The sequence below is a fragment of the Sorangiineae bacterium MSr11954 genome (assembly GCA_037157815.1).
In the GTDB taxonomy this organism is placed as follows: Bacteria; Myxococcota_A; Polyangia; order Polyangiales; family Polyangiaceae; genus Pendulispora; species Pendulispora albinea.
Genome location: CP089984.1, coordinates 11,000,806 through 11,058,476 on the forward strand (window position 1 = coordinate 11,000,806; position 57,671 = coordinate 11,058,476).

47 protein-coding genes and 1 pseudogene (2 of these 48 only partly in view) are annotated in these 57,671 nt (G+C 68.5%); 15 read left to right on the forward strand and 33 right to left on the reverse strand.

Annotation, left to right across the window (positions count from 1 at the left end; translation table 11 throughout):
* From LZC94_43120 to LZC94_43155, 8 genes are all read right to left on the reverse strand, one after another.
* A protein-coding gene (locus LZC94_43120) for a glycosyltransferase (protein WXB14604.1) crosses the window boundary here: on the reverse strand, positions 1-545 show its 5' portion. 592 nt of this gene lie to the left of the window's left edge; only the first 545 of its 1,137 coding nucleotides appear in the window; its start codon is at positions 543-545; its stop codon lies off the left edge, out of view.
* Positions 542-1,654 carry a glycosyltransferase gene (locus tag LZC94_43125; protein ID WXB14605.1) on the reverse strand — a complete coding sequence of 371 codons (1,113 nt, stop codon included), beginning with the start codon at positions 1,652-1,654 and terminating at the stop codon, positions 542-544. The genes LZC94_43120 and LZC94_43125 overlap by 4 nt, the downstream gene beginning before the upstream one ends.
* Complete coding sequence (locus LZC94_43130) at positions 1,651-2,784, reverse strand: glycosyltransferase (protein WXB14606.1); 1,134 nt, start codon at positions 2,782-2,784, stop codon at positions 1,651-1,653. Before LZC94_43130 ends, LZC94_43125 begins: the two co-directional genes overlap by 4 nt.
* Positions 2,785-2,789: 5 nt before the next feature.
* Positions 2,790-3,914: a glycosyltransferase gene (locus LZC94_43135; protein WXB14607.1), complete on the reverse strand. Its 1,125-nt coding sequence runs from the start codon at positions 3,912-3,914 to the stop codon at positions 2,790-2,792.
* Positions 3,911-5,197, reverse strand: coding sequence for a TIGR04295 family B12-binding domain-containing radical SAM protein (locus LZC94_43140; GenBank protein ID WXB14608.1), 1,287 nt, complete (start codon positions 5,195-5,197; stop codon positions 3,911-3,913). Before LZC94_43140 ends, LZC94_43135 begins: the two co-directional genes overlap by 4 nt.
* A complete protein-coding gene (locus tag LZC94_43145; protein WXB14609.1) occupies positions 5,194-6,255 on the reverse strand; it encodes an SDR family NAD(P)-dependent oxidoreductase in 1,062 nt (353 codons plus the stop codon). Before LZC94_43145 ends, LZC94_43140 begins: the two co-directional genes overlap by 4 nt.
* Positions 6,256-6,266: 11 nt before the next feature.
* A complete protein-coding gene (locus LZC94_43150; protein ID WXB14610.1) occupies positions 6,267-7,382 on the reverse strand; it encodes an NAD-dependent epimerase/dehydratase family protein in 1,116 nt (371 codons plus the stop codon).
* A gap of 522 nt (positions 7,383-7,904) precedes the next feature.
* A complete protein-coding gene (locus LZC94_43155; protein ID WXB14611.1) occupies positions 7,905-8,327 on the reverse strand; it encodes a hypothetical protein in 423 nt (140 codons plus the stop codon).
* A gap of 46 nt (positions 8,328-8,373) precedes the next feature.
* On the opposite strand from LZC94_43155, the gene LZC94_43160 reads away from it, so the two are divergent.
* The 4 genes from LZC94_43160 (at position 8,374) to LZC94_43175 (ending at position 14,045) form a co-directional block, all read left to right on the forward strand.
* Positions 8,374-9,621: a DNA topoisomerase IB gene (locus LZC94_43160; GenBank protein ID WXB14612.1), complete on the forward strand. Its 1,248-nt coding sequence runs from the start codon at positions 8,374-8,376 to the stop codon at positions 9,619-9,621.
* Positions 9,622-9,694: 73 nt separating this feature from the next.
* Entirely contained in the window at positions 9,695-10,858 is a 1,164-nt protein-coding gene (locus LZC94_43165; GenBank protein ID WXB14613.1) for a 2Fe-2S iron-sulfur cluster-binding protein, read from the forward strand.
* Positions 10,855-11,841, forward strand: coding sequence for a xanthine dehydrogenase family protein subunit M (locus LZC94_43170; GenBank protein WXB14614.1), 987 nt, complete (start codon positions 10,855-10,857; stop codon positions 11,839-11,841). Before LZC94_43165 ends, LZC94_43170 begins: the two co-directional genes overlap by 4 nt.
* On the forward strand, positions 11,838-14,045 hold the full coding sequence (locus LZC94_43175; protein ID WXB14615.1) for a xanthine dehydrogenase family protein molybdopterin-binding subunit: 2,208 nt from the start codon (positions 11,838-11,840) through the stop codon (positions 14,043-14,045). The genes LZC94_43170 and LZC94_43175 overlap by 4 nt, the downstream gene beginning before the upstream one ends.
* Positions 14,046-14,098: 53 nt before the next feature.
* Here the strand turns inward: LZC94_43175 and LZC94_43180 are convergent, their stop codons facing one another.
* On the reverse strand, positions 14,099-14,686 hold the full coding sequence (locus LZC94_43180; protein WXB14616.1) for a Uma2 family endonuclease: 588 nt from the start codon (positions 14,684-14,686) through the stop codon (positions 14,099-14,101).
* On the opposite strand from LZC94_43180, the gene LZC94_43185 reads away from it, so the two are divergent.
* Complete coding sequence (locus LZC94_43185; protein WXB14617.1) at positions 14,612-15,343, forward strand: molybdopterin-dependent oxidoreductase; 732 nt, start codon at positions 14,612-14,614, stop codon at positions 15,341-15,343. The two genes, LZC94_43180 and LZC94_43185, sit on opposite strands and share 75 nt — an antisense overlap.
* Positions 15,344-15,396: 53 nt before the next feature.
* Here LZC94_43185 and LZC94_43190 read toward each other — a convergent pair whose 3' ends face one another.
* The 3 genes from LZC94_43190 to LZC94_43200 form a co-directional block, all read right to left on the reverse strand.
* Positions 15,397-15,984, reverse strand: a complete 588-nt coding sequence (locus tag LZC94_43190) for a Uma2 family endonuclease (GenBank protein WXB14618.1) — start codon at positions 15,982-15,984, stop codon at positions 15,397-15,399.
* A 74-nt stretch (positions 15,985-16,058) separates the two neighbouring features.
* Positions 16,059-17,972, reverse strand: coding sequence for a serine/threonine protein kinase (locus LZC94_43195; protein WXB14619.1), 1,914 nt, complete (start codon positions 17,970-17,972; stop codon positions 16,059-16,061).
* Between the two features lie 147 nt (positions 17,973-18,119).
* Positions 18,120-18,773 (reverse strand): succinate dehydrogenase, encoded by a 654-nt coding sequence (locus LZC94_43200; GenBank protein WXB14620.1) that lies wholly within the window; start codon positions 18,771-18,773, stop codon positions 18,120-18,122.
* A 79-nt stretch (positions 18,774-18,852) separates the two neighbouring features.
* Here LZC94_43200 and LZC94_43205 point away from each other — a divergent pair, with 79 nt between their 5' ends.
* The 6 genes and pseudogenes from LZC94_43205 (at position 18,853) to mscL (ending at position 28,157) form a co-directional block, all read left to right on the forward strand.
* A complete protein-coding gene (locus LZC94_43205) occupies positions 18,853-20,472 on the forward strand; it encodes a prolyl oligopeptidase family serine peptidase (GenBank protein WXB14621.1) in 1,620 nt (539 codons plus the stop codon).
* On the forward strand, positions 20,469-21,944 hold the full coding sequence (locus LZC94_43210) for a hypothetical protein (protein ID WXB14622.1): 1,476 nt from the start codon (positions 20,469-20,471) through the stop codon (positions 21,942-21,944). Before LZC94_43205 ends, LZC94_43210 begins: the two co-directional genes overlap by 4 nt.
* 122 nt (positions 21,945-22,066) lie before the next feature.
* Positions 22,067-26,257, forward strand: coding sequence for a HEAT repeat domain-containing protein (locus LZC94_43215; GenBank protein WXB14623.1), 4,191 nt, complete (start codon positions 22,067-22,069; stop codon positions 26,255-26,257).
* Positions 26,254-26,772: a hypothetical protein gene (locus LZC94_43220; GenBank protein WXB14624.1), complete on the forward strand. Its 519-nt coding sequence runs from the start codon at positions 26,254-26,256 to the stop codon at positions 26,770-26,772. Before LZC94_43215 ends, LZC94_43220 begins: the two co-directional genes overlap by 4 nt.
* 15 nt (positions 26,773-26,787) lie before the next feature.
* Positions 26,788-27,846: a tRNA (adenosine(37)-N6)-threonylcarbamoyltransferase complex transferase subunit TsaD gene (tsaD, locus tag LZC94_43225; GenBank protein WXB14625.1), complete on the forward strand. Its 1,059-nt coding sequence runs from the start codon at positions 26,788-26,790 to the stop codon at positions 27,844-27,846.
* Positions 27,847-27,851: 5 nt separating this feature from the next.
* Positions 27,852-28,157: pseudogene (gene mscL, locus LZC94_43230) on the forward strand (large conductance mechanosensitive channel protein MscL).
* Between the two features lie 122 nt (positions 28,158-28,279).
* On the opposite strand, the gene LZC94_43235 reads toward mscL, so the two are convergent.
* The 13 genes from LZC94_43235 to LZC94_43295 form a co-directional block, all read right to left on the reverse strand.
* Positions 28,280-30,229: a hypothetical protein gene (locus tag LZC94_43235; GenBank protein WXB14626.1), complete on the reverse strand. Its 1,950-nt coding sequence runs from the start codon at positions 30,227-30,229 to the stop codon at positions 28,280-28,282.
* A gap of 23 nt (positions 30,230-30,252) precedes the next feature.
* Positions 30,253-32,172: a PilZ domain-containing protein gene (locus LZC94_43240; protein WXB14627.1), complete on the reverse strand. Its 1,920-nt coding sequence runs from the start codon at positions 32,170-32,172 to the stop codon at positions 30,253-30,255.
* A 4-nt stretch (positions 32,173-32,176) separates the two neighbouring features.
* Entirely contained in the window at positions 32,177-33,031 is an 855-nt protein-coding gene (locus tag LZC94_43245; protein WXB14628.1) for a CDP-alcohol phosphatidyltransferase family protein, read from the reverse strand.
* A gap of 191 nt (positions 33,032-33,222) precedes the next feature.
* Positions 33,223-34,674: a hypothetical protein gene (locus tag LZC94_43250; protein WXB14629.1), complete on the reverse strand. Its 1,452-nt coding sequence runs from the start codon at positions 34,672-34,674 to the stop codon at positions 33,223-33,225.
* A 60-nt stretch (positions 34,675-34,734) separates the two neighbouring features.
* Positions 34,735-35,574: an ATP-binding cassette domain-containing protein gene (locus tag LZC94_43255; GenBank protein ID WXB14630.1), complete on the reverse strand. Its 840-nt coding sequence runs from the start codon at positions 35,572-35,574 to the stop codon at positions 34,735-34,737.
* Positions 35,571-36,734, reverse strand: coding sequence for an ABC transporter permease (locus LZC94_43260; protein WXB14631.1), 1,164 nt, complete (start codon positions 36,732-36,734; stop codon positions 35,571-35,573). Before LZC94_43260 ends, LZC94_43255 begins: the two co-directional genes overlap by 4 nt.
* A 5-nt stretch (positions 36,735-36,739) precedes the next feature.
* A complete protein-coding gene (locus LZC94_43265) occupies positions 36,740-37,744 on the reverse strand; it encodes a sugar ABC transporter substrate-binding protein (protein ID WXB14632.1) in 1,005 nt (334 codons plus the stop codon).
* A gap of 31 nt (positions 37,745-37,775) precedes the next feature.
* Complete coding sequence (gene iolD / locus LZC94_43270) at positions 37,776-39,659, reverse strand: 3D-(3,5/4)-trihydroxycyclohexane-1,2-dione acylhydrolase (decyclizing) (protein ID WXB14633.1); 1,884 nt, start codon at positions 39,657-39,659, stop codon at positions 37,776-37,778.
* Positions 39,656-40,519, reverse strand: coding sequence for a 5-deoxy-glucuronate isomerase (iolB, locus tag LZC94_43275; protein ID WXB14634.1), 864 nt, complete (start codon positions 40,517-40,519; stop codon positions 39,656-39,658). The genes iolD and iolB overlap by 4 nt, the downstream gene beginning before the upstream one ends.
* The gene (locus tag LZC94_43280; GenBank protein WXB14635.1) at positions 40,516-41,403 is read right to left on the reverse strand and encodes a deoxyribose-phosphate aldolase; all 888 of its coding nucleotides are present in this window, start codon (positions 41,401-41,403) and stop codon (positions 40,516-40,518) included. Before LZC94_43280 ends, iolB begins: the two co-directional genes overlap by 4 nt.
* Complete coding sequence (iolC, locus tag LZC94_43285) at positions 41,393-42,367, reverse strand: 5-dehydro-2-deoxygluconokinase (protein ID WXB14636.1); 975 nt, start codon at positions 42,365-42,367, stop codon at positions 41,393-41,395. The genes LZC94_43280 and iolC overlap by 11 nt, the downstream gene beginning before the upstream one ends.
* Positions 42,364-43,233, reverse strand: a complete 870-nt coding sequence (locus LZC94_43290; GenBank protein ID WXB14637.1) for a sugar phosphate isomerase/epimerase — start codon at positions 43,231-43,233, stop codon at positions 42,364-42,366. The genes iolC and LZC94_43290 overlap by 4 nt, the downstream gene beginning before the upstream one ends.
* Positions 43,230-44,234 (reverse strand): Gfo/Idh/MocA family oxidoreductase, encoded by a 1,005-nt coding sequence (locus tag LZC94_43295; protein ID WXB14638.1) that lies wholly within the window; start codon positions 44,232-44,234, stop codon positions 43,230-43,232. The genes LZC94_43290 and LZC94_43295 overlap by 4 nt, the downstream gene beginning before the upstream one ends.
* A gap of 156 nt (positions 44,235-44,390) precedes the next feature.
* Between LZC94_43295 and LZC94_43300 the strand changes: the two genes are divergently transcribed.
* A complete protein-coding gene (locus LZC94_43300; GenBank protein WXB14639.1) occupies positions 44,391-45,140 on the forward strand; it encodes a GntR family transcriptional regulator in 750 nt (249 codons plus the stop codon).
* 246 nt (positions 45,141-45,386) lie between these two features.
* On the opposite strand, the gene LZC94_43305 is transcribed toward LZC94_43300, so the two are convergent.
* The 3 genes from LZC94_43305 to LZC94_43315 form a co-directional block, all read right to left on the reverse strand.
* Complete coding sequence (locus LZC94_43305; protein ID WXB14640.1) at positions 45,387-46,799, reverse strand: alkaline phosphatase family protein; 1,413 nt, start codon at positions 46,797-46,799, stop codon at positions 45,387-45,389.
* A complete protein-coding gene (locus LZC94_43310; protein ID WXB14641.1) occupies positions 46,796-48,655 on the reverse strand; it encodes a hypothetical protein in 1,860 nt (619 codons plus the stop codon). The genes LZC94_43305 and LZC94_43310 overlap by 4 nt, the downstream gene beginning before the upstream one ends.
* A 128-nt stretch (positions 48,656-48,783) precedes the next feature.
* Positions 48,784-50,346, reverse strand: a complete 1,563-nt coding sequence (locus LZC94_43315; GenBank protein ID WXB14642.1) for an acyl-CoA carboxylase subunit beta — start codon at positions 50,344-50,346, stop codon at positions 48,784-48,786.
* 65 nt (positions 50,347-50,411) lie between these two features.
* Between LZC94_43315 and LZC94_43320 the strand changes: the two genes are divergently transcribed.
* Together LZC94_43320 and LZC94_43325 are read left to right on the forward strand one after the other, a co-directional pair.
* Complete coding sequence (locus LZC94_43320; protein ID WXB14643.1) at positions 50,412-51,026, forward strand: histidine phosphatase family protein; 615 nt, start codon at positions 50,412-50,414, stop codon at positions 51,024-51,026.
* Positions 51,027-51,082: 56 nt separating this feature from the next.
* Complete coding sequence (locus tag LZC94_43325; protein ID WXB14644.1) at positions 51,083-51,820, forward strand: Uma2 family endonuclease; 738 nt, start codon at positions 51,083-51,085, stop codon at positions 51,818-51,820.
* Between the two features lie 6 nt (positions 51,821-51,826).
* Here the strand turns inward: LZC94_43325 and LZC94_43330 are convergent, their stop codons facing one another.
* Entirely contained in the window at positions 51,827-53,092 is a 1,266-nt protein-coding gene (locus LZC94_43330; protein WXB14645.1) for a KamA family radical SAM protein, read from the reverse strand.
* A gap of 2 nt (positions 53,093-53,094) precedes the next feature.
* Entirely contained in the window at positions 53,095-54,090 is a 996-nt protein-coding gene (locus LZC94_43335; GenBank protein ID WXB14646.1) for a peptidyl-prolyl cis-trans isomerase, read from the reverse strand.
* An 85-nt stretch (positions 54,091-54,175) separates the two neighbouring features.
* Between LZC94_43335 and pyrH the strand changes: the two genes are divergently transcribed.
* Positions 54,176-54,958, forward strand: coding sequence for a UMP kinase (gene pyrH / locus LZC94_43340; protein ID WXB14647.1), 783 nt, complete (start codon positions 54,176-54,178; stop codon positions 54,956-54,958).
* A 2-nt stretch (positions 54,959-54,960) separates the two neighbouring features.
* On the opposite strand, the gene LZC94_43345 is transcribed toward pyrH, so the two are convergent.
* The 3 genes in view from LZC94_43345 to dapF are tightly spaced (at most 5 nt apart) and all read right to left on the reverse strand, a layout consistent with a single transcriptional unit that may run on beyond the window.
* Complete coding sequence (locus LZC94_43345; protein WXB14648.1) at positions 54,961-55,956, reverse strand: DUF4388 domain-containing protein; 996 nt, start codon at positions 55,954-55,956, stop codon at positions 54,961-54,963.
* A complete protein-coding gene (locus LZC94_43350; protein ID WXB14649.1) occupies positions 55,953-57,623 on the reverse strand; it encodes a response regulator in 1,671 nt (556 codons plus the stop codon). The genes LZC94_43345 and LZC94_43350 overlap by 4 nt, the downstream gene beginning before the upstream one ends.
* Positions 57,624-57,628: 5 nt before the next feature.
* On the reverse strand, positions 57,629-57,671 hold the final stretch of the coding sequence (dapF, locus tag LZC94_43355; protein WXB14650.1) for a diaminopimelate epimerase. Its footprint extends 788 nt past the window's final position; only the last 43 of its 831 coding nucleotides appear in the window; the start codon falls outside the window, past its right edge — the gene reads right to left on this strand; the stop codon is at positions 57,629-57,631.

A 57,671-nucleotide genomic window follows, 5' to 3' on the forward strand; every position in this document is an offset into this window, starting at 1 on the left:
TCGGGGTGCTCGGGGTAATACAGCTCGGGGTCGAAGCTGCAATAGAGCGGGCGCGCGCAGCGGGCGCCATAATCGCGTTCCAAGAAGCCCAAGGTGGGGCCGCCGGTGAACGATAAATAGAGATCGTAGCTCGAGATGAGCTCGCGTGAGAGGTATTCGCATCGTCCTCGCTCGATCTGCCGCAAGGTCACGGGGGTGTCGATATCGTAGAAGGCCGTGCAGCCGCGGGCGGTGGCTTGGACCCACGCGCCCACGTCGATTCCCTCGGGTACGTACGAGCCGACCACCACCAGATCGGCGTCGCGAACCATGTCCGCGTACCTCTCGCGGAGCTCGTCGAGGCTTCCATAGAGGTACGTTCGGGCGAAGCTCGGCGAGGGCAGGTCGCGGTTGTCGGCGTAAAACGGGAGATCGCGCTCGAGGAAGACGACCTGGTGCCCGCGCGCCGCCAGCTCGCGCAAGAGGCCCCGGTAGGTGGTCGCGTGGCCATTGCCCCAGGAGGAGGTGATCGACAGTCCGAGGAAAACGAAGGTGTACGATGTCATGCGTATCCCATCAGGAGGACGTTGTCTCGTTGGTGCACCAAGAGCGATTCGATTTGGTGCGCGCGAATGGTGTATGTGTGATCCCGCAGCACGCGCTGGCGCGCCGAAGCTCCGATGTCCCGAGCCCTTCCGGGGTAGGTGCTGCGAACGAGCTCCGTGACGTGATCGCCGTCCTGGGCCACCAGGATTTCATGGCCGGGCTCGAAGAAGAAATCGATGCCGTCCCATGCGTCGGTGATGATGCACGCGCCCACCCCCGCGGCTTCGAAGACGCGCGTCGCGGGGGAATAGCCCACGGTGGCCATGTCGTTCCGCGATACGTTCAATACCAGGTTCGATGAAGCGAAGAGCGCGTTGTGGTCCGCCGTGTACACATGGCCGAGGGTGCGCACGTTGGGGGGCAAAGGCTTGTCGTGCCAGCCATTGCCTCCGAGGAGAAAGGTGCCATTGGGCAAGCTGGCCGCCGGGCGGAAGAAGAACTCGTCGATGCGCTCCTCCCGATCCGGCAGTCGATTGGCCAGCAAGGAGACGTCGGCCGTGAGCCTCGCCTCGGGCAGGACAGGAAAGTGCGTTTCGGGGTCGACCGCGTTGTAAATCGGTACGCACGCGCGCGCGCCCAGCGAGCGATAGGCGTTCACCACCGCGTCGCCGCCGCCGTAGGTCCATATCCAATCGTAGTGCGGTATCAGCTCCCCCAGCGGGTCTTTGCGGGCCTGGCGGATGCGCGCCAGGGTGGCGGGGGCGTCCACGTCCCAGAAGATGGTGGTCTGCCCCGCGCGTTTGTACGCGAGGACGGCCGCCTCGAGGACGTTGTCGAGCACCCCTACCCCGCTGGCCTTGACCAGGACATCGGCTTTGCGCGCGGCGTTCTCCACCAGCCGCGATACGGCGGCCGGATCCTCGGCGGGATACACCACCACGTCGGCCCATGGAGGGTCCGGGATATCGCGGTGCTTTTGCCGTTCGAACGCGTCGGGCTCGTAGAAGGTCACCCGGTGCCCGAGGGCGTGCAGCGCTTTGATGATGCCGCGATAATACGTGGCCGCGCCGTTCCAGTAGGCGGACACCAAACTGGACCCGAAAAATCCGATGTTCAGACCTGTTTTCATGACGAGACTCCTCGTTGGACGCCAATTTCATCGGCAATCGCGAGCAAGGCGTCGACGCGATGCGCGCACGTATGGCGCGCGCGGATCGTTTGCAATCCATGCTCCGCGAGCGCGCGGCGCAGGGAGGCGTCGAACATCAAGGAACGTAGATGCTGCTGCATCTCGGCGCCGCTGCGCGCGACGAGATAATCTTCTCCAGGCGAAAAGAGCCCCTCGACGTCCGACCACGGGCTGCTGACCAGCGGGATACCACACGCGAGCGCCTCGAAAGGGCGAATGGTGGGTATGCCCGGGAGCGCCTCGACATACGGACGCCGGGGGATGTGAACGGTGGAGCGAAAGGAAGCAAAGACATGCGGCACGCGATGATTGGGGAGCCACCCGCCGTAGGCCAGGTTCGCCGCGGCCAGCGCGGAGAGGGCCTCGGGCGGGTAGCGCACCCCGTGGACCCGTCCTCGCAAACCGAGGCGGGTCATGGGTTCCAAGAGAAATTCGTGGAGCTCGGCGGTGCGCTCGTCGTCGCCCCAGTTGCCGATCCAAACGACGTCGCCCGCCGGCGCGCCGGCGTTGGTCGCGCCCGCCGCGTCGGGTGCGAGGGGACGGAAGATGCGCGTGTCGGCCGCTTCGTGCCATGTCCACGCGCGCGCGGCCCATCCGCGCTCCATGTAGAGCGCGCGCAGCACCTCGCCAAACGCGAGCACGCCATCGTAGTGCGAGAGGTCGTAAGCGCGCATGGCCTCGGGTTGGGTGATGGCGCGGTGGTGCGTATCGTGGAAGAGGACGCGGTAGCTGCGCGCGCGGGCGCGGTGCTCACCGATGCGGCGCACCAGATCGGGCGCGCTCCACTCGTGCACCAGGACGAGATCGACGCAGTCGAGGGCTTGATCGAGATCGAGCGTCTCGGGATCGTAGAAATTGGGCGCGAGGTAAGGGAACGCGGCGCGCACGCCCTCGAGCACGGACTTGCCTTGCTCGGCCACCAGGTTCGTCATGCTCCACCCGTCGCGCGGCTCGAAGATGCGCAGCGCGTGGCCGCGCTCCATGAGCTCGACGCTCACCCCGCGGAGGAAGTGCGCATTTCCATGGTTCCAGTCGGAGAGGATCGAATGGCAGAACAGGGCAATTTGCATGGTGGTCAGTAGTCCAGGGACACAGCGGCGTTTCGTCGGATCGCGAGCCTCGGTGCCATGAGTCGGTCGTAGAGGTTGAGGTACGCTCGGGCCTGTGCGCTGGAGGGGAATCGGCGCGCTCGAAAGCGGGCGCGCTCGCTCATGCGGACGCGCAGCGCGGGATCGTCGATGAGCGCGCGGATGGCGGCCGCCAGCGCGTCGTGATCTTCCGGCGGGACGTAGAGCGCGGCGTCGCCCCAGATCTCGCGCAGGCTCGAAATGTCGCCCAGGACGAGCGCGCAGCCGGCGTGCGCGGCCTCGAGCGGCGCCAGGCCGAAGGGCTCGTAGCGCGCGGGGTGCGCGTAGATGGACGCGCGCCCGAGGCAGCCGGCGAGCGCTTCCCGCCCGAGCCAGCCGAGCGCGCGAACACCGTGGGGTACGCGGTCCGTGCCGTCGGGGTGCGCGGGGGAGCCGGCCACGTAAATGGGCCAGGGGATGCGATGCGCGACGGCGGAGAGGGCCTCGATGTTCTTCGCCTCGTCCCAGATCCGGCCGAGCGAGAGCACCGCCGGCGCCTTCGGCAGCTTGGGCGAGGGCCAGGGCGGCGCGCCATTGTGGATCACCAAGCCGTGCGCGGTTTCACCGTAGAAGGTCTGCACGGCGTCGAGCATGGCGCGCGTGGGCGCGACCACCGCGCGGACCGAGGCGAGCGCCGCGCGCACCTCGTCGCGGTAGATTCGGTAGCGGGCCGGCAGCGACTCTTTCTTCACCGCGCTCCACCACGACGCCACGCACGAGTGCGCGACCGTCATGACGGGGGCGCAAAATGGGAGGGAGCCGTGCGCGTACATGTTCAGGTGGATAACGTCGGGCCGGATGCGCTTCTCCAGATCGAGCAGCCACTCCCCGCTGCGTTCGACGTCGGCCCACGGGTCGTCCATCCACTCGAGCCGGCACTCCAGCGCGAAGAGATCGAGCCCTCGAATGCTCCGCGCGGCCGCGCGCTGCGAGGCGTTGGGCAGCGGGCCGAGCACCGCTAGAACGACCCGCACGAGGTCGCTCTCCTCGAAGGCCCTGGCCAGGTTCAAGGCGTACGTCCACACGCCGCCGACCGCGTCGCACGTCATGAGAATGGTTCGCATGCGCTTCATGATTCGAGCTCGTCGAGGGACGCGGGCGCCTGCTCCTGAATGTCGCTGAAGGCGCGAAATCGCTCCAAGTAGTCGGCGTGCGCGCGCTCCCAGGCCACATCGTCCGGCGGGCCCCAGCGCAAGGTGTACTCGGGGGAGCCGGGATAGGCGAAGAGCGGCACCGGATCGTTGGACCAAACGCCGCCGCGCGATAGATCGTCGCGCCAGCGCGCGAGCTCCTGGGGATCGTCGAACTTTCCGTCGAGCAGGTTGGCCTGCACGAAGGCGACGTGGCGCTTGGCCAAGAGCAGGAGCTCGGTGAGCTCGGGGGTCGAGAGCTTGCAGCGCTTGGCGAGGAGCGAGCGGCCCTGCGGCGAGATGCTCTCCACGCCCGCCTCGATCGATACGCACCCCGCGGCGCCCAGCAAGGCGAGCATCTCCTTCGACCAATTGTCGATGCGCATCTGGACCCCGAAGGCGATACGGCGCGGGATCAGCGCCTCGAGCAGCGGGCGATCGGGGACGAAGATCTCGTCGATGAAATAGATGTATCGAACGCCCTGTGCGACGAGGCGGTCGACCTCCTCGAGCACCACGTGGAGCGGGCGCTTGCGAAACCGGTCTCGAAAGTTGTCCTTCGCGCAGAAGGTGCAGTGGTACGGGCACCCGCGCGACGTCTCGACCTCGGCGCCCGGACCGTCCGGCTCCTGATCGAAGCGGTGGTGATGATGGAGGTGGGACGCGATCGTCGCGTCGGGCCATACGAGCACGGGCGAGCGGGTCATGTCGGCCGCGTGCGGCTTTCCCGAGATCACGGCGCGCCCGTCGTCTTCGCGGTAGGCGATGGAGGAGAGCTCGCGCCAGCGTTCGGGCGGGGTGGACGCGAGCTGGACGAGGATCTCTTCGCACTCACCCAAGACGGCCACGTCGGCGCCGAGCTTGCGCAAGGTGGCGCGCGGGGTGGTGGAGGCGTGCGGTCCGACGACGACCAGGTAGGGCGCGTAGTCGCGGATGGCGTCGGCCGTTCGGCGCGGGATGCGCAGCTCGGGCGGGGCGCAGCGCCAAAAGAGGTAGCTCGGCGCGGTGGTGAGCACGATCATGTCGGGCTCGAAGTCGCGCAGCGCGCTGCGCACGTCGTCGAGCTCGAGCGCGTGCAGCTGGGCGTCGATGAGGAGCGCAGAGTGCCCCTCCTGCTCGAGCAGCGCCTTGGAATAGCCGAACTCCAGCGGCAGGTGCGGCGCGCGGCAGCCGAAGTAGATGCTGCCGTCGAAGGCCCAGCGCGGGTTGACGAGGGCGACCTTCATGCTGCCCCCAAATCGCAACTTCGCGGGAGCAGCCGGCCCCGCGTATCGGCGAGCCAAAGGAGCAGGCGCTCGACCCCCTCGCGCACGCCTACCCGAGGTGCCCAGCCGGTGAGGGAACCGAAGCGCTCGGTGTTGGTGACGTAATAGCGCTGATCGCCGAGGCGCCAGAGGTCGCGGTGGAGCGCGGGCCGCATGCCGAAGCGCGCCTCCAGGAGCGCGAAGAGCTCGAGGAGGCTCACGCTGTTGTCCACGCCGCCGCCGATGTTGAAGGCCTTCCCGCGCACGCGATCCATGTGGCCCTCGGCCGCGAGGAAGGCGGCCATCAGGTCGTCGACGAACAGGAGATCGCGCACCTGTTTGCCGTCTCCGTAAATGGTAATGGGCGCCGCGCGCAGGGCCTGGATCAGAAAATGCGCGACCCATCCTTGGTCTTCGGTGCCGAACTGCCTCGGTCCGTAGATGCAGCTCATTCGAAATACCACGGCGGGTATGTCGTAGCTGCGCGCGTAGTCGAGCACGTATTGGTCCGCGGTCCCTTTGGAGCAGCCGTACGGGCTGTGGAAGTCGAGCGGCCGGTCCTCGGCGATGCCCTCGTCGCGGACGCGCGCGTTGCGGGGCTCGTAGCGGCTGCTGGTCTCGATCAGCTCGAGGTCGTCCAGGCCGCCGTACACTTTGTTGGTGGATGTGTAGAATACATGTGGATGCTTCTCCGTGGCGCGCACGGCCTCCAGCACGTTCAGGGTGCCGCGCGCGTTCACGTCGAAGTCGTATTCCGGGTCGCTCAAGCTGGAGGTGACGGCCACCTGCGCCGCGAAGTGGAAGACATGGGATGCACGCGCTACGCACCGGCGTACAGCTGTTGCGTCGCGAACGTCGGCCACCACCACCTCGAGCCCGTGGGGGTGCTGCTCGCGGAGCCACTCGAGGTTGCTCGAGACCGAGGCGCGCGACAGGTTGTCGAGCACGATGACATGGCAGTTCATCGACAGGAGACGGTGGGCGAGGTTACTTCCGATGAAGCCGGCGCCACCCGTGATGACGGCGGTCGCACCTTGCATGGGTGTCGCGTTCATAGTGTGAGCCCTCGTGTTTCGAGCTCCGCCCTGGCGTCCGCGACCCGATCGCGCGCGACCTGTCCGCGGAGCCACTGCGAGAGCTCCTCGATTCCTCGTTCCAGGGTGACGGTGGGCTGGTAGCCGAGCTCGCGCTGGGCGAGCGAGATATCGGCGAAGCAATGCCGAATATCGCCCGCGCGGTAGCGGCCCGTGAGCTCCGGCAAGAGCTCGGGGCGCCCCACGGCCTTGGCGATCATGCGGGCGACCTCCAGGACGGTGACCGAGCGGCCGCTGCCCACGTTGTAGACCTGCCCCGGGGCGCTCTTCGACTCCATGGCGAGGAGGCAGGCGCGCGCGACGTCGTGGACGCTGACGAAATCGCGCTGCTGCAGTCCGTCCTCGAACACCAGCGGGCGGTTTCCATTCAGGAGCCGCGAGGCAAAAATAGCGAGCACGCCGGTGTACGGGTTCGAGAGCGCCTGGCGCGGCCCGTACGCGTTGAAGAAGCGCAGCGCCACGGTGGGGATGCCATAGGCGCGCCCGACGATGAGCGAGAGGCGCTCCTGATCGTATTTCGACAATGCATACACCGACTCGAGGTTGGGCGACTTGAGCTCGGGCGTCGGCAGCGCCGAGAGCGGAGCGCCATCGAGCGCACGGGGCTCCCACCGGCCTTCCTTGAGGTCCGCGCGGTTGCGCGCGGCGGCCTCGGTGATTCGACCTTCCGGGTCGCGGTAGAGCCCCTCGCCATAGACGCTCATGCTCGAGGCGACCACCAGCCGTTCGACGCGTTTGGACGAAAGCGCTTCGAGCAACACCGCCGTGCCGAGCGTGTTGACCGACGTGTACTCCTCGATTTGGTACATGCTCTGGCCCACGCCGACGAGGGCAGCGAGGTGAACGACGGCGTCGATCCCGTCGAGCGCCGTGCCCACCGCGCGGCGATCGCGGACGTCGCCGACCACGAGCTCGACGTCGGGGTGCAGATATTTCGGCCGGCGTCGATCCGCACCGTGCACTTGCGGATTGAGGTTGTCGAGAGCACGAACGCGGTGCCCGCGTGCGAGCAGGTGGTCCGCGACGTGCGATCCAATGAACCCAGCGCCCCCCGTAACGAGTACGTGTGCCATGGCGGAAGCCCTAGAGCGATGCGCATGCCAACTCCGTCGAGAAATCCGATTTGGCACCGAAACGATGTACAAAGATGTACAAAGCCAACTTCCGCGCGATGACGCCGAGTCTGCGAGCTGTGGCACTTTGCATCGCGGCGAAGGCGCTCTTCGAAGGCGAATGCAAATGTGTCCCGCCTCGATCACGGAGCGGGAATGGGACGGCGCGATCGCCGATTACGCCTTTGGCGCGGGCGATGCACACGTCCCTGCAGCAGGTGAGGCAGGTGCAAGGCATCGCGCATCAGCCAAAGGAGAAACCATGACACAAGCGATTCGAACGACCGATCACAATCGTATTCGCAAGTGGGCCGAGTCGCGCGGCGGCCACCCGGCGCACGTCAAACAAACGGGACGAGCCCGGGGAGATCTGGGCGTCCTTCGCATCGACTTTCCGGGTTACAGCGGCGAGGGCAGGCTCGAGGAGGTCTCGTGGGACCAGTTCTTCGACGCCTTCGAAGAGAAGGGTCTGGCGTTTCTCTTTCAGGAGCGCACGACCGCGGGCAAGCCGAGTCGGTTCGCCAAATTCGTCGCCCGAGACGGCAGCGAGAGCACCGGTTCGCGCGGGTCTACACGCTCGAGCACCCGCGCCGGGCGGGGCGGGACGGCGCGCGCGCGCGGTGCCGGATCGAGCGCGCGCTCCGCCACCCCATCGCGGGCTCGAAGTACGGGCTCGAGTACGCGAAGCACGGGGCCCAGCGCGCGGAGCTCCGGGTCCAGCACGCGAAGCACGGCGTCTCGCACGCAAAGCGCCGCGCCCCGTACGCGAAGCACCGGGCCGAGCACGCGAAGCACGGCGCCCCGCGGACGCGACGTGGAGTCCGCGGAGAAGCGCCCGGCGACGAAGCGCAAGGTGGCCTCCGCGAGCCCGCGCGTCGCCAAGCGCAAGGCGGGCAAGACGAGCAAGGCGAAAGGGAAATAGCTAAACACAGGAAGGTCGAGAAAGCCCCAAATGCACGATTCCGTCGTTGGTCTGGCCGCGTCCTCCGCCATCGAATCGGTGGCGGTGGCGAAGTCGGCGGGCTTGCGCTACGTCAGCGATGCTTCCCCCGGAATTCGCCGCGTGCGGTGCGGCGGCGGCTTTCGGTACGTGGCGACGAACGGAGCGCAGGTCCGCGACCCCGCCACCCTGAAACGCATTCGCGCGCTGGTGATACCGCCCGCGTGGACCGGCGTATGGATCGCGCCCGATGCGAATGGCCACATTCAAGCCACCGGGCGCGACGCCAAAGGGCGAAAGCAGTATATTTATCACCCGCGCTGGCGCGAGGTGCGCGATGAAAGCAAATACGACAAGCTCGTGGCGTTCGCGCGCGCGCTGCCCAAAATTCGGCGCGCCACGGAGCGCCACCTCCGCCAGCGCGGGCTACCGCGCGAGAAGGTCCTCGCCACGGTGGTCCGTCTTCTGGAGCTCACGCGCATCCGCATCGGCAGCGAAGAATATGCGCGCAAGAACGGCTCGTTTGGTCTGACGACCTTGCGCGGCCGGCACGTGGACGTCGACGGCCCCCGCCTTCATTTCCATTTTCGCGGCAAGAGCGGCAAAAAGCACGTCATCGATGTGGAGGACCGGCAGCTCGCGCGCATCGTAGCGCAATGCGGCGATCTACCCGGTCAGGAGCTCTTCCAATACCTCGACGAAACCGGCGGCTCGTGCAGCATCGAATCGTCGGATGTGAACGAATACATTCGATCCATGGCCGGCAGCGAGTTCACGGCGAAGGACTTCCGTACCTGGGCCGGCACCGTTCTGGCGGCGCGCGCGCTGGCCGCGCTCATGGCCGATGCCGATGTGAAGCCCACCAAAAAGGCCATGTCCGAGGTCATCAAAGAGGTAGCAAAACACCTGGGCAATACACCCTCGGTGTGTCGGAAGTGCTACGTGCATCCTGCGGTGTTCGAGGCCTTTACCGATGGCTGGCTCGGCGACATGCTGCGCGCGAAAGCGAGCGCAAGAACGGGTCCGCGGGGAGGCAAAGCAAGCCCGATCGACAGGGCGGAGGAGAGGGCCGTGGTGGCGCTCGTTCAACGGGCCGCGCGCGGGGCGGACAAGCGGCTCACGCGTCAGCTTACGAAGAGCCTCGCGGTGATCCGCGCAAAGCGGCGGACTTCGCGGGGGGTGGCCCGAGCGGCGCGAGGGATCGCACGGGCCGCGCGGGTGGCGGCGCGATCATCGAAAAATTCGATGGCTCGCCGTTGATATTTTGAATTCGACGTCGCGGCCCCTTCGGGCGCATGGTGTTCGTTACCATGGACTCCATGACGGTTGAGACATGACGGTCGAGGCGCGGCTCGATGTGGGGCAGCGCGTGCCACCTTTCGACGTGCGCGATCGGCGCGGGCGAAAGGTCATGCCGAAAGCCTTCGCGGGCCAAGCGATGCTGCTGACCTTCTTCGACGGCTGCGGTTGGCGGGACGCGCCGGATTCCACGATCCAGGCGCTCCGTGCCGAGCTGCGCGGCCTAGGGGCGGTGCTCGTCATGGTCTCGAGCGACGGCATTTGGTGCTTTCGCCCCGATGACGATTGGGAGCTCTGCGTAGGGTCCCAGGAGCTGGACCGCGAATACCTGGATGCGCTTCGGGCGAGCTATGGCGTCGAACGCGCTTACCCCGCGTTCTTCATCGTCGATGGGCGCTCCAAGCTCCGTTTTGTTCATCGTTGGCCACCCGGCACGCACGATGCGCCCGACGCGCCGAGCGCGGCGAGCACGCCCGCTGCGCCGACCACGCGGGCCGCGCGGCCCATGGAGCCGACCTTGGGGATGCTCGTGTCGGCTCTTTCGGTGGCAGGACGCACCATGGCGACCGAAGCGCGCGGCGTGTCCCGGCGCGAGTTGGTCCTTTCGAGCTTGCTCGCGGGCTTTGCGCTGGCGCTGCTGGAGGCGTGTGGCGGAAAGGAAGCGGCGCGCTACGGCGGTGTTTCGAGCGGGAGCCTGGCGACGGGTTCTTCGGCGGACGGGGCGCTCGAGCGCGACGTGGTGTTGCATGTCAACGGCGAAGCGCGGCGGGTGCGCATCGAGCCGCGCGTATCGCTGCTCGATGCCCTTCGCGAGCGGTGCGGGCTCACGGGCACGAAGAAGGGGTGCGACCACGGTCAGTGCGGCGCGTGCACGGTGCTCGTCGACGGGCGGCGCGTGCACGCGTGCCTCACCCTGGCGATCATGGTGGAGGGCCGCCCGATCACCACCATCGAGGGGCTCGCCAAAGGGGACGAGCTCCACCCGATGCAGTCGGCCTTCATCGCCTGCGACGCGCTCCAGTGCGGCTATTGCACCCCCGGTCAAATCATGAGCGCGGTGGCTCTTCTCCACGAAGGGCACGCGCGCACGGACGACGAGGTGCGCGAGGAGATGAGCGGCAACATCTGCCGTTGCGGTGCTCACTCGAACATCATTTCGGCGATTCAGCTCGCCCGATCGCCCCGGAGCGCATCATGAACCCATTTGGCTATGTGCGTCCCACGGACGAAGCGTCGGCGCGAAAGGCGGCGGCCTCGCCCGGCGCCGAGTGCATCGCCGGCGGGACGGGGGTGGTCGACCTGGTGCGGCTGGGCGTGCACGAACCGTCGCGCTTGATCGATCTGAACGCGCTCCCGTGGGCGGCCATCGAGGCGCGGCCGAACGGGGCGCTCTTCGTGGGGGCGCTGGTCAAAAATAGCGACGTGGCGTGGCACCCCCAGGTGCGGGCGCGCTTTCCGGTTTTGTCGGAGGCGCTGCTGTCCGGCGCGTCGCCCCAGCTGCGCAACATGGCCTCCGTGGGCGGAAATCTGCTTCAGCGAACGCGCTGCACATACTTTCGCGACGTGGGGGTACCGGCGTGCAACAAGCGCAAGCCGGGCTCGGGCTGCGCGGCCCTGGACGGGTATGTGCGCATGCACGCGGTGCTGGGCGGGAGCGAGCACTGCATCGCGGTGCACCCCTCGGACATGTGCGTGGCGTTGGTGGCGCTCGATGCGGTGGTGCACGTGCGCGGATCCGAGGGCGAGCGCTCGGTGCCCATCGGCGATTTTCATGTCGTCCCGGGCGCGCATCCGGAGGTCGAGACGGTGCTGGCGCGCGGGGAGCTGGTGAGCGGCATCACCCTTCCCGCCACGCGCTTGGCGGCGCGATCGGCTTACGTGAAGGTGCGCGATCGGGCGTCGTACGCCTTTGCGCTGGCCTCGGCGGCGGTGGCGCTGCACCTCGAGGGCGGCGTGGTTCGGGATGCGCGCATCGCCCTCGGCGGTGTGGCCACCAAGCCATGGCGCAGCCGGGAGGCCGAGCAACGGCTGATCGGGCAAGCTCCGCAGCGTTCGGCGTTCGAGCGGGCGGCCGCGGCCGCCGTGGAAGGAGCGCGCACCCGGCCGGGCAACGCGTTCAAGGTCGCGCTCGCGCAGCGGGTGATCGTGCGCGCGCTGGAGAGGGCGGGAGGTATGGCGTGAGCGCATCGAACGTGGGCAAAGGCATCGACCGCATCGATGCGCGGCTGAAGGTCACCGGCAAGGCGGTCTTCCCCGCGGAGACGGGCGTGGCCAACGTGGCGCACGCCGTGGTGGTGACCAGCACCATCGCGCGCGGCCGCATCACCACGTTCGACGCGCGGGAGGCCGAGCGCGCACCCGGGGTGCTCTCCGTGATGTCGCACCTCAATGCGCCCAAGCTCCCCGGCATCGACAAAAAGACGAGCCCCAACGATCGGGCGCACCAGCTCTTTCAGGACGATGCGGTTCGCTTCAACGATCAACCCATCGCGGTGGTGGTCGCCGATACGCTGGAGCGCGCGCGCCACGCGGCGCGCCTGGTGGTCGTACGCTACGCGGGCAGCGCGTCCACCGTGGACATGACGGCGGAGTTGCCGCGCGCGTACAAGCCGGCCACCTCGCGCTTCGAGCTGGACTCGAACCGCGGCGATCGGGAGGCGGGGCTCGCGGCGGCCAAGGTTCGGGTCGAGCAAACGTATACGACGCCGACCGAGCACCACAACCCCATGGAGCCGCACGCCGCCATCGCCATCTGGCACGCGGGCGACCGGGCCACCCTCTATGTGACGACCCAAGGCATCTTCGCGGTGCGCGATCGGTTTGCGCTTCTCTTCGGCATCCCAAAGGAGAACGTACGGGTCATTTCGCATTACGTGGGCGGCGGCTTTGGGTGCAAGGGATCGCCTTGGTCGTACATCGCCATGGCGGCCATGGCCGCCAAGCTGACGGGGCGCGGTGTGAAGCTGGTCTTGAGCCGGCAGCAGATGTTCTCCCTGGTCGGGCATCGATCGCACACGGTGCAAAAGGTGGCGCTCGGCGCCGATGCGAACGGAAAGCTGACCGTCATCGCCCACGACGTGATCTCGGCCACATCGCGGGTCGACGAGTTCGTGGAGCCGGCCGCGCTCCAGACGCGAAAGCTCTACGCGTGCCCCAACGTGAGCACCTCGCACCGGCTGGTGCGGCTCGATATCCCCACGCCGACATTTACGCGCGCGCCGGGTGAGGCGCCTGGCACCTTTGCGCTGGAGTCGGCGATGGACGAGCTCGCGTATGCGCTCGGCTTGGATCCCATCGAGCTGCGGCTGCGCAACTACGCGGACGAGGATCCGGACGAGAAGAAGCCTTGGTCGAGCAAATCCCTTCGCGACTGCTACCGTCGCGGGGCGGAGCAGTTCGGCTGGTCGCGCAGGACGGCCGCGCCGCGCTCGATGCGGGATGGGCGCTGGCTGGTCGGCTGGGGAATGGCGACCGCCACCTACCCTGCGCACCAGCGCGCGGCCTCGGCGATCGCGCGGGTGCGCGCCGATGGGAGCGCGCTCGTGCAGGCCGGCTCGCAAGACATCGGCACCGGGACGTACACGATCATGACGCAGATCGCGGCGGACGCGCTGACCTTGCCGCTGGACCAGGTGCGCTTCGAGCTGGGCGATACGGCGCTCCCGGAGACGCCCAACTCGGGCGGGTCGTCGACGGCGGCCAGCGTGGGCTCGGCGGTCAAAATGGCGGGGCTCGCGGTTCGGAAGAAGCTCGCGGAGGCGGCGGCGGCCGATCCGCGCTCGCCGCTCCATGGGCTCGCGCTCGACGCCATCGACGCGGCGGACGGCGCTCTCTTCGCCAAGGCGGATCGCGCGCGGCGGGATCCGTTCGCGGCGATCGTGGCGCGCAGCGGGGGCCGCGAGATCGTGGCCAAGGTCGACAATCGGGAGAAGGCGGACCGCAAACGCTATGCGACGCACTCCTTCGGCGCGCAGTTCGCCGAGGTCAAGGTGGACGAGGAGCTCGGCGTGGTTCGCGTGAGCCGCTTCGTGGGGGCTTTTGCGGCGGGGACGATCCTGAACGCCAAGACCGCGGCGAGCCAGCTCCAGGGCGGTATCATCTGGGGCATCGGGCTCGCCCTGCACGAGCACACCTGGCGCGACGAGCGGAGCGGGCGCATCGCCACCCGGGATCTCGCCGACTACCACGTGCCGGTTCACGCGGACGTGCCGCGCATCGAGATCGTGACCGTCGACGAGGTCGATCCCTACGTGAACGAGGTCGGCGCCAAAGGCGTGGGCGAAATTGGGATCACCGGCGTGGGCGCGGCCATCGCCAACGCCGTGTACCACGCCACCGGGCGCCGCATCCGCGATTTGCCGATCACGCCCGACAAGCTGCTTTGAACCGCGCGTTCGTCGGCCGCCCAAGCGAGACCGGCGCCGCGTCGTTTTAGCCGTCAGTCCTTCGGGTCGTCGCCGAACAGCAGACCGACGTCGAGCTCGATGGCGTCGAACGGCTCCGCGCGCACGCGCTCGCCCCGTTCCGCGGTCAGCACGAGCATGTACGCCTCGGCGTTCCAGCGGTACACGGTCAACGTCTCGGCCATGGGATCGACCAGCCAATAGTGCGGGATGGCGGCGCGATAATAGCCGCGCATCTTCCGTACGGTGTCGTTGCGGGTGTTGTTCGGCGATAGGACCTCGCAGACCCAGTCGGGTCGGATTCGAATCGGGACGCCGGTGGGACGCTCGGGCACTCGCTCGCGCCGCCAACCCACGACGTCGGGCCGATACACTTGGTGTAGCTCGAGCTCGACGTCGACCTCCGTGGCGATCCACCATCCTCCCGGCCCTGGCCCGCCGGGACGACGCGCGAACGGTGGTTTGAGTGTCGCGACCAACCACGACTGCGCATCGCCGTGCTCGTAGGAAGCTTGCGCTTTGCGGACGATCTCTCCGTCGATGATCTCGTGATAGCGCTGGTCCTGGGGAATGGCGGCCAAGTCCTCCCAAGTGCAAAGCCCTCTTTTTACAGCGTTGGCCATATCGCAAGGATAGCGCGCAACCGCACGCCCGTCAGCTCCACGTCCGTTCGCGCGACAATCCATGGGCTCGCGCTCGACGCCATCGACGCGGCGGACGGCGCTCTCTTCGCCAAGGCGGATCACGCGCGGCGGGATCCGTTCGCGGCGATCGTGGCGCGCAGCGGGGGCCGCGAGATCGTGGCCAAGGTCGACAATCGGGAGAAGGCGGACCGCAAACGCTATGCGACGCACTCCTTCGGCGCGCAGTTCGCCGAGGTCAAGGTGGACGAGGAGCTCGGCGTGGTTCGCGTGAGCCGCTTCGTGGGGGCTTTTGCGGCGGGGACGATCCTGAACGCCAAGACCGCGGCGAGCCAGCTCCAGGGCGGTATCATCTGGGGCATCGGGCTCGCCCTGCACGAGCACACCTGGCGCGACGAGCGGAGCGGGCGCATCGCCACCCGGGATCTCGCCGACTACCACGTGCCGGTTCACGCGGACGTGCCGCGCATCGAGATCGTGACCGTCGACGAGGTCGATCCCTACGTGAACGAGGTCGGCGCCAAAGGCGTGGGCGAAATTGGGATCACCGGCGTGGGCGCGGCCATCGCCAACGCCGTGTACCACGCCACCGGGCGCCGCATCCGCGATTTGCCGATCACGCCCGACAAGCTGCTTTGAACCGCGCGTTCGTCGGCCGCCCAAGCGAGACCGACGCCGCGTCGTTTTAGCCGTCAGTCCTTCGGGTCGTCGCCGAACAGCAGACCGACGTCGAGCTCGATGGCGTCGAACGGCTCCGCGCGCACGCGCTCGCCCCGTTCCGCGGTCAGCACGAGCATGTACGCCTCGGCGTTCCAGCGGTACACGGTCAACGTCTCGGCCATGGGATCGACCAGCCAATAGTGCGGGATGGCGGCGCGATAATAGCCGCGCATCTTCCGTACGGTGTCGTTGCGGGTGTTGTTCGGCGATAGGACCTCGCAGACCCAGTCGGGTCGGATTCGAATCGGGACGCCGGTGGGACGCTCGGGCACTCGCTCGCGCCGCCAACCCGCAACGTCGGGCCGATACACTTGGTGTAGCTCGAGCTCGACGTCGACCTCCGTGGCGATCCACCATCCCCCCGGCCATCGCCCGTCGGAACGACGCACGAACGGTGGCCTGAGCGTACCCATCAATGCACCCTGTGCATCGCTGTGCTCGTAGGAAGCTTGCGCTTTGCGGACGATCTCTCCGTCGATGATCTCGTGATAGCGCTGTTCCTGGGGAATGGCGGCCAAGTCCTCCCAAGTGCAAAGCCCTCTTTTTACAGCGTTGGCCATATCGCAAGGATAGCGCGCAACCGCACACCCGTCAGCTCGACGTCCGTTCGCGCGACAACCCCGTTCGACGACCCTCAGTTCGACGTGGTCGTCTTCACCTCGGCCACCGCGACCGCCTTCTCGCCGTCTTTCTTCTCGACCTTGTCCGCATCCTTCGGCGCGGCGCCGTTCACGGCGCCCTCGCCGCGGCCGGGCGGCGGACGCGTGGTCGGCGGCGCGCGGCGGGCGACGCCGAGCGGGTAGCTCGTGGGCAGACCGTCGCGCGGGATCGCCTCGAGCATGTCGGCGAGCTCGTTGGCGCTGTGGGGGCGGTCGGCGACTTTTTTCTTCAGGCACTTCATCACCGCCTCGTCGAGCGCTTCCGGAATGGGAAGATCGGGGCGGCGCTGGCGCATGGGGGTGGGCACCTGCCGTTGGTGCAGGTCGAGCAGCTCGCGGCGGCTCTGGGCCACGATGGGGAGCTCGCTCGTGAGCGCTTCGTACATGAGGCAGCCGAGCGCGTAGATGTCGGTGCGCGCTTCCACGGCGGCGCCGATGCACTGCTCGGGCGCCATGTACTCGGGGGTTCCCAAGGTGTAGCCGGCTTGCGTGAGCGACTCGGCCGTCGTCAGCTTGCTCATGCCGAAGTCGAGCACCTTGGAGCTTCCGTCCTCCAGCAGGAAGATATTGCCCGGCTTCAAGTCGCGGTGCACCACGCCCTTTTGGTGCGCGGCCCCCAGCGCGCGGCACACGCCGATGAAGACGGGCAGCGCGAAACCAGGCGCCAGCGCGCCCTCGCGACCCAGCTTGTCGGCCAAGGAGCGCCCCACGAGCCGCTCCATGACGACATAGATGGAGCCGTCCGGCATTTGATCCAGATCGAGCACGCGCACCACGTTGGGGTGCTCCACGTGCACTTGGATGTACGCTTCCCGGCGGAGGCGCGCGATCTCGCCGCCGTCGCGTGCGGCCGCGCCGCGCAGGACCTTGATGGCCACCTCGTGCCCGAGCGACACGTGCTCGGCCGCGTACACGACGCCGATGCCGCCGGAGCCAATCTTGCGACCGATGCGGTATTTGCCGCCGAGCACCGTGCCCGTGAGCTCCCCGGGGGTCGAGCCCAGCTCGCCGCGCAGCTCGAGGCCGCGCTCGAGCGCCGCGATGCGGTTCTTCTCGAAGGCGCGCGCGCTGCGGTCCTCGCGGATGCGATCCCAGAGGTAGCCGGCGCCCCCGCCGAGGAGCGCGCCGAGGACGGCGGAGATGCTGCCCGCGACCCATCCACCCGTCGCAGCGACGGCGCCGCCGCAACCGATGGCCGCCAAGGTGCCACCCAGAGGGGCGCCCGTGCGGGGCACGGTGCTGTGCCAGCGAACCGTGTACACGCAGGCGTCAGCGCCCTTGGCGATGCACGTGTTGTGCGTGATCTCCGCGTCTTGCAGGCCCCAGATGCGCGGGATGCCGCCGAGCTCTCCCTCGCGTGCCGCGCAGAGCAGCTCCTCTTCGCGCGCATCGTGGCGATCCGGATCCTCCACCGCGTCGTCGCGAAGGCGATACGTCATCCGCACGGCGTCGACCACGGAGCGATCGCTCTTTTTGACCTTGGGGCCGAGCTCTTCGAGCTCCCACGTGCCGATGCGGGTCACCTCGCGCGCGTTGGCGGCCAGGTACCGGTACGCATCGATGGGCTGCTCCGCGATGCGCAGCATCCGGACCAAGGTGCCCAACGCTTCGGGGTGCGTGACGTACTCACCGCGGTGGCGAAGCGCCGACGGACCGAGTTGTTGGGCGAGGGCGCGGAGCGCGCGGCGGGCTGCGCCTACGCTGAGCCAGCCGGTCTCATTGTCGACGATGGCTGGATCGATTCCCGCACTGTTGAGAAGGGCACGAGCGGCCCGCTCTCCTTTTTCGGCGCGGATACGAAGCAGGTAGGTCTTGAGGATCGAGGCCCGAAGCTCCTCTTTGCCCCCCCGACGAACGGATCCGCGCGGCAGTGAAGGCGCGCCGGTCATTGGTCTAGAAGGTTACCCCCGGCTCGGGCGCGAAGAAAGCGAAACGCGAAGACGATCAAACAAGAACCCCCCTGGAAACTTCACGGACCAGTGCGACAAATGCCCCCCGAGGTCGCCGTTTGTGGCGAGGCGATGGAACGGTTGCGCTTAGGCGCCGGCGCTGTAGAGCGCGTAAACCGCGCCCCAGCCCATCAGCAGCAGCAGCACGAAAAACCCCAGAATGACCCATTCGAGCTTCTTCAGGGCCCGCTTGCTCGCCACCACGCCCCACCCCATCGCGAACGTATGAAGCCCGTTGGCCAAGTGGTACGCCACACCGAGGACACCCAAGACGTAGACGACGAGGGTCGGCGTGTGGAAGTGCATCTCGTGGCTGATGTCGGCAAACTTCTCCGCGTGCCCTTCGACGAAACGCGGCCGGATCATCGCGAGCCAGAGGTGCGCCCCCAAAAAGCCCAGCAAGCCGATCGCGCTGAGACGCTGAATCGCGTACTTGAGGTTGGTGTAGAAGCCATAACGAACGTTGTTGGGGCGCGCGCTGAGGAGGCGGCCAATGCCCCAGATCGTGTGGATCACCAAGGGGAGCAGAACGACGATGGCCGTGATGACTTGCGCCGCCGGGTGCGCGTACGACGTAACGGACTTTTCCCAAGCATCGGCGCCCTGGAAGGCCGACAGGTTGTTCCAGATGTGAACGACCGACCAAACGCCGAGCGGTAAAAACGCGAGCAGCGAGCCAATGCGCGCGCGGAAAAAGGTGGCCCCGGAAGACTGTGTGGTTGTAGCGCTAGCGTTCAGCATCGCGCACGATGCTGGTGCGTTCGCCGTGCGTTGACAAGGGGGCTTGCGCTACCGAGGCACATCGATGAAAAGGAGAGGGATGCGACGTGCCGTGCTCGCCACGGTGGGGGTAGTGGTCGGCCTGGCTCCCGCAGCCACGGCTTTCGCGGCCGCCCCGCGCCTGCTGCCGCGCGCCTGGGGCCCCGTCGATGCAGCCAGCGTGGTGCCCGCGACGAGTGCGGCCGTGCCGGCAACCCCGTCCTCGTCCTCCTCCTCACCCTCCGACGGGGGGACCGCCGCGCCTAGTCTACCTGCCACGGCGGTGAGTCCAAACGGCATCGTGCTGGCCGCGCACCCCTCGGTGCTGGGAACGGAGCTTCACGCCGTGGAGGTCGCGAGCGCATCCAAACGCGCCTACAAGGCCACGGCCTGGGGGGAGCTCGCGCGGACCAATCTTCCTGTCGGTCTGTATGCCGTCCGCTTTCAAGTGGCGGGCGGCGAGCGGGTGGCCGTGGAAATTCCCGTGTGCGCCGGCCGGGGACGCGTTCTCGTCAACGGCACCTCCGTGCCGACCGGGGGCAATGGGCCGGTGGTGGTGCCGCTGCCCGCCCGACCCGAGCGCGCCCACGACGTGGAGATCGAGATCCACGTGAGCGCCTACGAGCACCGGATCGTGTGCGGGCAGCCGCCCAAGTTCGGGGCGCAGATCGAGTCGCGCGAAGGGCTCGGGGTGCTGTCTTTTCCATCACCGCACACGGCGGTGGGCGGTGGAAAGGCCGTGGTCTTCGTTCCACCCGGCCACGACGCTCGAAAGCCTTCGCCGATCCTGGTGGGAGCGCACCCGTGGAACGGCACCATGTGGACGTACGCGGCCTACGCCGATCTCCTCCGCGAGGCCGCCTCGCGCGACGTGGTGCTGCTGATGCCGAGCGGCTTGGGCAACTCGCTCTACACGGCGGCGGCCGAGGACGAAGTGCTCCGCGCGATGGACGCGCTCGGCCAAGTGGTCGCCGCCGATCCGAGGCGCATCTCGATCTGGGGCGCCTCGATGGGGGGCGCGGGGGCCACCACCATCGGCTTTCATCACCCGGACCGGTTCGCGAGCGTCACCAGCTTCTTCGGCGACTCGAAATACGACACGAGCACCTATGTCAAGAGCATCCTGCCGAACGATGCGGCCGCGCGCTTGGTGAACGCCCTCGACGTGGTCGAGAACGCGCGCCACCTCACGGTGTGGCTGGTGCACGGCGACGACGATCGCGTCTCGCCGCCCGCGCAGAGCGCCATGCTGGCGCGCGCCCTTCGGGATCGCGGGTTCTCGGTTCGTTACGATCGCGTGCCGCACACGGGGCACGATGGCGCGCTGGTGGCGCGGTTCATCGGCGAGGTGGTGAACCACGCCAGCGAAATGCGCACGCCCGCCACCACCGCGCGCGTGAGCTACCGCAGCGTGCGCCCCTCCGATACCGGCGCCTACGGCGTGAAGATCGCGCGCACGGCCGCCGGCGATGCGTTCGTCGATCTCGAGCGACGCGGCGACGGCGTGCACGTGCTCGCGGCCCAAGGCGTGCGATCCATCGAGCTCGCGCGCGGCGCGCTGGGGACCGCGTCCGCGACGCCGCCCTCGATCACGGTCGATCCTTCGCTCAAGGTGGAGGTTCGCTGGGAGGGGGTTGCGCTGCCGGCGTCCGTGGTGGCGCCGGCCAGCTCCACGCGATGAACCGAGTCCGCGAGGTAGACGACGACCGCAAGGTCGGAGTGATCCCGCGGCTGGAGCGGGTATTTCTTCTGGCAACGCCCGCCGTCACCGTGGTGGTGGTGGCGTTGGGCCTTCGCATCGGCGCCTCGCACGAGCTCCGCGCGGCCGTGGTGTACGGCACGCCGCCGGCCGCAACGCGGCGCGGGCTCGCGTGGACGGTGGTGCTGGGGCGCGACGATCGCGGCGTTCGCGAGCCCGCCTCCGGTGAGCCGCTGAGCGCCACGGGTGCGACGGGCGGGCGCACGGCGCGCTGGGAGGGGAGCACCAACGCGGACGGGGTCGCGGAGGCGTGGCTCGCCCTCGATGGGGTGGCGCCCGGCGATTCCGTCGATCTGAGCGTCACCTCCGCCCGCACCGGCGCGGTCTTGGCGCAGGGAAAAACGCGGGTGCCGGAGGCGTACGAACGTCGCGGGGCGGGGGATGCCCGGCCCGCGTTTCTCACCCCGAGCCGCCGCGCCGGTGACGTGGAGCTGGATCTCCTCGTGGCGGGCGGCGCGCTGGCCGCCGAGTTTCCATCGCGCGTGCTGGTGCAGGCGCGGCACGGGCCCACCGGGCAGCCGCTGGAGAACGTGCGCATCACCGTGGAGCCAGAGCCGGGCCTCGAGGTCGCCGCGCGAACGGTTGCAACATGCACCGACGGCTGGGCCGAGCTCTCGGCCACGGCGCGCGCGCACGTGGTGGGCGCGGCGCTGACGGCGCACGATAGCAAGGGCCGCGGCGGCGAATGGTTCGGGGCGATCCCGGTCCGCGGTGGTGCCCTCTTCGTCGAGCTGCCGAGCATCGTGGCGCCCGGCGCGGCGCGCGAGCTGGTCGTTCGCAGCCCGACCCCGCGGCCTTTTGCGTACATCGAGGTCGACGACACCCATGGCCGGGCGATGGCGCAGGTGGTGGACTTGCGGCTCGATCCCAACGGCATGCGAAGCGGCCGGATCGAGCTTCCGCCGCTCTTGCCCGGCGACGCGTTCGTCGTGGCCTCCGGCGAGGTGCACGGCGCGGCCACCCTCACGGGGGCGACCATGGCCTTTCCGACCCTGGTGGCGACTCCGCCGCGGGAGCGAACGCCCCCGCTGCGGGAATGCGAGCTCTTGCACGAGCTCGTTCACACCTGGATGGATCCCGTGCTGACGGGCCCGGGGGTGAAGCACCTCCCGCATTTTCCGCGTCCTATCGTGCTCGATGGCTTCGTGCCCCTGCACGCATCGGCAGCTCGAGCGCGCCGCCGCGGCCTTGCGCTCGCCCTTTGGACCACCCTGGTGGCCGCCCTGCTGGAGACGCTGTTCCTCGTGCGCCATGCGCGGCGCGGGCGCATCGCGCTCGAGGCTCTCCCGCCGGGGCTCCTCGAGGGCCGTGTGGGAACCGTGGCCGCCGGCCTCGGAATTGCGCTCCTCGGGTTCGCGCTTCTTGCGGCGCTTCTTCTTCACTCGTCGAGCTAGACGCGGCAAGACCAGGCAAGACGAGACAGGACCAGGCGCGCGGCGCCGAAGGTCGCTTCCATCCAGTGCGCCGGGCGGCATTTGCGTCTAAGCTGAAAGTGGTGCTTTTGCGTCGATCCGCCGTGCTCGTTTCTGCTCTCGTGGCCTCGCTTTGCTTGCCGAGCGTCGCAAACGTCGCGCACGCGCAAGACTTCGACCCGCGCGGCCGCCATCGTCCCGCGCCGCCGCGCCCCGGCGCCGGCCGTCCCACGGCCCCGCGCCCCGCGCCAGGTACATCCGGCGCCCCCGGTAACCCCACCACGCCGGCTCAAGGCGGCACCGGAGACGCAGGCGCATCGCCGAGCGTCTTGATCGACCGGTACACGCGCATCGTCCTGTCGCAGCCGGGATCGCCCTTTCCGCTGCAGCGGCTCGCCCAGCTCTATCGCGACAAGGAAGGGAACCTGAACGCGCTGGTCGCCGACTTCGAGAAGCGCGCGGCCGCGGGCGGCGCCGAGCAGTACGCGGCCACCGTGACATTGGCGGGCATTTACAAGCTCGATGGCCGCGGCGACGATGCCATCAAGACCTACGAGAAGGCCATCGCCCTCAAGTCGAACGACGCCACGGCCATGCTGTCGCTCGCGCGGCTCCTGCAAGACCGCGGCGACACCGCGGGCGCGCGCAAGCGCTACGAGCAAGCGCTCTCTTTGCAGACCGTGCCGGCCGACAAGGAGCAGACGGTGCGCACCTTGATGGCGCTGGCGCTCGACGCCAAGGACTTCGCGGGCGCCAAGGCCATGCACCGCGAGCTCGTGAAGATGCAGCCCACGAGCCTCTTCGTCAAAGGAGAGCTCGGGCGCGAGCTTTACACGCGCGGCGAGTTCGAGCGCGCGGAGGCCGAGTTCAAGGAGCTGGTCACCGCGTCGGCGGGCGACAACCGCGCGCTGGCGCCAGCGCTCAAGGAGCTAGGGAAGGCGCAGGCCAAGGGGCACAAGAACCAAGAAGCGATCGCCACCTTGAAGAGGGCCCTCTCCGTCGCGGGCTCGGAGGCCGCCGTTCGCGCGGAGATCTACGAGGTCATCACGGAGCTTTACCGCGCCGATCAGCAGCTCCCGGTGCTCATCAAGCAAATCGAGGACGAGCACCCGGGCGACTTTGCGCGCTTGGCGCTCCTGGCCTCCCTCTACGAGGAGACGGGCGACGCCGCCAACGCGCTCAAGACCTACCAGCGCGCCCTCGGGGCCAACCCGCGCCACATCGACCTCCGGCTCAAGATGATCCGCCTCCTGCAGTCGCAAGGAGAGCTGGACAAGGCCATCGCCGAGTACGAAGCGCTGATTCGCGTGGCGCCCAACAACCCCGAGTTCGTCTTCGAGCAATGCGATGCGCTGCTCCAGCGCGGCGACCGCACCCGCGCGCTCCGCCTCTTGACCCAGCTCGAGGCGCGCGCGCAGGGCGACGAAGAGGTCCTCAGCCGCCTGGCCGATTTCTACGGGCGCATCGGCGAGAGCGAAAAATCACTCCACGTGCTCTCGCGCCTCACCCAAGTGGCGCAAAACGACCCTTCGCACTTGGTCGACTTGGGCGATCGCTACTTCCAGGATGGAAATACGCAGCTGGCCGTCCAGACGTGGCGGCGCATCCTCACGACCATCTCCCCGCGGGCGCGCGCGTTGGCCGCGCTGGGCGACGTGTACCTCGAGCACGACATGACGGCCGATGCGCTGGCGGCCTTGCGCGAGGCCGTGCAGCTCGAGCCGCAGAATTTGTCGTACAAGAAGCAGCTCGCGGGCGCGCTCGAGCGGGCGCGCAACTACCGCGAGGCGCGCATGCTCTGGACGGAGCTGGGCGAGAAGGCCAAGAAGAACGGCGACAAAGTGCTCTCGCGCGAGACGCGCTCGCACATGGTCACCTTGTGGGGCCTCGAGCGGGTCATCGAGCAGCAGATCCCGCCGCTCACTGCGCAGTTCCAGACCAACCCTCCGGACATCGAGGCCGGGCGCACCTTGGCCGAGGTGCAGCTCCACGTGCGCAAGCTCCCCGAGGCCGAGGCCACGTTGCGCCGGGTCATCCAGCTGGCGCCGGGCGACAGCGACAGCTACCTCGCGCTCGAGCGGGTGCTCGTGCAAGAGGGCAAGCTGCTCGACGCCATCGCGGTGCTCGAGAAGCTGGTCGTGGTGGAGCCAAAACGGGCGCGCGAGCTCTATCAGCGCATGGCCCAGTACGCGCTCCAGCTCTATCGCGACGACGACGCCATCAAGTACGCCGCCCGGGCCGTGGAGCTGAGCCCCGAGGACGCCGAGGGGCACCGCCGCCTGGGCGAAATGTACCGCTCGCGGCAAGACACCGCGCGCGCCATCGTCGAGTTCCGCGCGGCGCTCAGCAAGAACGACCGCCTCTACATCGTCTATTTCGAGCTGGCGGATCTGCTGCTCTCCAAGGGCGAGACCGAGGAGGCCGACCGCCTCTTTCGGCGCGTGCTCCGCGGGGCGCCAGACGAAGAGCTGGTCGCCCGCGCGGCGCGGCTGTCGATGCAGATCAATTTGGGCAAGGGGACGTTGGAGTCGCTCGAGCAGGAGCTCCTCCCCCTCGCCATCGGCAACCCGCAAAAGGCGATCTACCGCCGCCTGCTGGTGGAGATCTACGGCAGCTTGACCTTCGGCTTGGTGCAGCGCGTGAAGCGCACCGCCAGCCCGGGCGCGACCGAGGGCGAGCGCGCCACCGTCACCAAAGACGCCGAGGAGGCCCGCTCCGCGCTGGCGCGGGTGGGCGGCCGCGCGGTCAAGCCGCTGCTCGACGCGCTCGCCGATCAAGACGCGGGGCAGCAGCGCGTGGCCATCGACGTCCTCGGCTACGTGCAAAACAAGAACGCCGGCCCGGCGCTCTTCTCGTATGCCACCGGCCCCGGCGATCCGGCGCTGCGGGCGCGGGCGATGATCGCCTGCGGCGCGCTGCGCGATCCGGCGCTCTTGCCGAAGTACCGCGCGCTCCTCTTCCCCAAGGGCGAGGCGCAGCTCGAGGAGGGCACGCCCACCGACGCGGTCGCCGTGGCGGCCGTGTGGGGCCTCGCGCGCATGAACGACAAGCGCGCCATCTCCATGCTCCGCAACCTCACCCGCCACGGCACCCCGGAGATGCGCGGGCTCTCGGTGCTCGGGCTGGGGCAGCTCAAAGACCGCGGCTCGGTGGGCGAAATCGCCAATGTGGCGCGCACCTTGGACTCGGGCAACGTGGCGCGGGCCGCGGCCGCGTTCGCGCTGGGCGAGCTGGGCGCGGAGTCGGAGTCGGCGACCTTGCTCTCCCTTGCGCAAGGCCCCGATCCGTTGCCTCGGCAACTGGCGCTCATGGCCCTGGCGCGCATGGGCACCCAGAAAGGCGGCGAGGTGCCCGGCGGCAAAGCGGCGCTCGGTGCCATGGCCGACGCGGTGTTCGCCGGTCGCGACGCGGAGGGGACGCGCGCGCGAAGCTCGTCGGAGGCGCTCCGGCGCGCGGGCAGCTCCGCGCTGGTCCTGCTCGCGACGGCGCCCGGACGCGGCGCCAGCGATGCGCGCGCGTCTGGCACGACAGCCGAGCTGCTGCCGGTGCCCGACGGCTCGCTCGACGTGGAGGGCATTCTGCTGCGCCTGGTGTCCCGCTCGTTCTCGCCCAAGGAGCGCGCGCGGGCCGTGGTGAGGTTCGGCGACGCGCTGGAGGCCGCGGCGCTGGCGGGCCTGCGCACCTCGGCCGATCGCGCGCTCACCGTGCTCGACTCCATCGGCACGGGCGAAGGCGCGCTGCGTCCCTTCGTCGACGTGGAAGCTTCGAAGGAGACCGACGTGACGGCCGCGCAAGCGCGCGCCAAGGCGATGGCGCGGTCGCTCGAGGCCCAGGTGATCTCCCTCGCGCACCACCCCGAGGTGGAGGTGCGGCAGAAGGCCATCGTGCTGCTCTCGCACTCGCCCACCGACTCCGCCAACGAGGCGGTGGTGCAGGCGGTGAGCGACCGCGAGGAGGAGGTGCAGCGGGTGGCGCTGGCGGCCATCGGCTCGCACGGCAATGCGCGCGCGGTGGCCGCGGTGGCAAACCTCCTGCGCGAAAACGAAAATTGGGCCATGCGCATCTTGGCGGTGCAGGCGCTGGGGCGGCTGGGGAGCGGTTCGCCCGACGCCGGGCGGCACCTGCGCGAGGCCGCGACCAAGGACTCGTACGCGCTCGTTCGCGAGGCCGCCATGAAGGCGCTGGCCTCCTTCGACGTGCGCGGGGCGCAGGACATTGCCCAGCGCATCGCCGCGTCCGATCCCGAGCCGCGCGTTCGAGAGACGGCCCGGTCTATCCTGCAACACGGACGATGAACGCTCTGCTCGTGCCCCGCGCCGCCATCTTCGCCCTCGCCACCTGTGCGCTCATGCCGATGGGCTGCCGCAATCTTTCGCGCTTCTCGACCACCAGCGGCCACTACGAGGGCACGGTGGTCAGCGGCACCTTCGTGCGCGCGAACATCGACGATGGAACGCGCATGTGCCTGACCATCGACACCGACCAGCTGCAGACGGCGCCCGGCGCCATCTCCACCTCCGACGGGCGCTTTTCCGCCACCGCGCTGCGCCAGATCCCCCAAGTGTGGCACGATCCGCTCTCCAGCCTGTCGTTCGGCGAGGGGCGCGAGCGAAACTTGATCTACATGGCCGCCGCATCGTCGGACGCGGGGGCAGGCGGCGACGTCACCGTGATCATCTCGCTCATGGAGTCGGGCGACGTGGAGGTGCGGCTCCTCCGAGGCGGCGCATCGGCCTCGCCTGCCGCCGCGGCGACCAACATTTTCGGCGTTTTCATTTTGCACCAGACCGGGGGCAACTGCCCCTTCTGATCGAGTTCCCCATCCATGCTCGTACTCGGAATCGAATCGTCGTGCGACGAAACGGGGGCCGCCATCGTCCAGGACGATGGCACCGTGCTCTCCGACGTCGTCCAGAGCCAAGTCGACCTTCACGCCCGCTACGGCGGCGTGGTGCCGGAGCTCGCGTCGCGCGATCATGCCCGCAACATCGACCCGGTGGTGCGCGAGGCGCTCGCGCGGGCCAACCTCGGCTTGGACGCCATCGACGGCATCGCCGTCACCAACCGACCGGGCCTGGTCGGCGCGCTGCTCGTGGGGGTGCAGTTCGCCAAGGGCATCGCCTGGGCGCGCGGCCTACCGCTGGTCGGTGTCGACCACCTCGTGGGGCACCTGCTCGCCGTTTTTCTTCGCCGCCGCGGGGAGACGGAGCCGCCGCCCCCGGAGTTTCCCTTCGTGGCCTTGCTCGTCTCGGGCGGGCACACGGCCATCTACCATGTCGAAGGCCCCACCGCCGCGCAGTGCCACGAGCTCGGGGCGACCCGAGACGATGCCGCGGGCGAAGCGTTCGACAAGGTGGCCAAGCTTTTAGGGCTGGGCTACCCGGGTGGCCCCATCATCGACCGGCTCGCGGCCCGCGGGGATCCGACCAAATTTCCGCAGAAGGCGCCGATGGCGTCCGTGCGGTCGCTCGAGTTCAGCTTCTCGGGCATCAAGTCGCGGATGGCCCGCCATGTGAGCGAGCACGGTGTGCCCAGGGATGAGGCGGAGCTCGAGGGCCTCTGCGCATCGTTTCAGCGCGCGGTCACCGATGTTCTGGCGAACAAGCTGGTGCAAGCCGCGCAGATGACGAACGTATCCCGGGTGGTCTTGGGCGGCGGGGTCGCGGCCAATCGCGAGCTGCGCGAGCGGGTGCGGAGCCTCGCGCGGGCCCGGGGGCTCGAATGCTTCGTCCCGCCCTTGGCAAGTTGCACCGACAACGCGGCCATGATTGCTTATGCCGGCGCTGCGCGCTTGTGCCGCGGCGAAAAAGACGGATGGGATCTCACGGCAACGAGTCAGACATCGCTTCTTCGATTGACTCGAAAGGGAAGAGGGGCGAGGTAATTGGTATGTGGCAAGAGTTCAAAAAGTTTGCGCTCAAGGGAAATGTCATCGACCTGGCCGTCGGTGTGATCATCGGCGCTTCCTTCGCCAAGATCACCGACTCGCTCGTCAAAGACATCATTATGCCGCCCATCGGCCTGGTCGTGGGCAAGATCGACTTTTCGAATCTCTTCATCAACCTGGGGGAACAACACTACGACACGGTGGCAGCCGCCAAAGCCGCGGGTGCGCCCACACTCAACTACGGCAACTTTCTCCAGGCGGTGCTCGACTTCTTCATTCTGGCATTTGCCATTTTCATAATGGTCAAGCAGATGACCAAACTGCAATTGCGCGCCGACGCCACCAAGGATTGCCCGGCCTGCACCAAGCCCATTCCGATCCCGGCCTACCGGTGCCCGGAGTGCACGGAGCTCCTCGATAAGGCCAGGGCCTAAGGCGCCCCGGGCTCTCGGGTTTCGCCGAGCACCCGAAGGATCTTGGGGGAGGCTTGGGGCCGCGCGTCGAGCGTGCGCCACGATGGGTCGACCCCCAGCGCGTGTGCGTCGTCCACGAGGATCTTCACGTGGGCGTCGCACGCGTCGAAGCCCGCGACGTAACGGGTGCCTGCGCGTAGGAACGGCTCGATCGAGTCGGTGAGCTCCGGGTTGTGCTTCTGGAGGTAACGAATCGAAAAGCGCAGGTCCTGAATGCCTTTGTTTCGAAAGCTATTCGTGCGCTCTTCCTTCACTTCAACGGCCGCGTCCCAATAAGGCATCACCACGTGGTCCTCCGGCGACCCGCAGCGCGGTCGCGCGAGCGGGGCGAGGCGGATCCAGACCACCGCAGCCACCAGGGCCGCGGAGAACCCGATGGCCGCGTAGGCAAGCGAGTCGAGGGTGAGCCGGCGGGCCTCGTACGGGGTGACCGAGCTCGGGGGACCCGATCCCCTTTGCCGCGCGCGGAGCTGCACGAGGGCCACCGCCGGGAGCGCCGCCACGAAGGCCAAGGTCGCCGTTTGCACCTGCTGATTCGACGTGATCCACGGCGGGGTAAAGGGGGCCGAGAGGAGCACGCCGGCCATCACATGGCGAAGGAGCGAGAGCTCGCCGTTCGAGCGCTCCCGCACGAAGACGATGTAGAGCGAGCCGATGGCCCCCAGGACGAAGCCCGCGCCGATGGCCCCCATCGCCCCCGCGTTCAAGAGGCTGTAGAGCCCGAAGGTGCGCGTCCAGAGGTACAGCGGGCCGAGCACCCCATCGCGGGCCATCGCCTCGCGCACGGCGGCGCCGTCCTCGAGGGCCGCATCGTCGGGGTTCGTCCACACGTAGCTGAACATGCCGAACGGCGACGTGAAGAAGGCGGCGCCCGAGCGGACGAGGCTGATCGGAACGAGCGACGGCTGCTGGGCCACGTCGTGGAGGATGACCTTCCACGTGGCCCGGACCCGCGCGTCGACGGGCAGCACGTCCAGCTCCGGGTGGTCCTTGTGGATGCGCGTGTAGTCGTCGTCGTGAAGGAGCCCGTACGCGATGGGCGGATAGTCGGAGAAGGTGACGCCGGACCCCGTGAAGTGAAGCACCGCCTTGTGCACCCCGAACGCGGCGAGCATGGCGGCCGCGCTCCAGGACAGCATGCGCAGCCGCCGCTTTCGACCCGCGTCGCGCACCGCCCAAAGCGCGATGGCCGGCAGCACGAAGAACGCGCCCGCGCGGGCCATCAGCCCCAGGGCGATGGAAAAAATGCCGGCCAGGACCAGCCACTGCCGTCGCTGCGGGTTCTCTGCGTCGTCGGCGCGCCAGACCAGGACGAAGCCGATGAGGCCCAGCGGCAACCCGAGGTGCTCGGTCTGGATCGAGCCCGCCCAGCGCCGCTCGAAGAAGAACAGGATCAGGTAAACGACGAAGGCGCTCCGGGCGCCGTGCGTCTTCCAGACCGCGAGGGTCGCCATGGAAATGGCCCACCCCCCGGCCATCGCACACGCGAGCAGCGCAAAGCGGAGATCCCCGTTGGAGATCCGCAGGAGCACGGCGAAGACGCTCGTGAAGAGCGGCCGCTTCGATGAGCCGTCGAAGCGCTCCCCAAAGAGGAAGCGGACGGCGTCATCGTAGAACGTGTACGAGTCGCTCCAGGGCAGGACGCCGCCGAAGATGGCGTTGCGGCCCTCGTAGCCCAAGGTCCACAGGTGGGCGACGAGCGACACCACCAGGACCTGCGTGACCAGGTGCAACGCCAACGGGCGCGCCCGGTTCCCGTCCAGCCAGCGAAAGACGAGGACGAGCACGCCCGTGAATACGATGCAGTCGTAGCGAGGAACCCACTTGAAAACCGCGAGAACGACGCCGTACACGAGGGCCAGCGCGACGCTGGCGGCTGCGAAGATGCGCGGCGAAAGCCTAGGCATACGGCGGAATCATATCGCGGCGCTCAGTGATGGCGCGGCGCAGCATGCTTGCGCTTGGCATTCGCGGTCGGAGCCGCGTGACCGCGCCCCTCGTGCCCATCGTGGTGGGCGTCGGCCAAGGTCGGACGTTCGGGCATGCGCCCGGCGGGGGCGAGCATGATCTCGAGCACGCTGCCCTTGGCGCGGACGGCGTAGTTGGGGACGCCATCCTTGAAGGTGACCGAGAGCTCGGCGCCGGCGGGGTCGTTGACGACCTTGATGCTGGCGATGCGACCATCGCGCGCAGCGAGCGGGGCGGCGGCCTCCAACGAGCGGCGCGAGGGGAGGACCACGGTGAAGCCGCTCGACTGCGCGGCGCCTTGGATCTTCTCGATCGTGTCATCCATCTTGAGACGGAGCACATTGCCGTGGGAGACGCTGCCGTTGGTGAAAGGTGCAACCTGCACGCGTTTCGGCGCGTGGTGCTCGGGGCGGGAGACGACGGTCTCCGTGAACCCCGAGTCCGAGGGGCGCACTTCGTTGGCCGGGGCGGGCGCCGGCGGGGTGACGGCGGCGAGCGCCCCGTTGGCCGCGCTCGCGGCGGGCGCTGCGCCCGGCGCGGCGGCGCTGCCCTCCGGCGCGGCGGCGCTGGCGATGGGGGCTTCGCTCGCGGCGTTCTCCGCGACGGGCGGCGGGGCGTTCGGCTTGCGCATGGCCACGGCGCCAATGATGAGCAGCGCTCCGACGGCGCCGCCGGCGATCATCTTCTTTTTGTCGACCACGAATGCAGGTGCTTTCTCCCCGAGTCCGTCGCGCAAAGCCGAGAAGTCGCGAACGACCTTCCGCCCTTCCGCATGCAGTCCGCCGCCGGGCGGCGGTGCGGTCACGCGGCGCATCGGGGTCGCCACGTCGTCGTTGGGTCCATTCTTCGCGCTCTGTTCACGGCGGCGCGCCGCGAGGAGGGCGAAGGTCGTCTTGGCGCGCGAGGTGAAGGCGGCGATGGCAGGCGCCACTTTGGCCGCGCTGCGGGAGAACGCGTTCTTCACGCGGTCGGCCGGGGCCGCCGAGGCGTGCGCCGACGGGTCCGAGGAGTCGCGCTCGTCGTGCGAGACCTCCACGTCGACGTCGGGGCCGGAGCTCGGAGGGGCGCCGCTGCGGGTCATGTACGGCGGCTCCGCGGGGATCGTGTCGGCGGTGGCGTCGACATTGCGCTCGTGCGCGTCCATCGCGCGATCGCGGGCATCGACGTCGCCCTCGTGCCCCTCGGCGCCGCGCTCGTGCGCGCCCGTGTTGCGCTCGTACGCGCCGGCGTTGCGCTCGTACGCGCCCGCGTTGCGCTCGTGCGCGTGGGCCATGCGATCCGAAGGCTCGGGGCGGACGACGCTGGTGAGCGGGGCCTCCTCGTGCGCGACCATCATTTCGTCGGGGTAGCGCAGGGCCACGAGCAGCTCGGGCACCTGCGACTGGCCGTCGACGCGCACCTCCACGCGATCGATGCGCGCGTGACGCTTGGAGCCGGTCTCGGCGTTCTCGAGCTCGATGTCCTTGCCCACTTGGAGGAACCCGAGCTCGCTGCCGACGGTGAGCTCCGCGTGGCTGGCGCCCTTGACGCGCGCGCGCATCGGGGAGCCCAGTCCGTCGATGTGCAGGCGCACCTTCATCCCCGGCGCGTCCGGCGGCGCGGAGGGATCGTGCGCGGCGCAGGCCATGCGCCCCAGGATCCGTGCGCTGTCGGCGTCCAGGTTGGAGAAGCGAATCCCAAATTCGCCCCCTCGCGCGGCCTCCCGCGACCACACGACTTCACCCGAGGCGAGGACCATCTCGCGAGGCCCCGCGTCGAAGCGGCACGTCAGGGGCTGACCGACCTCGGGAAGGTAGGCCGTTCGCAGATGCATGCCCTCGCGCGAGACGTCGATCGACTGCGCCTCGAAGGCGGGGCCGGTCGACCCGCCGACTTCCACCATCGCTTCAAACGGTATCCGCGTCGCACCGGGCGCGCGGCGATCTCCTTCGCTCATCGGTTCCTCCAACGGATCTGGACTCTCGCTGGATAAGAAACTGCGATGATGTGGGCCAAGTTTTCTCGTACGAAGTAGGACGCGGGGCCGATCGAGCCGCCCCGAGCAGCCTGCGCGCCGCGCTCACGTTCCCCACGACGGCGATCGCGGCCAAGGCCGCCAACAGCGGCGAGAGCTGCAGGGCGGGCGCCACGTCCGGCGCCGCCTCCGCCAATAGAGGGACCAGGGTCGCCCCGGCGATCAAAAAGGTGAGTCGCTCCGCGCGCCGCATCCGGGAGCCGGGATCGGGCACATCGAGCTCGCGGAGCATCGAGGAGGCGTAGCTGACCATGAATCCCCCCACCATGGCCGCCAGCACCACGGCCAGCACCCACGCGTCATGATGCACCCGGATGGCGATGCCGCCGAGCAGGAGCGCCTCCACATAGCGGTCCACCGTGGTGTCGAGCACCCGTCCGAACCGATTGGCGGTCCGCGTCTGCCTTGCCACCAGTCCATCCACCGCGTCCGCCAGGGCCGACATGCACGCGATCAGCGCCCCCACCCCGAAGTGCCCCAGCGCAAAATGCAGCGCCGCGACGGCGGCCAGCACGAGCGACGCCATGGTGATGCTGTTGGCGGAGACGCCGAGCATGGCGAGCCCGCGCGCGAAAGGTTCGAGCGCGCTATAGACGGCCTCCATCGGGCCTTTTCCAAACAGGGCCAGCGGCGCCTCCCGTTCGAGCCGCTCGAAGGTCCGCACGGTGACCCGCGACGTGACCGCGAGAAATGCCACCATCACGGCCATGAGGGCAATGCAGAGCACGACTGAAGCCGTGGTATCGATGGTTCCGCCCAAAGGTACGCCTCCACGCTATGCGACCAACGGGACGAGTCTGGGATCCCGGCCGAGCACCGACGAGTTGCCTACGGACGAACGGTGGCCATCGCGGCACGAGGGCGCATCGTTATTGGACGAACCGGACCAGGGCTTGGGGTACGGGACAGCTCGCTGCTCTACCGTCGGCGGTGCACGAACAATCCGTCGACAATCCCGTCGAACGCAAAATTTTCCCGAACGACATCGCGTAGTTCGGTCGCATAAACATTGGAGCGGCCAAGGTCGAATGGATTGACCGAGGGGTGCTCGATGTCATCGGGAAGCACCACGCACCGCACATTGGGATGACGAACATCGTTTCGCCACGATTCAATCGGAAAGAGCCCGTGCCGCACGAGAAACGACGTCTGCCATTCCGGAACGATCATGCGTCCGCTGACGGAGAACTCGATCACCGGATCGACCGACACGGCGACATCGTTGGCCCCCGAGATGCACCGCTCCTTGAGGCGCGCGATGGTCCCTTCGTAGTGCCCGTACGCGTGCATCTGCTCGAGCTCACCCGGCACCGTGATCGCCGCCACGGTGATGCTCATCGCGAGCACCCCCACGCGCACCCAGGCCGCGAGCGCCGGACGGAGCGGCTCCGCGTTGGCCATCGCCGAAATGGCGACGATGCTGGCGAGGGTCGGCTCGTACCAATAATGCGATCCGCTCCCCAGCTTCGCCATGGAGAAGGTGGACCACGCGATGCTCGTGAGGAGCGGGCCGAGCACGGTCCAGCGAACCTTTTGCCTCCACGCCAAAACGGCGATTATCACATGGGGGAGGCCCAATACGAAGGAGCGGCTCCCGAACTCGCTCACCCAGCGCGAGAACGAAATCTCTTGTCCGGTGGAGAGCACCAGATCGCGAATCCACAATCCGCCGCTGAGCACATGGCATATCCCCGCGAGACCGATGAACATGGCGGCGCCCGCGGCCAATGCGCGCTTGTATCCCAATTTGCGCTGAACCACGCAAACGAGAAATGCGCCGGCGAAGATCCCCAAGCAGCTCGGCTTCATGAATGGCGCGGCCGTAAATAGGACCGCGGAGACCGTGTCCACGCGATCCCTCTTGGCGGCGCGCGCCAAGGCCACCGAGGCCAGCGCGGCGGAGAGGGTATCGGGCGTGCCCGAGGGGGCGTTCCGGATCAGAAAGAAGAGGCTCGCGCCGAGGACGCTGGCCACGGCGGGCGCGGTGCGCTTTCCGCGCGGCGCCACCAACACGGGCGCGATGTAGGCGACGAGCCACGCCAGGATGCTCACCGCGCGGCCGACGATCCGAACCGTGTCCGTGACCGGCCGGACTTTGGCGAGGTAGCCCACCAGGTACGGCCAAAAGGGAGTGTACAACACCGAGAAGCGCGAGGGCGGCTCCCCGTACTCCCAGGCGCCGCGGACCGGGTCGACGTAGAGCGCGAACCCTTTGGCGGCGCGGGTGGCCTCGAATGTCAGCTCCGCCTCCACCGCGTTGTACGGGCGGTGCACGAACGAGAAGGCGAGGAAAACGACGGCGGTGACGGCCAGGGTCAGGAGGCAGAACGTAGCGAGGACGCGCGCCGTGCGCTCGAGGAGGGGACCCAAAGTGCCCGTCTTGTACCACCTCCCGCGCGGTCCCGTGCATGGAGCGACGGGCCCGCGCGCCTACGAGCTCGAAGGTCCACCGCTCGCGGCGGCCGGCGCCCACGTCGGGGGGCTCGGTCGCGATAGCTCGTGCGCCAGCTGATCGAGCTCGGCGCCGCCGGCCATCAGGCGCGTAAGCTCCTCGGCGGAGATCTCTCCTTTGGCGAAATCACCGAGGCTCTGGCCGCGGTTCAAGAGCAAGAAGCGATCGCCGATCGGATACGCGTGATGCGGATTGTGGGTAATGAAAATGACCCCCAGCCCCTTGTCGCGCGCCTGCGCAATGTAGCGCAGCACCACCCCGGCTTGCTTGACCCCCAGGGCCGATGTCGGCTCGTCCAGAATGAGGAGCCGCGCGCCGAAGTAGACCGCGCGCGCGATGGCCACGGATTGCCGCTCACCGCCCGACAATGTTCCCACCGGCTGATCGGGATCGCGCAAATCGATCCCCATGTCCTTCAGCTCGCGGCGGGTGATCTCCTTGGCCGTGTCGACGTCGAAGCGTTTGAACGGGCCCCACCCCTTCGTCGGCTCCGAGCCGAGGAAGAAGTTTCGCCAGATGGACATCATCGGGATCATGGCCAAGTCTTGAAAGACGGTGGCGATGCCGAGGTTGCGCGCGTGGCGCGGGCTCTCGAATCGAACGGGGCGCCCGTCGACCAAGAGGGCGCCTTTGTCTGGTGTGTGGACACCGGAGAGGAGCTTGATGAACGTGGATTTGCCCGCGCCGTTGTCGCCCAGGACGCAGGTGATGCGACCGGCGCGCACGGTGGTCGAAATACCGGACAACGCGATGACGGATCCGAAGTACTTGCAAATGTCGCGGACCTCGAGGAGCGCGGTGTCATCCGTTGGATTCATACGCGTGCTCGCTTTCGGCTCTGTTCCGCATAACGCCGGACGGCGTGGTTCGAGAGCACCGCCAAGAGCAGCATGGCGCCCAAAAAGAATTTGAACCAATCCGAGTCCCACCCCACGTAAACGATGCCTTGCGACGTCATCCCAAAGATGAGCGCCCCCAGCGAGGCACCGATGGCCGAGCCAAAGCCGCCCGTGAGCAAACACCCGCCGATGACCGCGGCCACGATGTAAATGAGCTCGTCGCCGATGCCTTGATTGGCCTGCACCGACGTGAGACGCAGCGCCATCATCGTCCCCACCAGCCACGCGGCACCCGAGGTGGTCATGAAGAGTCCAATCTTCGTTTTGTCCGCGGGGACACCCACATTGCGCGCGGACCGAACGTCGCCGCCGACGGCGAAGATCCAATTACCTTGGCGCGTTCGCAAGAGCACATAGGTGGCAAAAACGGTGAGCGCCAGCCACCAGAGAATCGTAATGCGAAATTCGGCGCCGCCCAGGCCGACGCTCGATGCAAAGATGGAGCGAGCCAGGGGATAGCCGGGCGCGCGATCGATGCCCTCGATGAGCACCGTGTTGGTGAGCACCTTGGTGACGCCCAGGTTCAATCCCTGGAGCATGAGGAACGAGCCCAAGGTGATGATGAAGCTCGGCAGCCCCGTTCGAACCGTGAGGTAGCCGTTGAGGAAGCCCAGCCCCAACGCCAGCGCCAAGGCCACGAGGATGGCGAGCCACACGTTGCAGCCGTAGTGGCTCGAAAGCAGGCCGATGGTCAGGCCCACGGTGCCGGTCATGACGCCGGCCGACAGATCGAACTCGCCGCCGATCATGAGCAGCGCCACCGCGATGGCCATGATGCCCAAGGTCGACGCCGGATCGAGCCAGTTGGCCATGCCCGGCGGCGAGCGGAAGACCTCCGAGAGCGAGCCAAAGAACGCGAAGATGATGACGGCACCGAGGATCGCGCCGAGCTCGGGGCGCGCGAGCAGCCGCCGCGCAATCCCCACGTCGGCGATGCGTTCGTCGCCTCGAGCCTCGCTGGAGGTGCGCGGCTCGTCGCGCCCGGCGTTCGAGCGCGAGGAGCCCTCGCCCCGCCCGACCGTGAGCGCCGAGTCGTTCGGAGGCTCGCCGCGCCCGGCTTTCGACCCGGTGCCCATCATCGCCGCTACCGCGCCCCCTGTTGCACGTACTTCTGCACTTGCTCCACATTGCCCTTGTCGATGAACCCGGGCCCGGTGAGCACCGGCTGCCCGCCGCCGACGGTGGTGCCGTTGGTGCGGTACAAGTTGAGGAATGTCACGGGCAAATAGCCTTGCAAGTACGGCTGCTGGTCGATGGCAAAGAGGATCTTGCCGCTGGCGATGTTCGCGAGAATGTTGGCGTCCACGTCGAAGGTCGACAAGGTCACGTTCGTTCGGTTCGATTGGGCAATGGCGTTGGCGGCCGCCCCCGCGACGGCGTTGTTCAAGGTCAGCGCGCCGTCGATGGAAGGATCGCTCTGCAGCTTGGCCACGATGGTCGATGTGGCGCTCGCCAGGTCGCTGACCGAGACTTGAAGGTTGTCGAGCTGCGCGCCCAGCGCCTGCTTCGCGCCCGCGCAGCGCTCCTCGAGCCCCACATTGCCCGCCTCGTGGATCACGCAGATCACGTGTTTGAGCCCCTTCTTCGCCATCCGCGCGCCGGCGGCCTGCCCCGCGATCTTCTCCGTTTGCCCCACGTGCGTGATGGCACCCAGCTCGGCCGACTTCTCGGCGCCGGAGTTGATGGTGATGACGGGGATGCCCGCCTGCACGGCTTTTTGGATGGAGGAGCGCAGCGCCTCGGGGTTGGCCATGGAGACGATGAGCCCATCGACCTTTTGGCTGACGGCGAGATCGATGAGCTGCGATTGCTTCTGCGGATCGCCCGAGCCCTGGTAGGTGACCTTGACCCCGAGGTCCTTGCCGGCTTGCTCCTCACCGTTCTTGACGACGTCCCAAAATTTGTCCCCGGGGTTGGCGTGCGAAACGAGGGCGAACGTGGCCGATTTGGCGGCGGCGGCCTTGCTCGGCTCGCTGGCGCCGGTGGACGTGGAGGCACCCGCGCCGGCGACCGGGCTGCTTTCTTTGCTACAGCCGGCCATCGAGAGTGAAAGTGCGATCGTCGCAAAGATTGTCCTGGTCGTAAGCATGGGGCTCCTCTGCCATTCGCTCGGCGTATGGCTAACTGGGTCTGAGATAGGGCCTTTGCGCGGACTTGGCCGCGGAGTAAGCCGCACGCGCTTCTTGCGTGCTCGTAAGACCCGCCACCTCGGCGACGGGCACGTCCCACCATGCTTCGCTGTCCGGCGCGGCCACCGTGGGATCGGTCTCCACGTGGATCACGGTGGTGTGGTCCGCCGCGCGCGCCGCCGCCAGGGCGGAGCGGAGCTCCTCGATGCTGTTCGCCCGCACGGTGTGCGCGCCGAGGCTCGCGGCGTTGGCGGCCAAATCGACGGGGAGCAGGCCGCCGTCGAGGTGACCTTCGGGCGAGCGATAGCGGTAGCGCGTGCCGAAGCGCTGGGAACCGACCGACTCCGACAGGTTTCCAATGGATGCGAAGCCATGGTTCTGCACCAGCACGACAATGAGCTTGATGCCCTCTTGCACGGCCGTGACGAGCTCCTGGGACATCATCAGGTACGAGCCATCCCCCACGAGGACGAACACCTCGCGATCGGGGCACGCCATCTTCGCCCCCAAGCCGCCTGCGATCTCGTAACCCATACACGAATATCCGTACTCGACGTGATACCCCTTGGGGTCGCGGGTCCGCCACAATTTATGCAGGTCGCCCGGCATGGATCCGGCCGCGCAGACCACCACGTCGCGCGGACCGGACGCGTCGTTGACGGCGCCGATCACCTCGGATTGTGCCGGGAGCGGCTGGTGCCCCAAGGTGTAGGCCCGCTGAACGCCGTCGCGCCACGCGGCCGCGCGCCGGGCGACCTCTTCGCGGTACGCGGGCGGCACGCACCAATCGGACAAGGCGGCCCCCAGCGACTCCAGGGCCGCCCGCGCGTCGGCCACGAGCGAGACCCCCGCGTGCTTCACCGCGTCGAAGGCGGCGACGTTGATGTTGATGAAGGCGACGTTCGGCTGCTCGAACAAGGTGTGCGAGGCGGTCGTAAAGTCGCTCCAGCGCGTACCGATGCCGATCACCACGTCCGCCATGCGGGCGAGGGAGTTGGCGGCCGCGGTGCCGGTCGCGCCGATGGCCCCCGCCCACTGCGGATGGTCGTACGCGAGCGCGCCCTTGCCGGCTTGCGTCTCGGCGACCGGAACGCCGGTGGCCTCCACGAAGGCGCGCAACGCCTCGGTGGCCTCGGAGTAAATGACGCCGCCGCCGGCGACGATCAGCGGGCGCTTCGAGGCGCGAAGGAGCGCGATGGCGCGGTGGAGGGCTCCGGGCTCGGGGATGGGCCGGCCAATGTGCCAGAGGCGCGGCGCGAAGAGCTCCGCGGGCCAGTCGCGGGCCTCGGCTTGGACGTCTTGCGGGAGCGCCAAGGTGACGGCGCCGGTCTCGGAGGGATCGGTCAGAACGCGGATGGCGGAGAGCAGCGCCGACGGCAGCTGTTCGGGCCTGTGGATGCGATCGAAATAGCGCGAGACGGGGCGCAGGCAGTCGTTGACCGAGACGTCGCCGAAGCGCGGATCCTCCAGCTCCTGGAGCACGGGGTTCGCGACCTTGGTGGCAAAGGTGTCGCCGGGCAAGAGGAGCACGGGCACCCGGTTGATGGTCGCCAGCGCAGCGCCGGTGACCATGTTGGTGGCGCCGGGGCCGATCGACGAGGTGCACGCCATGGTGGTCAGTCGGTTCTTCATGCGCGCATAGCCCGCGGCCGCGTGGACCATGCCCTGCTCGTTGCGCGCCTGGTAATACCGAAGGCCGGGCGCGCCCTCGGTCTCGAGCTCGAGCAGCGCTTGTCCAACGCCGGCCACATTGCCGTGCCCGAAAATGCCGAAGCAGCCGGCAAAGAGCGGGTGGACGACGCCATCGCGCTCGGTGCGCTGCGCGCCCAAAAAACGAACCAGGGCCTGTGCCACCGTCAATCGCACGCGGTTCATGTCGCACCTCGTCCTCGGGCAGACGTCATCGGCAAGCGCGGGTCGACGGGCTGATGCGCCCACGTTCCGCGCACCCAAGCATGCGCCGGATCGTCGCAGATGCGCCAGGCGCGTTCGCCCGGGCCGGCCATCACATTGAGGTAGTACAAATCGTAGCCGGGCGCGGCCATCGATGGCCCGTGCCAGCCGTGCGGAATGAGGACCACGTCCCCCGAGCGCACCTCCGCCAACACGTCGATGGGCCGCTCGGCCGTGCCGTACACCCGCTGGTAGGCGATTCCGCCGCCGAGCTCATAATAGTAAATCTCCTCCAGCACCGACTCCCCTTCCCGACACTCATCGTGCTTGTGGGGAGGATACGACGACCAGTTGCCGGCCGGGGTGAGCACTTCGCACGCGATCAGTTTGTCGCACGCGAAGGCGCCGGGCGTGGCGAAGTTGTTGACCTGGCGGCTGCACGAGCCCGCGCCACGCAGCTCCACGGGCACGTCTTCGGCCGGGCCATAGCGCACGCTCAGGCGACGGGTGCACCGCGCCGAGGGCAAGGCGAAGCGGCCGCCGTGGGGCGAGGTGATCACCACGTCGCCGTCGCGCGGGACGTACGCAAAGTCGGTCACCCGCGCGAACACGTCTCTTCGGCCGTGGAGCTCGATGGAGATGCCGTCGCAGGCGACCGCGCAGCCGCCCGCGAGCGGGACCACGAGCATCTCGTGCTCGCCCGTGGGGAACGCCGCGCTCTCGCCCGGCGCGAGCTCGAGCACGGAGAGGCCGGACCAATCCCACTTGGCGCGCTCGGGGGTCACCTTGAGCGCGAACGAGCCCTCGCGGGTGGTCCCGGCGCGCAGGTGGAAGCCCGTCACGGTTGCCCCGGCAACAATTTGGCGGCCGTGTCGACGGCTTTGGCGACGTCGCCGTCGGGCGGATAGAGCAAGGTGCGGCCGACCACCAGCCCGCGCACCGTCGGGAGGCGCAGCGCTCGGCTCCATCGCTCGAACGCCGCGTCGGGATCGCCGCCGCCCTCGCCGCCCAGGAGCAGCGCCGGCAAGGTGGACGACGCCATCACCCGCTCCATATCGTCGACCACCGGCACCTTCAGCCAGGTGTAGGCGGAGGTTCGGCCGAGGCCCGAGGCGATGGCGATCGCGTGAATGCATGCCTCGGTCGTGAGGATGTTCTTCACCTTCCCATCGACGCGCGTGCTCATGAACGGCTCGACCATGGCCATGCGCTTTTGGTCGGCGAGCTCGCCCACGGCTTTGGCGCACGCGTCCAGGGTGACCACGCTCGCCGGATCGTTTCGGTCGATGCGCAGCAGCATCTTGCCGCCGTCGAAGCCCATGTCGGAGATGGTCTTGGCGTCGTAGCCGGTGAACCGGTCGTCGATCTCGAAGCTCGCGCCGGCGAGCCCTCCGCGGTTCATGCTCCCGATGGCGAGCTTTCCGTCGAGGGCGCCGAGGAGCAGCAGGTCTTCGAGGACATCGGCGGTGCCGAGGACGCCGTCGACGCCGGGGCGCGCGAGCGCGGTGCACAGCCGCTCGAGCATGTCGAACCGATTGCTCATGGCCAATGGATCGTCGCCGATGCGCAAGGCGCCGCGCGCGGGATGATCGGCGGCGATGATGAAGAGGCGGCCGCTCTCGCCCACGAGCGCGGGGCGGCGCGGGCGCGCGGCGGCGACCTCGGCGATGCGGTGCGGGCGGCGGGCGCGGGTCTCGAGCAAGAGGGGCAGTTCTTCACGAAGCATCGATCATCTCCGTTACCTCGAGGGTCGTGGGCATCGCGCTTGAGCAGGACAAGCGAGACGCGACAATGGCGCCCGCCACATTGGCGAAGCGAAGCACGCGCTCGAGCGGCCAGCGCGCGAGCAAACCATGGCACAAGGCGCCGCCGAACGCGTCGCCCGCGCCCAATCCGTTCACCACCTCCACGGGGTGCGGCGGCACGTGGACCGCGCGCTCCGTGTCGATGGCGAGAACCCCCGCGGGTCCTTGCTTCACCACCGCGAGCTCCACGCCGCACGCCCGAAGTGCGATCGCGGCCGCGCGCGGCTCCGTCTCGCCCACCGCGGTGTCGCACTCGTCCAGGTTGCCCACGGCCACCGTGGCGTACGGCAACGCGGCGCGCACCCAGCGCCGGGCCTCTTCGCGCGAGGGCCAGAAGACGGCGCGGTAGTCGAGATCGAGCACCGTGATGCCGCGCCGCCCGCGCGCTTCGAGGGCCGCCAGGGTGGCGCTGCGCGATGGCTCCTCGCACAAGCCGGTGACCGTGACCCAAAAGACACGCGCCTTTTGGATGGCGTCGAGGTCGAGCTCCTCGGCGCGGATCTCCAGGTCCGGCGCCTTGGGCCATCGGTAGAAGTAGATGGGGAAGTGGTCGGGCGGAAAGATCTCGCAGAAGGTCACCGGCGTCGGGAGGTGCGGCACGTGGGTGACGAAGCGATCGTCCACGCCAAACTCGGCGAGCGCGCGATGCACGAAGCGCCCGAAGGGATCGTCGCCCGTGCGCGTGATCAGCGCCGTGCGGCGGCCATGGCGGCGCGCGGCCACCGCCACATTGGTCGCGCTGCCGCCGAGGTACTTGCCGAACGTGTCGACGTCCTCCAGCTTTTTCCCCACCTCGAGCGGATAGATATCCACCCCCACGCGGCCCATGGTGATCACGTCGAAGGCTCCGCCGGCGGGCGGATCCCTTCGTGCGTCGGCGCTCACGCCGCAAGTCCCCGGAGGAAGGCGACGCTCGCGCGCACGTCGCGCAGCGGTCCCTCGTCGTCGGGGGCTCTCTCCAGGATCGTGTCCTGCTCCATCACGTACCAGCCGCGGTACCCGGCGCGCTCGAGCACCCCGACGATGCCGGCCACGTCGACGTCCCCCTGCCCCAGCGGGCGATACATCCCTCCGCGCACCGCCTCCGTGTACGTCACCTCGCCCTGGCGCACGCGCTTCGCCCAACCGCGGTCCACGTCTTTGAGGTGCATGTGCCGGATGCGGCCCGGCACCTCGCGCACGAGGGCCAGCGGATCGGTGCCGCCCACCAGGAGGTGGCCCGTGTCGATGCACAAGGGCACCTGCGATCCCTCGATCACGCGGCGCACCTCGTCTTCGCGTTCCACCACCGTTCCTACGTGCGGGTGGAGCGTGAGGACGATGCCGCGCTCGGCCGCCCTCTCGGAGAGGCGGTCCAGGTTGGCGAACAGGGTCTTCCACGCGCGGTCGTCCAAGGCGGCTCGCTCGTCGTAGCCCTCGCGCCCGGTCACGGCGGCGAGCACCAGCACGTTCGCGCCGGCGGCGACGAAGCCATCGAGCGCGCGGTCCACCACCGAGGTGGGATCCTGCGCCGGGTCGTGGACCACGGCGGGGACGAAGCCGCCCACCGCCGCGAGGCCGTACGACGCCAGCACGGTCGCCTTGGCCGCCGGTTCGGGCGGAAGAAACTCGTCGGGGCCGAACTCGGTGGCCTTGAGCCCCACGTCCCGCATCTCGGCGAGCACGCGCTCCGGCGTGAGCTGATAGCCCCAACCCGGCACTTCACATACGCCCCACGAGATGGGTGCACCTGCGATGCGATCGGAGATCATACGGTCACCTCACTGACCCGCACGGGGCGGCGTTCACGGCGTGAGACCTCGCACGCCTCGGCGATGAGCAAGGACGCGAGCGCATCCTCGACGCTGCACGGGCTCTCCCTCCGGCCCGCGGCCACGTCCACGAACGCGGCGAGCTCGCGCACATACGCGTCGTGGAATCGGTCGAGAAAGAGCGTATAGGGCTTCCCGCTCGGAAAGGTGACCCCCGCTTCGACGGACCGCAGCGGCAGCCGATCGTCGAGCCCGACGGCCAGGCTGTCCTTGGAGCCGAGCACCTCGAGCCGCACGTCGTGGCCGGCCGCGTTGTAGCGGGTGGCGGAGACGAGCGCGATGGCGCCGTCGTCGAGGGTGAGCAGGGTACCGGTGGCGTCGGCGTCGCCCGCCGCGCGGAAGAAGTCGGCCCCGCGGTTCTGCCCCACCGCGTACACCTCCACGACTTCGCGCCCGGTGACCCACCGAAGAATGTCGAAATCATGGACGCTGCAGTCGCGAAAGATCCCGCCCGACGTGGGCACGTACTCCGCGGGCGGGGGCGCCGCGTCCAAGGTGCATGCGCGCAGGGTGTGGACCCAGCCGAGCGATCCCGCCCGAACCGCGTCGCGCGCGGCCATGTAGCCCGAGTCGAAGCGCCGCTGGAAGCCGATGTGCACGGGGGCGCGCGCGCTTTCGATGCGGCGCAGCACCCCGCGGGTCTGGGCGGCGTCGATGGCCACCGGCTTCTCGCAGAACACGGGGAGCCCCGCCCGGGCGCCCTCCACGATGAGCGACGCGTGCGCGTCCGTCGCCGTCGCGATCACCAGCGCATCGATGCGCGCCGTCGAAAAGAGATCCTCGGTGCGCGCCACCGCGTCGACCCCGAGGCTGTCGGCCACGTGCCGCGCGCGGGCAGGGTCGGCGTCGGCCAGGACCATCGATTTCACCTCGGGATGCTGGCGCAGTGTTTTGGCGTGGAACGAGCCGATCCTGCCGACCCCCGCGAGTCCTATTCGCATGTCCAAGTTCCTCTCCAGCCTTCGCAATGGGCAAAGAGCCACGTCGATGGTGACCAGCGGACGCCGCACAGTCAACACTTTGTTAGGACATACTGACGTACTGACGTCGTAATGTTCTAATGGCATTACGCAGTGCGTTGCGCTACGTAGCGTAGTGTGCCGTCGCCCCCCACGTTGACCATCGAGCTCGATCGCGCGAGCCCCATCCCCCTCTACTTCCAGGTCGCTCGTCAGATCGAGCAGGCGATCGAGCGAGGCGATCTCGTTCCGGGCAGCCGGCTCGAAAATGAGATCGAGCTGGCGGATCGGCTGGGGCTCTCGCGGCCCACCATGCGCCAGGCCATTCAGGAGCTGGTGAGCAAAGGGCTCTTGGTGCGCCGGCGCGGCATCGGCACCCAAGTCGTGCACGGCCAAGTCAAACGGCGGGTGGAGCTCACCAGCCTCCACGACGATCTCACGCGCGGCAACCAGCACCCCACCACCCAGGTGCTCGCGCACGAGGCACTGATCGCGCCCGACGAAATCGCCGTACCGCTCGGCCTGGAGCCGGGTTCCACGGTGGTGCGCTTGGAGCGCCTACGCTTCGCCCAAGACGAGCCGCTCGCCATCCTCCGCAACTGGCTGCCCGCCGACATCGCGACCTTCGGCACCGAGGAGCTCGAGGAGCGTGGCCTCTACGGCCTTCTGCGCTCGAGCGGGGTCCACATCCGCATCGCCACCCAGCGCATCGGCGCCCGCACGGCCACGCCGGAGGAGGCGAAGCTGCTCCGCATCAAGCGCGGCGCCGCCGTCCTCACCATGGAGCGCACCGCCTATGGCGAGTCGGGGCATGCCGTGGAGTTCGGCTCCCACATCTACCGCTCCGACAACTATTCGTTCGAGGTCACCTTGGTGGAGCGCTCGTAGCGCCGCACCGGCGCGCGTTCGGGTGCGTGCCGCGCATCCGGCACGCGCGGCGCGCGTGGCGCACACGAATCGGGGGGCGCTCAGCGATCGAAGCGCAGGGCGTGGGCGGAGAGGTCCTCTTGGCGCCCGACCCGGTCGTTCAGCGCCGGCATGTTCCATCGCTTCTCGATGAAGCGGAGGATGGCCGTGGTGTCGTAGACCGTGGTGTCGACCCCGGAGCGCGCGAACTTCGGAATTGGGGAGCGCTCAGCGATCGAAGCGCAGGGCGTGGGCGGAGAGGTCCTCTTGGCGCCCGACCCGGTCGTTCAGCGCCGGCATGTTCCAACGCTTCTCGATGAAGCGGAGGATGGCCGTGGTGTCGTAGACCGTGGAGTCGACCCCGGAGCGCGCGAACTTCGAGAAGACGATGGCCGGAACGCGCGAGCCCGGTCCCCACTTGTCGGTTTTGGGCGGGGCCACGTGGTCCCAGAAGCCCCCGTTCTCGTCGTACGTCACGATGACCACCGTGTCGTTCCACGAGGGGCCGTTCATGAGGCCCTGAATCAGCTCGACGACGTGCTTCTGGCCGGTCTCCAGGTCGGCGTAGCCAGGGTGCTCGTTGTCGGTGCCCACCGGTTTGACGAACGACACCGGCGGCAAGGTGCCCGACTTGGAGGCGGTGATGAACTCCGCCTCGTCCTTGAGGTGCGAGCGGCCCGGTTTGCCGTCGGCGTACGGCTCGAAATAGACGAACGGCTGATGGTGGTACTGGAAGGTCGGATCGGGCTTGTCGGCCAAGGCGTCGTTCCAGCCGCCCGAGTACCAAGCCCAATCCACGCTGGCGGCGGTGAGCTGATCGCCAATGGTCGGCAAGGTTTGATTGGGCACCCGCTCTGCCACGGGCGTCGCCTTGCGGTACGGGGCGTTCACCGAGTAAGCCGTGTTCACCACGTCGCCCTCGGGGGTGAGCACGCCGTCCTTGATCATGTTCCCGTCTTTGTCGACCTGGGCGCGCATCGAGGCCGGCGCGCCGGGGAACGTGGGGGTCGCCGCCGCGATCAACCAGATATGGTTCAAGAACGAGCCGCCGAACGCCGCGTGGAAGAAATGATCGCACACGGTGACATTGGACGGCATCGAGTTGATCAACTTCACCAGCGGCAATTGCGCCGTGGGGTAATAACCGAAGCTCAATCCCAGGGCGTCGCTCTTGGTGACGAACAAATCCATCTTGCCGCCGTTGATCTGCCCCATCTCCTGGTACCAACGATGGACCAAGTCCCGCGTCTTCTGATTGGCGGGCACGTGCTTGGTGATGTCGAACGGCTCGTTCGGGAGGCCTTCCGGGATCTGCGGATTGGCCTGCGGAAGGGTGGCATACGGTTGCCCCGTATCCGAGTTGATCTGCGGGATCTTCGCCGTAGGCGACGAGAGCCCCTCGGCGCCCGGGTAGCTCCCATACAAATTGTCGAAGCTGTGGTTCTCCAGGAAGATGACCACCACGTGCCCCACGTTCGACAGCGACGTCCCCGCGTCGGCCGGCGGCGGCTTGTAGGCATCGACGCCACCGTCGCGCGGGGGCACGACCAACGTATCGTCGGAGCTGCACGCGCCCAACGCCGCCATGCCCATGGCGACCGGAATGCCGAGAACCAACAACGAGGTGCGTGCTTTTGTCATGGTTTCATCCCTGACGGACCTGGTGGACTCGATGACGTCCGGCGCCGGTCGTCGACTGGTGACTCGATACCCGTTTTATCCCCAATTGGCGCCTTCGCATAGACGTGTGTGCTGGGTGCGAGCACGGCATTTCGCCCGCGTGTAAAACTTTGTTCTCGCACGATAGCGCGGTACGCGCGGTTCAAATCGAGCGCGCGCACCGCGCTGGGAACGAGCAAGTGCGCCATGTCTTGGTGCACCCGCGTCAATTCGTTGGGCCGCAGCGCGCCACGGTCGTCGAAGAACCGCTGGAGCACCTCGGTGTTCTCGCGAAGCTCGTCGCCCGCGCCATTTTCGCGCAGGTAGCGCGTGTATTCGTATTGTCCATCGCGCCCGCGGGGCTCCGGCAATCCGCGCAGACCGCGCTGCGACCAATGAAACCAGCCGCGCGCGGGGCTCTTTTGACCGAGCTTTCGCGCAAAGGAGAACATGCTGTCCGTGGTTCGTCCAATCTCACCATGGCAGCCCGCGCAATACACCGTCTCCTCGTAGGATTGCGGGCGGAGAGAGCCGTCGGCGGCCTCGATGAAGCCTTGAAGGAGCCAGCCCTGTTCGTTGTAGACGCCGCGGTCGAACTGCCAAATGACGGGGAGCGCGCCGTCGGGCGATTCGTTTTGTTCGACCAGATCGCTCGCCGCCTGCCGCTTCAAATGGGCATAGCCGAACCAGCGCACCTTTTTTGCGTAACGGAGCTCCTTCATGCGCGGGGCCATGGTCACGGAGCCGTCCGGTGCGATATCGAGGTACCGTACGCTGTGCAAAAATTCCGTATTCAGCGGAAACAATCCGGCCGCGATGGGAAATCGTCCTTTGCGCTCTTCTTCTCCCGCGCGCCCCACATAGTGCATCCGCTCCGTGCGCGAACCCGGCGCGGCGCCCGCCAGCATCTCCCGATCGAACGCGATGCGCGTGGCGCGGCCGAGGGTGCCGTTCAAATCGAGATCGACGCCCAGCGCGATCTCGTCGACGGGGTCCACCGGGACGTCGGTGCGCGAGACCAGCGCCTCGACGATGGCGAGGTTCACGTCGTAGATGCGTAGGTCGGGGTGGCCTTCGCGGTCCTCGCGCAACATGGGGTCGAGCCGCACGAGCACGTCGCCCCACGAGCCGTTGGTGGGGAAGAACGTACCTAGAAAAGGATGGTACGCAAACGCGCGCCAGCCGGTGGGGGAGCCATCGGGGCGGTGGTCGAAGCCCTGTTCGTCGAACGCGAACCACGCGTCGGGGACGTATCCGTCCCATTTGCCATCGCCCGCGCCATCCCACTCGCGCGGGAGGGTCGCGAGGGTACGCGCGAGCGGGATCGCACCGCGGGCGTCGACGTAATTGCGCTGGCGGACATACGCGAGCACGTCCTCGTCGCTGTCACGCGCGGCGCGGAGGTACGGCGGATCGAAGAGGTTCGTCCAAGGGTTCGCGGCCGCGGCCGGGGGAAACGACCACCGCAGCTGGAGCTCCTCGTCCTCCACGAAGTTGGGTGGCTCCGCGCGAACGTGGCACGCGTAGCAGGGATTTTTGGCGCGCGAGCCCGTGCCGTCTTGGGTCTTCGTATAACACTGCGATGGAATGTAGGCGAAGCGGTTGCGGAGCACGCGATCCGTCATTCCACCCGGCACGGGCGCGACGGCGTGCGCAGGCTCCGGAGCTCCCCCCTCGGGGCCGAGCGACGACGAAGCGGGCGACGATTGGGCAAGCGGCGACGAAGATTGCGCGAGCGGCGACGACGAGGGCACCGCCCGCTCCGAATCGCCGCGCGAGCACGCGTGGCATCCTGCGAGCAACGACGCGAGCACGAAGACGGCCGCTCGGCGATGCATGACCTCTGCTTACCACCGTCGGACGGCCAAGGTGCTCGGGTTCGAGCTAACAAATGGGAAAGGGTCCCACCTTCCCCGCGGCGGGCCCGACCTATCGCACGAAAGGTACGATAGGCCGGGGCGCTCGCTTAGAGCGGAATGTTCGTATGCTTCTTGGGCGGATTCGAATCGCGTTTGTCTTTCAGCAATTCGATCGCGCGATGCAATCGCTGGCGCAGGGTGCGCGGATAAATCACTTCGTCGATGAACCCGAGCTCGGCCGCCTTGTAGGGATTGGCGAATTTCTCTTTGTAGTCGAGCACGAAGTCCGCGCGGGCCTTGGCCGGATCGGCGGCTTTGGCGATCTCGTTGCGCCGCACGATGTTGACCGCGCCGTCGGGTCCCATGACCGCGATTTCGGCGGTGGGAAAGGCCAAATTGACGTCGGCGCGAATATGCTTCGAGGCCATGACGTCGTAGGCGCCGCCGTAGGCTTTGCGCAGAATGACGGTGACCTTGGGCACGGTGGCCTCGGCGAACGCAAAGAGCAATTTCGCGCCGTGCTTGATGATGCCGCCGTATTCCTGATCGGTGCCCGGCAAGAAGCCCGGCACGTCCACGAAGGTGACGAGGGGCACATTGAAGCAGTCGCAGAAGCGCACGAAGCGCGCGGCCTTCATCGATGCATCGATATCGAGCACGCCCGCGAGCACCTGCGGCTGATTGGCGACTACGCCCACGACCCGCCCGCCGATGCGCGCGAACCCCACCACGATGTTGGCGGCGTACTCGGGGGCGATCTCGAGCAGGTTCCCATCGTCCACCACCGCCGTGATGACGTCTTTGACGTCGTACGGTTTGTTCGACTCCACGGGGATCATGGTGTCGAGCTCGGGCACCTCCCGGAGCGGCGGATCGTTCGTGGGGCGGAACGGCGGGTCCTCCTGGTTGTTCGAAGGCAAGAACGAGAGGAGCTGGCGGATCTGCGCGATGCACGTTTGATCGTCGGGCGACGTGAGGTGGCACACGCCGCTCTTGGTCGCGTGGGTATGGGCGCCGCCGAGATCCTCTTTGGTCACGTCCTCGTGGGTCACCGTTTTGATGACGTCGGGGCCCGTGATGAACATGTAGCTCGTGCCCTCGACCATCAGAATGAAGTCGGTGATGGCGGGCGAGTACACGGCGCCGCCCGCACAGGGGCCCATGATGGCGCTGATTTGCGGGACCACGCCGCTGGCGAGGGTGTTGCGGAGGAAGATGTCCGCGTAGCCGGCGAGCGACTCCACGCCTTCCTGAATGCGGGCGCCACCCGAGTCGTTGAGGCCGATCACCGGCGCCCCGACCTTCATGGCCATATCCATTACTTTGCAGATCTTCTGCGCGTAGGCGCCGCTGAGCGAGCCGCCGAACACCGTGAAGTCCTGCGCGAAGACGAACACCTTGCGGCCGTCGACGGTGCCGTAGCCGGTCACCACGCCGTCGCCGAGGACCTTTTGGTTCTCCATGCCGAAGTCGGTGCTGCGATGGGTGACGAAGCGCCCGATCTCCACGAAGGAGCCGGGGTCGAGGAGGAGGTCGACGCGCTCGCGCGCCGTGAGCTTTCCTCCCTCGTGTTGTTTCTTGATTCGCTCGACCCCACCGCCGACCAGCGCTTTCTCGTTCAGTTCGTCGAGGCGCTGAAGATGCGGCGGGACATTTTCCGGGCTGGCCATGTTTCCCCCATATCATGCCGGGCGCCTCTTGCCTTCGATTCCCGAGCAGGTAAGCCTTGCGGCCCATGTCGGACCTCATCGTGATTCGCCACGGGGAAACGGAGTGGAGCCGCACCGGGCAGCATACCGGCCGCACCGACATCCCACTCACCCCGCGCGGCGAGGACCAGGCCAAGGCGCTCGCCCCTTGGATTTCCGGACGCACCATCGCCCGCGTGTTCGTGAGCCCCCTGGTCCGCGCCCGTCGAACTGCGGCGCTCGCCGGGCTTCCCATCGCGGGCGACGCCTTCGTCCTCGAGCCCGACCTCCAAGAGTGGGACTACGGCGGCTACGAGGGCCTGACCACACCCGAGATTCAACGCCGCCATGCCGGTTGGAACCTCTGGAGAGACGGTGTGGTCCCCGGCGATCGGGAGCACCCGGGCGAGTCGATCGAGCAAGTCGCGTCGCGTATCGATCGCGTCATCGCGCGGGTGCGCGCGGCCCTGGCCGAAGATCGCGGCGACGTGGTGACCGTGGCCCACGGGCACTCGCTGCGCACCCTGGGGTCGCGGTGGCTCGATCAGGCGCCCCAGTTCGGGGCGCGCTTGCGTCTCGATCCGGCGCATGTGTCGGTCCTGGGCCTCGAGGCCGACATGGGCGTTCTGAGGGCGTGGAACTTGGTCCCGCGGAGCACCTAGCGAGGCGCGCGGAGCCCGACTCGCCAGAGGGCGCCGGCGGGGTTAAGCTTATCGTCGTGGGTTCCTTGGCCACCCCCAACGTTGCGGTGCATGGTCCGGGCTCGTCGCTCGGGGAAGGGTGGGATTTGTCCGAGGAAACGATGCCCGAGTCCGTGCTTCATGACCAGGCGGTCGAGCTGCTCAAGGCGCTCCTTGCCGCTTGGGCCGCCAAGGTCGGCGCCATGCAAGTCGTCCGCAACCTCGCCGTCCGCTGGGACGAAGCGCGGCCCACCATCGGCGTCAATCCCGATGTGGCCGTGCTCTCGCCTCCGCCGCCGACCGACGGCGGCGATTTGCGCAGCGTGCGCACGTGGGTGGAAGGGCACAGCGCGCCATTGCTCGGCATCGAGGTGGTGAGCGAGAACCATCCGCGCAAGGACTACGTGATCGCGCCCGACAAATACGCGGCCAGCGGCACCCGCGAGCTCTGGATCTTCGATCCGCTTCTGTGTGGTCCTGCGGTCCATGGCGGCCCGTATCGGTTGCAGATCTGGCACCGCCGCGACGGAGGATGGGCGCGCATCTTCGCCGGTGAGGGCCCGGCGTATTCACCTACCCTGCGGGCCTATGCCGTCGCCGTCGACGAAGGGCGCAAGCTTCGCATCGCCGACGATGCGCAGGCGACGCGGTTCTGGCTCACCGCCGAAGAGGCGGAGCGGGCCGCGAAAGATGCCGAGCGCTTGGCGAAAGAGTCCGCGCTGGCACGGATCGCCGAGCTCGAGACGCTGCTCGAAAAGGCGCGAGCCGGCCGGTGAGCTTCGCTAGGCGGGCGGATCGATGTACGCGACCTGCTCGCCGCGAAACGTGGTGAGCACCGTACGGCCGTCTTCGGCCGAGACGACGTAGTTGGGCGAGAGCGGCACCTTGCCCTTGCCGCCGGGGGTGTCGCAAATGAGCTTGGGGAGCGCGATGCCCGAGAGGCGGCCTTGCAGCTCGCTCATGATTTGAACGCCGCGCTCGAGCGAGGTGCGCAAGTGGCCGGTGCCGCGCACGGGGTCGGTTTGCAAAAGGTAGTACGGGCGGACGCGGGCGCGCACCAGGCCGCGGAACAGCTGCTCCAAGGTGGCGGCGTCGTCGTTGATGCCGCGCAAGAGCACGGACTGGTTCATCACGGGGAAGCCGGCGTCGGCGAGACGGGTGCAGGCTGCGATCGATTCGCGGGTGAGCTCCTTCGGGTGGTTGAAGTGCGTCATCACCCAGAGCGGGTGAAAGGGGCGGAGCGCCTGCGTGAGCTCGCGGGTGATGCGCATGGGGAGGGTCACGGGGACGCGCGTCGCCAGCCGAATCGTCTCCACGGTGGGGATCGCGCGCACCGCGGCGACGAGGCGCACCAGGCGATCGGTGCCCATCGCCAGCGGATCGCCGCCGCTCACGATCACGTCGCGGACCTCGGGGTGCGCGCGCACGTACGCCAGCGCGGTCGCGAGCCGCTCCTCCGACATGGCGCCGCCGCCGTTTCCGACCATGCGAGAGCGCGTGCAGAAGCGGCAATACACGGCGCAGCGGTCGGTCGCGAGCAGGAGAACGCGGTCCGGGTAGCGCTGCACCAAGCCCGGCGCGACCTCGTGGGCGACCTCGCCGAGCGGGTCCACGAGATCACCGTCCACCGTCTCGCCCTCGCGCGCGTCGGGCACGCACTGCTTGCGGACGGGGCACTCCGGATCGTCGTGGTCGCACAGCGAGAGGTAGTACGGCGTGACGCTGATGGGGAAGCCGGCCCGCTCCGCCCTTTGCGCGCCTTCGAGCTCGCGCGGGGTCAGGTTCAACGCGCCCTGGAGGGCCGCGGTGGTCGTGATCGCGTGGCGGATCTGCCATCGCCAATCGCGCGGGCGCGGGCGCTCTTTTGCGCTCTTCGTGCCGTCCGCGAGCTTCACGCCGTCCGCGAGCTTCACGCCGTCCGCGAGCTTCACGCCGTCTACGCTCTTTGCGTCGCCTGCGATCGTCGCATCGCTCGCGCCCGGCGGCGCGTTGGCGGAGGTTGCGGAGTTGGATCGGGATCGCAAGGTGATGAGGGGTGCGGTAGCCATGCTCAATTCCGTTTCCCCGCGTCGAGCTCGACTTTGACGGCCGCGAGCGCCGCCTCGTCGATTTGCACGGGATACTGTGCGCGAAGCGAGGCGAGAAGCTCGCTCTCCTTCGCCTGCATCTTGTCCTGGGCGAGCTTGATGCGGATGGTGCGCTCCGCCTCGGCGAAGGAGCGCTCGCGCGCGTCGGCTTTTTGCGTGAGCCGCACCAGGTACGCCTTTCCGCCCGAGACCACGGGCTTCGCGTGCACGTCGCCCACGTTGCCGATGGCGAAGAGCGCCGCGCGCACCTCCGCGGGGATGCGCGGATTTTCGCCGCGTGGATCGCCGGGCGGGCTCACCATGCCCACGTCGCCCGCCAGATCGACGGGGACGTTGTTCTTCGCCGACGGATCGAGCGATTTTTTGCGCACCAGCTCGCCCCACTCCGCGGCGCTCGCCTTCCTGGCGCCATCCAGCAGGGCGCGCGCGCTCGCCTCGTCGCGCAGCACGATCACCGACGCGCGACGGCGCTCCGGATCGCGGTAATCGGCCCGGTGCGCCTCGTAATAGGTGCGGACCTCCGCCTCGGGGACCTCGTTCGGCGACGGCGACCCTTTGCGGGCGCGCGCCAGGAACGCCTCGCGCACGATGGCGCGGCGGTCGCGGTCGGCGGCAGGGTCCTTGTCGTAGCCTTTGGCCGCGGCTTCCTCCGCCAAGAGCTCGATTTGAATCATCTCCTGCAGGAGCTCCTTGCGCCGCTCGGGGGACTGGTAGCGCAGACGATCGAACTGGTCCATCTGCTCCAAGGTGGCGGCGTACTCGCCCAACGTGATGGTCTTCGTCCCCACCTTCACCAGCACCTGGGCGGCTTCCTCCGGGGTCAGCGAACCGCCGCTGGGGCGCACGGCCGCATCCCCCGCCGCCTGGCCATGGGATTTCCCATTGCAGCCAGCGGACGCCACCGCGAGCGGGGCGAGCCCTAGCAGGAGCGTGGCCAAAATGATGCGTGAACGGCCCATTTCCACTGGGAAAGGGGATTACCAGGGTCACTTGGGCTTTGCCACCGTTGCGCGGAGGGACCGCGCCAGGTAGAGGTCGTGCGCCATGGCGCCTCCTACCCGATCTCTGGAAGAACGCGACGATCGAACCATCCCCCCCGCGCCCACGCACCCGAGTCTCCGCTATCGCCGGATCGTGCTCAAATTGAGCGGCGAAGCGCTTTCGGGCGCCGATGGAGGATTCGGCATCCGGCCGGACGTGATCGGCGAGACGGCTGCCGAGCTGGCCGAGGTGCACGCCTTGGGCGTGCAGGTCGGCATCGTGGTGGGCGGCGGAAACATCTTCCGCGGCCTCAAAGGCTCCGCGGCCGGCATGGACCGCGCGCAGAGCGACTACATGGGCATGCTCGCCACCGTCATCAACGCCCTGGCCCTGCAAGACGCCCTCGAGAAGGCGAACGTGCCCACGCGCGTGCAGACCGCCATCGAGATCCGGCAGGTCGCCGAGCCGTACATCCGCCGGCGCGCCATCCGCCACCTGGAAAAGGGGCGCATGGTGATCTTCGCCGGCGGCACCGGAAACCCCTACTTCTCCACGGACACCGCGGCCGCCTTGCGCGCCATGGAAATCCACGCCGACGCGCTCTTCAAGGCCACCAAGGTCGAAGGGGTCTACGACAAGGATCCGGCGCGCTTTCCCGACGCCTCCATGGTCACCCGCATGACGTTCGACCGCTTCCTCACCGAGCGCATCGGCGTCATGGATTCCACGGCGGCCACCCTCTGTCGCGACAACGGCCTCACCATCCGCGTCTTCAAGATGGCGACGCGCGGGAACATCAAGCGCGTCGTGTTCGGCGACGCCATCGGCACCATCGTCGAGACCTGACCTCAGCGCGCGAGCGCGCGGGTTACGAGCTTGGCCACGTCGGCGACGCGGGTCGGATCGTAGCTGGGAACGAGCTCGCGCGCGTCCACGGGGCGCAGTCCCGAGGCTTCGCACGCGGGGTCGATGAGGTGCTCCGCGGCCTCGTCCACGCGGACGACGGCGAAGGTGCCCTTCATGGCCATGGGCCAGAGCGGCGAATAGGCGGGCACCAGCGGGCAGAGCGCGATTTCGAGCGGAAGGTCGCCGTGCAACGGGAGGCGCGCCACCGGGTGCGGCATGGGGACCGCCGGCGCCCCGTGAGGCAAGGGCGAGGCGCCCTCGAGGCACGAAGCCCCGTGCGCGAGCACCGCCAGGCGATGCGGCGAGCCCGCGAAGACGATCCGGACCGCGCCCCCGACCTGCAAACGTCTCCGCTGCCGCACCGAGCGCGCGAGGTTCGAGAGCTCCTCGTCGGTCCCCAGCGGGATGCGCTCTTTGGGCGAGGCGAGCAGGATCACGCGCCCCGTTCGTTCGAGCTCGTGCAGCGCCGCCAGGATCTCGAGATCCGGCGCCGCCACGCGGTCGAGCAGCGCGCCCAGCAGGATGGGCGCGCGCACGTGCACGAGCAGCGCCCGGCCCGAGGTGCTGATGGCCAGCGGCAGCGCCGGATCGGTCTCCACTGCGAGGAGCGGGCGCTCGTGCGGATCGGGGAACGCGCTGCGAAGGCGCTCCATCTCCGCCAGCACCCGCGGCGCGCTGCTCAAGATTTGCTCCGTGGGGGTGCGGATGCGGCGCGCGCCTGGCGCCCCGTGCTCGAAGCTCCAGGCCGCGCCGGCGAGCGAGAGGGCGCGGTAGAGCGCCTTTTCACCGGTGGCGCCAAAGCCGGTGGCGTCGTCGATGTTGCCCGCGGAGAGGCGCACCTCGGCCACGGTCTTTCCGTCGCGGATCGCGAGCGCGCCCGTCTTCTTCGCGCGAACGAACTCACGCAAGGTCGCGATCGGGTCGCGACCCCCGCTCATGCACCCACCCCGTGCGCCGGATGCGCCATGGCCGCGAGCTTCTCGGAGAGCTTGCGGGCAAGGAGATCCGCCAGCATCACATCGGCGGCGTGAACGGCCTTGAAGCGATCGCGCTGGAGAACGCCGCAGCACGTCCATGTGCCGTGCGCGGCGGTGACCACGATCACGTCGACCCCTTCGTCGCCCGTGCCGCGGAGGTCCACTTCGACCACGTCGTGGAGCTCGCCGGCCACCGTGCACGCCTCGCGCACGGGCGCGGCGAAGCCCACGCCATGGGGCCCGGAGACCATCACGGAGATGGGACCGCCGCGCCTCGCTTCGATGCATGCATGGTGCACCAAGGAGATCGCGGCGGGGACGGCGAGGTCGAGCGGAAATGGGGAGCCGTCGCCGGCGTCGAGCAGGGGGCTCGCCAAGAGCGCCTCCACGATGGCGCGAAGGCCTTTGCGGCCGAGGTCGAGCATGCGCACGGGGGAGCGCAAGGAGAGCTCGGCGCGCTTTCGCGAGAGCTTCATCAGGTCGTCCACGGTGGCGGCGTCTTGCGGAAAGGTGGCCGAGCCCACGGCGCCGAAGCCGATCTTGCGGCGCGTGAGCTGCGCGCTGAGGGAGCCGGTGTTGGGCAAGAGGAGCCACACTTCGTCGTCGCCCTCGTCGCGGCCGAGGACGTCGCCCGCGCGCGCGATGGGGCGGAAGGCCTCTTTCAGCTTGAGCGGGCGGCGGATGGCGCCGAGCGGATCGGAGAGCACGACGCACACGGTGGAGACCTTGCGCGCATGGCGGCTGGCGTCTTCGACCTCGCGCGCGAGGAGCTCGCGAAATCGGGCCACCGTCTCGAAGCGGGTCGGCTCGGGATCGTGCGCCACCCCGCCGGCCGCGCGCTGGGCGAGCAGCACCAGGGAAGACGCAAACGACGCCAGATCGGCCACCGCGGGCCGGTGCGCGGGGTCGATGCCCTCGACGACGATGGCCCCGGGGCCCAGCGCAAACGTCTCGCGGCCTTTGGCGGCGCCGAACCGCTCGAGGTCGGGCGGGGCCGCGATCTCCGGGGCGGTCGAGGTCCCCGACGACGCGATCCGGCCCATGGTGGCGCCCTCGGGCTGATACACGGCGACGGCGTGCGCGCCGCCCACGTCCACCACGGCGTCGGCGATGGCGCGCATCAGCTCGGGCATGGCGCCGCGCACGGCCAGCTTGACCAGGTGGCGCATGGCCTCGATCGACGTGCGCGAGTGCGCGAGCTGCGCTTCCAGGAGCTCGCGGTGCCGCATGGTTCCGCGCTTTTCGCGCACCTCGCCGATGGCGCGCAGGATGGCGTCGCCCGTGGTGGGCAAGGTCACCATGCCGGTCGCCCCCAAGGTGAGGCCTTCCAGCGCCATGTCGAGCTTGGGCGAGGGCGCCATCGCATAGATGGTCGTTCCCTCCGACGCGGTTTGCAGGTGGTGCACCAGGGACAAGCCGGTCCCCTCCCCCAAGGTCACGTCGACGAACGCGAGCTCCGGCCGAAGGCTCGCCGCGAGCGCGATGGCCTCCGCGAGATCGCGCGCGCCGGTCACGCGATCGCCCATGTGCTCGGCGCTTTGCTGGAACGTGCGGAGCTCCTCCGGGTCCTCGCAAACGACGAGCACGGACATCGGCACGAACGGCGGCATGCGCAGGGCCGACGCCATCCCCCTCACCCCCCGACGTCCACGCGACCCGAGAACACGTGCCGCGCG

Excerpts from the sequence above, each read along its gene's own strand:
- LZC94_43125 (WXB14605.1), bottom strand. The coding sequence starts at position 1,654 with ATGAAAACAGGTCTGAACATCGGATTTTTCGGGTCCAGTTTGGTGTCC.
- LZC94_43130 (WXB14606.1), bottom strand. The coding sequence starts at position 2,784 with ATGCAAATTGCCCTGTTCTGCCATTCGATCCTCTCCGACTGGAACCAT.
- LZC94_43135 (WXB14607.1), bottom strand. The coding sequence starts at position 3,914 with ATGAAGCGCATGCGAACCATTCTCATGACGTGCGACGCGGTCGGCGGC.
- LZC94_43140 (WXB14608.1), bottom strand. The coding sequence starts at position 5,197 with ATGAAGGTCGCCCTCGTCAACCCGCGCTGGGCCTTCGACGGCAGCATC.
- LZC94_43145 (WXB14609.1), bottom strand. The coding sequence starts at position 6,255 with ATGCAAGGTGCGACCGCCGTCATCACGGGTGGCGCCGGCTTCATCGGA.
- LZC94_43150 (WXB14610.1), bottom strand. The coding sequence starts at position 7,382 with ATGGCACACGTACTCGTTACGGGGGGCGCTGGGTTCATTGGATCGCAC.
- LZC94_43160 (WXB14612.1), top strand. The coding sequence starts at position 8,374 with ATGCACGATTCCGTCGTTGGTCTGGCCGCGTCCTCCGCCATCGAATCG.
- LZC94_43165 (WXB14613.1), top strand. The coding sequence starts at position 9,695 with ATGACGGTCGAGGCGCGGCTCGATGTGGGGCAGCGCGTGCCACCTTTC.
- LZC94_43170 (WXB14614.1), top strand. The coding sequence starts at position 10,855 with ATGAACCCATTTGGCTATGTGCGTCCCACGGACGAAGCGTCGGCGCGA.
- LZC94_43180 (WXB14616.1), bottom strand. The coding sequence starts at position 14,686 with ATGGCCAACGCTGTAAAAAGAGGGCTTTGCACTTGGGAGGACTTGGCC.
- LZC94_43190 (WXB14618.1), bottom strand. The coding sequence starts at position 15,984 with ATGGCCAACGCTGTAAAAAGAGGGCTTTGCACTTGGGAGGACTTGGCC.
- LZC94_43195 (WXB14619.1), bottom strand. The coding sequence starts at position 17,972 with ATGACCGGCGCGCCTTCACTGCCGCGCGGATCCGTTCGTCGGGGGGGC.
- LZC94_43200 (WXB14620.1), bottom strand. The coding sequence starts at position 18,773 with ATGCTGAACGCTAGCGCTACAACCACACAGTCTTCCGGGGCCACCTTT.
- LZC94_43205 (WXB14621.1), top strand. The coding sequence starts at position 18,853 with ATGCGACGTGCCGTGCTCGCCACGGTGGGGGTAGTGGTCGGCCTGGCT.
- LZC94_43210 (WXB14622.1), top strand. The coding sequence starts at position 20,469 with ATGAACCGAGTCCGCGAGGTAGACGACGACCGCAAGGTCGGAGTGATC.
- LZC94_43220 (WXB14624.1), top strand. The coding sequence starts at position 26,254 with ATGAACGCTCTGCTCGTGCCCCGCGCCGCCATCTTCGCCCTCGCCACC.
- tsaD (WXB14625.1), top strand. The coding sequence starts at position 26,788 with ATGCTCGTACTCGGAATCGAATCGTCGTGCGACGAAACGGGGGCCGCC.
- LZC94_43235 (WXB14626.1), bottom strand. The coding sequence starts at position 30,229 with ATGCCTAGGCTTTCGCCGCGCATCTTCGCAGCCGCCAGCGTCGCGCTG.
- LZC94_43240 (WXB14627.1), bottom strand. The coding sequence starts at position 32,172 with ATGGTGGAAGTCGGCGGGTCGACCGGCCCCGCCTTCGAGGCGCAGTCG.
- LZC94_43255 (WXB14630.1), bottom strand. The coding sequence starts at position 35,574 with ATGAATCCAACGGATGACACCGCGCTCCTCGAGGTCCGCGACATTTGC.
- LZC94_43260 (WXB14631.1), bottom strand. The coding sequence starts at position 36,734 with ATGATGGGCACCGGGTCGAAAGCCGGGCGCGGCGAGCCTCCGAACGAC.
- LZC94_43265 (WXB14632.1), bottom strand. The coding sequence starts at position 37,744 with ATGCTTACGACCAGGACAATCTTTGCGACGATCGCACTTTCACTCTCG.
- iolD (WXB14633.1), bottom strand. The coding sequence starts at position 39,659 with ATGAACCGCGTGCGATTGACGGTGGCACAGGCCCTGGTTCGTTTTTTG.
- LZC94_43280 (WXB14635.1), bottom strand. The coding sequence starts at position 41,403 with ATGCTTCGTGAAGAACTGCCCCTCTTGCTCGAGACCCGCGCCCGCCGC.
- LZC94_43290 (WXB14637.1), bottom strand. The coding sequence starts at position 43,233 with ATGATCTCCGATCGCATCGCAGGTGCACCCATCTCGTGGGGCGTATGT.
- LZC94_43295 (WXB14638.1), bottom strand. The coding sequence starts at position 44,234 with ATGCGAATAGGACTCGCGGGGGTCGGCAGGATCGGCTCGTTCCACGCC.
- LZC94_43305 (WXB14640.1), bottom strand. The coding sequence starts at position 46,799 with ATGACAAAAGCACGCACCTCGTTGTTGGTTCTCGGCATTCCGGTCGCC.
- LZC94_43310 (WXB14641.1), bottom strand. The coding sequence starts at position 48,655 with ATGCATCGCCGAGCGGCCGTCTTCGTGCTCGCGTCGTTGCTCGCAGGA.
- LZC94_43315 (WXB14642.1), bottom strand. The coding sequence starts at position 50,346 with ATGGCCAGCCCGGAAAATGTCCCGCCGCATCTTCAGCGCCTCGACGAA.
- LZC94_43320 (WXB14643.1), top strand. The coding sequence starts at position 50,412 with ATGTCGGACCTCATCGTGATTCGCCACGGGGAAACGGAGTGGAGCCGC.
- LZC94_43330 (WXB14645.1), bottom strand. The coding sequence starts at position 53,092 with ATGGCTACCGCACCCCTCATCACCTTGCGATCCCGATCCAACTCCGCA.
- LZC94_43335 (WXB14646.1), bottom strand. The coding sequence starts at position 54,090 with ATGGGCCGTTCACGCATCATTTTGGCCACGCTCCTGCTAGGGCTCGCC.
- pyrH (WXB14647.1), top strand. The coding sequence starts at position 54,176 with ATGGCGCCTCCTACCCGATCTCTGGAAGAACGCGACGATCGAACCATC.
- LZC94_43345 (WXB14648.1), bottom strand. The coding sequence starts at position 55,956 with ATGAGCGGGGGTCGCGACCCGATCGCGACCTTGCGTGAGTTCGTTCGC.
- LZC94_43350 (WXB14649.1), bottom strand. The coding sequence starts at position 57,623 with ATGGCGTCGGCCCTGCGCATGCCGCCGTTCGTGCCGATGTCCGTGCTC.